Consider the following 57,671-nt stretch of genomic DNA (forward strand, 5'->3'; position numbering starts at 1 on the left):
CATGCGAACCCGGGTGCGCGGCTGGCGTTGGCGGCGCAGTGCGCTGCGGCGCCGGTCGGATGTCGTCGAGGCGTGGACCGTGCTGGTGGTCGCCGTCCTGCTGATGGTGGGCGCGCCGCTCGTGGGGACGGCGGCCGGGCGGTGGGCCCATGACGACGCGCGCGCCGTCGCGACGGCACAGCGCGCCGAACGGCACCGCGTGCGCGCCGAAGCCGTCGGCGCCGCCCCCGACATGCTGCCGACGGTGCAGAGCGGCCGGCAGCACGCCTACCGGGCGGCCGTGCGCTGGACGGATCCGGCCGGCGAGGTGCACACGACGAGGGCGCGCGTCCCGGCGGGCACCCGGCGCGGGGACACCGTCGACGTGTGGCTGGACTCCCGCGGCCGGACGGTCCCCCCGCCGCCGAGCCGGGGCGACGTCCGGCGGCACTCCCTCGCCGTCGGCACCTGCGCCGCCGTGGGGACGGCGGCTCTGGTGCTCCTCGGGCACGCCGTCGTACGCCGCGTGGCCCTCGGGCGCCGGCTCGCCGAGTGGGAGCGGGCGTGGGCCCGTACCGGACCGGAGTGGACGCGCCGCCGGGCGTGACGCCGGGCCCCGCGTACCGCCCGGGGGTGCGGGTCGTGCCGGGTGGTGACCCGACGAATCGTACCGGCCGGTAGTCCGCCGGGGCCTTCCCTTCCGCCCCCGCGCGAGTGCTGGTCGCCCCGCTTGACCAGCGCAGGCGGGACCGGGGACGGGGTACCGTGGCCGCCGCCGGATGCGGTGCGGGTCTGGCGAGTCGTCCGACCTTCCGCGTACGGTGTGATCATCCGCACTGACCCTTCACAAAGGCGGTCCTTCATGGCCCTGTTCGACCTGCCCCTCGACGAACTCCGCGAGTACCGCAGCACGTCCACCGAACCGGAGGACTTCGACGCCTTCTGGTCCAAGACCCTGCAGGAGACGCGCGAGCACGACCTGGACGCCCGCTTCGAACCGGTGGACACGGGCCTGACGACGGTGCGGGTGTTCGACGTGACGTTCGCCGGGTTCGGCGGTCACCCGGTGAAGGGCTGGCTGCGGCTGCCCGCCGCCGCGGACGGACCGCTGCCGCTGGTCGTGGAGTTCGTCGGGTACGGGGGCGGACGGGGCCTGCCGCACGAGCACCTGCTGTGGGCGTCCACGGGCCGTGCGCACTTCGTCATGGACACCCGCGGCCAGGGCAGCGCGTGGGGCGGCGGCGGTGACACGCCGGACCCGGTGGGCGGCGCGCCCGCCTACCCCGGTTTCATGACGCGGGGCATCGACGCGCCCGAGAACTACTACTACCGCAGGGTGTTCACCGACGCGGTGCGCGCCGTGGAGGCGGCCCGCTCGCACCCGCTGACCGACGCCTCCCGCACGGTGGCCGTCGGCGCCAGCCAGGGCGGCGGCATCACCCTCGCCGTGGGCGGACTGGTCCCGGACCTGGCCGCGGTCGCGCCGGACGTGCCGTTCCTGTGCGACTACCCGCGCGCGGTGACCCTGACGGACAGTCACCCCTACCGGGAGATAGGCCTGTTCCTCAAGACTCACCGTGGCCGCGGCGAGGCAGCCCTGCGCACGCTCTCCTACTTCGACGGCGTCCACTTCGCCGCCCGCGGCCGGGCGCCGGCCCTGTTCTCGACGGCCCTGGAGGACCAGACCTGCCCGCCGTCGACGGTCTTCGCGGCGTTCAACGCCTGGGCGCACGACGACAAGGCGATCGAGGTGTACGACTTCAACGACCACGAGGGCGGCGGCCCCTACCAGGAGGCGGCCAAGCTGCGCTGGCTGCGGTCGTACGCCTGACGACCAGGTGCACGGTCACTGCGGCGCGCGGTTCGCGGCGGTACGGACGGCGCTCGAAGTCGAGGCCCTGTACAAGGCGCTGTGAACGGCATCCGCGGCGGGCCGGCACCCGGACCGGCGGCCCGGGTGCCGGCCTGACCGGCCCGCCGGGGTGGCGGACGCCCGGCAGGACATCCCGGCCCGCCTCGGCAGGACGTCCAGGTCCGCCCAGGTAGGGCGTCCCGGTCCGCCCCGGCAGGACATCCCGGTCCGCCCCGGCGGCACGTCCCGGTCTACGAGGTCACCCCGCCCGCGGCGGACCGGCCGGCGGGCCCGGGCGGCGCGCCACGACCGTGCGCACCCGCGGGCTGCCGTCGCGGCGCCGCCCGAACTCCGGCAGGGCGTGCAGTTCCACCAGGAACCCGGCCCGCTCCAGTTCCCGCCGCACCTGCCCGAGCCGGAAGGCGCGGTAGTACATGACGAACGGCGGCCGCCACAGGGCGTTGCGCACCCGCATCACCGCGTCGAAGCCGAGCAGCATCCAGAACACGGGCGACGAGGACCGCGGCGGGGCCACGACCGGGAACGCGAAGCATCCGCCCGGCCGCAGCACGGAGTGGACCTGCGCGAACAGCCCGGGCAGCTCGCGCGGCAGGAAGTGCCCGAACGCCCCGAAGCTGACGACGAGGTCGAAGACGGGGCCGAAGGGCAGCGCGCGGGCGTCCGCCCGGACGTACTCCGCGCGCGGCCCGGCGCCGGTGGGGCGCCCGCGGGCGACGGCGAGCATCCCCGCGCTGAAGTCGACGCCCACGACACGGCGCCGGCACACCCGCGCCAGGACGCCGGTCCCCGCACCGGTGCCGCAGCACAGGTCCAGCCCGGCGTCGAAGGAGCCCGTGCGGGCCAGGTCGGCGGCGACCGCGTCGAGCACCGCGTCGGACGTCCGGAAGGGGGTGTGGTCGAACTTCGGCGCGAGCAGGTCGTAGCCGCGCTCGACCGACGACAGCGCCTGGACGGCGAGCTCGCGCAGGGTGGGGCCTTCGGGGCTGAACACCGCGTCAGCTTAGGGCAGCGCGGCGGCCCACGCATGGACACCTCCCCGGCCGCTGACTAGTCTCCTCTGCACCTACTCCACTAATTGACTATGAGGTGATCCGATGCGAGCGTTCCGCGAAGCGGTGGAGGCCGGTGACCTCGACACCGTCGAGGCGCTGCTGGCGAAGGACGTCGTGTTCACCAGCCCGGTGGCCTTCGCGCCGTACTCGGGCAAGGCGATCACCGCGGCGATCCTGCGCGGGGTGGCGCGCGTCTTCGAGGACTTCCGCTACGAGCAGGAGCTCGCCGGGGCCGACGGCCGCGACCACGCCCTGGTGTTCAGCGCGCGGGTGGGCGACCGCGCGCTGACGGGCTGCGACTTCATCCACCTCGACGAGGAGGGACTGATCGACGGGCTCACCGTCATGGTGCGGCCGCTGTCCGCCGCCCAGGCCCTGGCGGCGGCCATGGGCGCCCAGTTCGACCGGATCACCGAGGAGGCTCAGGCGCGGATCGGCTGACCGCCACGCGGGCGGCCCGGCCGGCCCGCCGGTGCGGCGGGCGCACCGCGTACGTCACCGCGAGGGCGACGAACAGGGCGACGACCGCGGCGGAGGCGGCCGCGGTCGCCGTCCAGGCCCGGCCGCCTCCGGGACCGGCCACGATCAGGCAGGCGGCGACGGCCGTGCCGCCGAGCAGTCCGGAACCGACCAGGGCGGCGAAGACGCCCCGGGATCCCCTCCCGCCGTGCGGCGGTGTTACGGGGCCCAGGCGCAGCGCCGCCAGCTGCGACGCGGTCTCCCGCGCCTCGTGCCGGCGCTGGACCCCGGCGCGGAGCCGCAGGACGGCCGTCGCCACGGCGCCCGCGACCGCCGCGCCCGCGGGCGCCCACCACACGGCCGTCGCAGCCAGCAGGACGGCCACGCCCGCGACCGCGGCCCACCCGGTCAGGCAGGCCGCCGCGGCCGTGCGCGTCGAGGCGGGCCGGTCGTCGCCGGCGCGCAGGTCGGCGACGGCCGGGACGTACCAGACACAGCCCGAGAACAGCACCAGCGCGGCGGCCAGCGCCAGGACGGATCGGCCCACGGGTCACGCCGCCTTCTCGGCCTGGACGATCTCGGGGTGGTGCAGGTCGAACGCCGGGGATTCGCTGCGGATGCGGGGCAGGGACAGGAAGTTGTGCCGCGGCGGCGGGCAGGACGTGGCCCACTCCAGCGAACGGCCGTACCCCCACGGGTCGTCGACGCGGACCCGCTCGCCGTACCTGCCGGTCTTCCAGACGTTGTAGAGGAACGGCAGGAACGACAGGCCGAGCAGGAACGAGCCGATGGTGGACAGGGTGTTGAGGGCGGTGAAGCCGTCGGCCGCCAGGTAGTCGGCGTACCGGCGGGGCATGCCCTCCACGCCGAGCCAGTGCTGGACGAGGAAGGTGAGGTGGAAGCCGGCCGTCAGCGTCCAGAAGGTGACCTTGCCGAGGCGTTCGTCGAGCATCTTGCCGGTGAACTTGGGCCACCAGAAGTGGAATCCGGCGAACATGGCGTACACCACCGTGCCGAACAGCGTGTAGTGGAAGTGCGCCACGACGAAGTACGAGTCGGAGACGTGGAAGTCCAGCGGCGGGGCGGCGAGGATCACGCCGGTGAGGCCGCCGAAGGTGAAGGTGACCAGGAAGCCGGTGGCCCACAGCATCGGGGTCTCGAAGGACAGGCTGCCCTTCCACATGGTGCCGATCCAGTTGAAGAACTTCACGCCCGTCGGGACCGCGATCAGGAAGGTCATGAAGGAGAAGAACGGCAGCAGCACACCGCCGGTGACGTACATGTGGTGCGCCCACACGGTGACCGACAGACCCGCGATGGCGATGGTCGCGCCGACCAGGCCCATGTAGCCGAACATCGGCTTGCGGGAGAAGACCGGGACGATCTCACTGACGATGCCGAAGAACGGCAGCGCCAGGATGTAGACCTCGGGGTGGCCGAAGAACCAGAACAGGTGCTGCCACAGCAGGGCCCCGCCGTTGGCGGCGTCGAATATGTGGCTGCCGAACTTCCGGTCCATCTCCAGGGCCAGCAGCGCGGCCGCGAGCACCGGGAAGACGATGAGGACGAGCACACCCGTCAGCAGCACGTTCCAGGTGAAGATCGGCATGCGGAACATGGTCATGCCGGGGGCGCGCATGCAGATGATGGTGGTGATGAAGTTGACCGCGCCCAGGATGCTGCCGAAGCCGGACAGCGTCACGCCCATGATCCACATGTCGGCTCCGACGCCGGGCGAGTGCACGGCGTCCGACAGCGGGGCGTAGAGGAACCAGCCGAAGTCGGCGGCCCCCTGCGGGGTGAGGAAGCCGCCGGCGGCGATCAGCGAGCCGAACAGGAACAGCCAGTAGGCGAGCATGTTCAGCCGTGGGAAGGCCACGTCGGGCGCGCCGATCTGCAGCGGCATCAGCCAGTTGGCGAAGCCCGTGAACAGCGGCATCGCGAACAGCAGCAGCATGATCGAGCCGTGCATGGTGAACGCCTGGTTGAACTGCTCGTTCGACATCACCTGCATACCCGGGCGGGCCAGTTCGGCGCGCATCAGCAGCGCCAGCGCGCCGCCGAGGAGGAAGAACGCGAACGCGGTGACCAGGTACAAGGTCCCGATCTTCTTGTGGTCGGTGGTCGTCAGCCACTCCGTCCACGCGGGCCGCTCGGCCGGCCGGACGGCCACGTCCGCCCGCTCGCGGACCGCGGGACGCGTCCGCGCCCCGGGGACCTGCTCCGTCTGCTGTATCAGTACCTCGTCCACCGGGCGGTGTCCTCCGAATCCGTTCACATGGCTCACCGGCCGGGGAGTGCTCCGCGCGCGCTGCGCGACGCGGCGCTTCCCGGCCGCCGCCACATGATCATCGGAGGGCCGCCCGGCCCGGCAGGGCCCAGCAGTCCCTGCGATGGTCCCGCGATCAGGGTCCAATGGGCCCTGGTCAGGAGGTGTCAGAGGCGTCCTGACGGGTCGCGGGCCCGCCCACCACCGTGCGGTGATCCCCACGGCGACCGTGTCGCCGGCCGCCGGTGGTGCGCGGGCCCGGTGCGGAGGCGGGTGACCCGGCCCGCCCCGCTTCCGAGGAGCCGCCGTGGCGACGGGCCACGGTCCCCACACCGCCGCCCGCCCGCGGGACGTGACACCGCCGGCCCGCCCCCTGAGCGGTCCGGTGGTGGGGCACGGTGGCGGGATCCTGTGAGGGAGGACCCCGCCGCCGTACGTCTCGCGGACTCGGGACTCACTCTCACAGCGCGCGGGGCACCGCAGCAGGGGCCGAACGACTCACCCGCGGACCCGACCGGCCCAACACGCGCCCCGCCGGGCGCCCCTGACCCCGTCACGCCACGGTCAGCGTGATGGCTCCCGTGTAGGTCTTCCCGGCGGTCAGGGCCGTCTCTGTGCCGTTCACCGTCATCACCAGCGACCTGCCCGACGGCGCCTTCACGGCCGCGTCGGCCGCGACGGTCAGCGCGGTCAGGTACGAGGTGCCGGTGACGGTCCACGCCGAGCCGCTGTTCAGGCGGACGACCACGCCGTTGTTGACGGCGGGCCGGACGGTGTTGGTGACGATGCCCAGCTCGTAGAAGGCGGAGGAGTCGATCGTGGACACCCGGTGCCGGGTCCGGGACGCCGAGATGACGCCCTCGACCGTGCTGTCCTCGAAGGTGAGGACCATGTTCTTGCCCTTGCGCATGCCGTTGTAGAAGTCGCCCTTCAGCGCGATGGAGGAGAAGGTGGCGGCCGAGTCGGCGGTGTGGGCGGCCGTCACGTCGAAGGAGGCGTCCTTCGCCGGGTCGCCGGTGGGCTCGGTGTAGACGCCCACGTTCATCATCTTGCCGTCGACGTTGACCGGGCCCGGGTCGTCCAGCTCGATCATCTGCAGGATGACGCCGTCACGCGGGTCGAGACGGGCGCCCTTGGACCCGTCGACGGTGATGGCGGTCTGCTGGCCCTTGTTGAGGAAGGTCGCCCGCTCGGAGTTGACGACGGTGCCGCCGTCCAGGGTCAGGGTGCCGGCGCCGAAGAACATGTAGCCGAAGTGACCGGAGTTCACGACGGTGTTGCGGGCCGGGAGGTCCGCCAGCTCGGCGTCCGAGAGGCCCAGCCCGAGCTCCGTGTTCAGTGCCGCGACGGCGGCCGGGGTGCTGTCGCCGTAGTGCACGACCGCCGCCGGGCCCGCGATGATGGTGGCGTAGCTGCCGACGTCGAAGCGGCAGCCGAGGACGCGGACCACGGCGTCGCCGATGGCGTAGGTGCCGTAGCCGTACTGCCCGGTGTTGCCGACGTGGCTGTTGACCGCCGTCAGCTTCAGTCCGCTGCCGCCCTCGACCGACAGGGCTCCCCAGGTCTCCGAGAAGACGGTGGAGCCGAGGTAGGTGGCGGTGCTGTCCTTGCCGATGAGGTTGGTGGCGCGGACGTTGCCGTCGAGGCCGAGCATCCAGGGCACCGACTGCATGTACGGGGTTTCGACGGTGGCCCGGTAGTCGGCGGGCAGCACTCCGTCGCGGCAGCGGATGAAGGAGTTCTTCACGATGACGTCGGCGCCGTCGTCGGCGATGACGGCGGTGCGGACGACTCCCTTGTTGGTGATGCGGGCCCCGTCCAGGACCAGTCGGGCGGAGGCGCCGGCGCCGACCACCGCGGCGCCGTAGCCGGCGAAGTCGCTGCGGCCGTTGCCGGTGAGGGAGATGGTGGGCCGGTGCAGCGTGTAGGAACCGTCCCGCACGTACACGCCGTCGAAGCACTCGCCGGTGGAGGTGATCGACACGTTCCGGGCGTAGGAGTCGGTGAGCCTGCCGCCGACCACCGCCGCGAGGACGGACCTGTCGCGGACGACGCCGTCGCCGTCGACGTAGAGCGCCTGCCGGAAGGGGAAGGTCAGCGTCTGGTACGTGACGTCGTTCCGCGCCGTCACCGTGAGGACCACGTCGCCGCGGTAGGTGCCCGGCTGGACGAGGGTCGCGGTGCCGCCGGTCTCGGTCAGCAGCTGGCCGGTCTCCACGCCGTCGACGGTGAGGGTGAGGCTGTGGCCGTCCGGGGCGACGATCCGCCCGCCCTCCGCGATCGTCAGCCGGCTCACCCGGGTGGTCGCCGTGAGCTCGTAGGTCTCGCCGGAGCCGATGGTGATCCGGTTTCCGCTCGCCGCGGGCGCGGCGGTGGCGGTGGCGGTGGCGGCCGGAACCAGCAGGGCTCCGGCCGTGGCGGTGCCGGCGATCAGGAGGGAGCGTCGGGTGATCTGCGTCATTGCGTGCCTTCCACGGTTCGAGTGCGCTGTCGCGCAGCGTGACGAACCGGCCCGCGAGGGCGTGCGGCGGGACGGTCCGGGACAGGGCACCTGGGGTGCACGACGGAGTGAACCAGCGCTGCACAAAGGGCAATAGGCGTCTCACACACGCATCCCGGAACCCGATGCCTCGGATCGGGCGGCCCGTTCCATGGCGATCACACAGAGTGGCCACAGGGTGGCCGGGGGCGCGGACACGACGACGAGGCGGGCGGCGTCCGCGCCGTCCACCTCGTCGTTCGCTGTGCTGTTGTAGGGGTGTGATACCTGGTTAAGCGGGGGCGATCATCCCGGCCGACAGGTCGATGTCCGCGCCGCACAGTCCCGGCATGGCGAGCATCGCCAGCAGGGCGCGGGCGACCTCGTCCTCCTCGACGAGCCGGCCGAGGGCCGCCCGGGAGGCGAAGTCGCGTTCGGCCTCCCGGACCGTGCAGCCGGTCAGTTCGGCGGTGAGCCGGAAGTTGCGGTCCATGCGCGGGCCGCGGACCGGTCCGGGCGACAGCGAGTTGACGGAGACTCCGTGCGGGCCGGCTTCCCCCGCCAGGGTCCGGGTGAGCCCGAGCAGCGCCATCTTGGATGCGGTGTAGGGGGTGCGGTTGAGCAGCGGGCGCTTGCCGCTGACCGAGGCGACGTTGACGACGTCGCCCCGCCCGGCCGCGAGCATCCGCGGCAGGAAGGCCCGGCACATCAGGTAGACGCCGCGGACGTTGACCGCGAACACCTCGTCCCACTCGTCCGGCTCGATGTCGACGAGCGGCCGCACCGGGCCCGCGACGCCGGCGTTGTTGACGAGCAACGACACGTCCTCGTCGGCCAGTTCGGCGGCGAGCCGAGCGACCGAAGCCGGGTCGGCGACGTCGCACACGGCGGTGCGGGCCGCGCCGCCCCGCTCGGTGACCCGGGCCGCCGCCTCCGCCAGCGCCCGCTCGCTCCGGCCGGTGAGGACGACGCGGGCGCCGGCACCTGCCAGTGCAAGGGCGAACGCCCGCCCCAGCGGCCCTCCCCCGCCCGTCACGAGGGCGGTGCGCCCCCGCAGGGTCATACGGCGTTCCAGGGCAGCTCGTCCCCGGCGGCCCGCGCGGCGCGTACGTCGCCGGAGCGGGCGTGCCCCTCGAACAGCTCGACCCGGGAGGCCCGCCCGCACACCCGGCCGAGCAGGGCCTGCGATGCGGTGTCGGTGACCTCCTGGTAGGTCACCGTCTTGAGGTACTTGCCCACCCACAGGCCGCCGGTGTAGCGGGCGGCGCCGCGGGTCGGCAGCACGTGGTTGGTGCCGATGACCTTGTCGCCGAAGGACACGCAGGTGCCCTCGCCGAGGAACAGGGCGCCGTACTGCGTCATCCGTTCCAGCGCCTCGCGCGGCCGGCGGGTCAGCACCTCGACATGTTCAAAGGCGAACTCGTCGGCGAGCGCGTACATCTCGTCGAGCGATCCGACGACGTGCACCTGGCCGTGGTCGCGCCAGGCGGGCTCCGCGAAGTCCCGGGTGGGCAGGCCCGGCAGCAGCCGCTCGACCTCGGCGATCGTCTGCTCGGCGACCTCGCGGGAGGTGGTGATCAGGACGGCCGGGGAGTCGGGGCCGTGCTCGGCCTGGGAGAGCAGGTCGACGGCGCACACGAACGGGTCGGCGTGCTCGTCGGCGAGGACCAGGATCTCGGTCGGGCCCGCGAACAGGTCGATGCCGATCTCGCCGAACAACTGCCGCTTGGCCTCGGCGACGTAGGCGTTGCCGGGCCCGGCGATCAGGTTGACCGGCTCCATGCTGTCCGTGCCGACGGCCATCGCGGCGACCGCCTGGACCCCGCCGAGCAGCCAGATCTCGTCCGCGCCCGCGAGGTGCGCGGCGGCGACGGTGGCGGCCGGGATCTCCCCGGAATCCAGCCAGCCGCGCGTAGCGCGTCCTTGAGGGGCGGCGGTCGGGCGGCGGGCGGGAGGCGTGCAGGCGACCACCCGCGGGACGCCCGCGACCTTGGCGGTGACGATGGTCATGTGGGCGGAGGCGGTGAGCGGGTAGCGGCCGCCGGGGATGTAGGCGCCCGCCGCCCGCACGGGGACGTGCTTCTGCCCGAGCCGCACGCCGGGCAGCGTCTCCACCTCGAACTCCCTCAGGGAGTCGAGCTGGTGGCGGGCGAAGGTGCGGACCTGGTCCTGCACGAACCGGATGTCGTCGATGACCTGCTGCGGCACCGACGCGACGATCTTCTCGACCTCCTCCTCGCTCAGCCGGAAGGAGTCCGGGCTCCACTTGTCGAACTTCTCGGAGTAGGCGCGCACGGCGTCGTCGCCGCGCTCGCGGATGTCCGCGATGACGCCGGAGACGGTCTCGCGCACCTGGTCGAGGGAGGCGGCGACGTCCGCCCCGGGGACGGCGTGCTTCAGGATCTCTGCCACAACTGCGGCCTTTCTGGACGGTCTTGGGGGGAATCAGACGGGCGGCGCTTCGAACAGCACGTCGGGGTCGTTGAACTGCTCCTTGGCGACCGACTCGCTCATCGGGTCGGCGGTGCCCCACTGGTCCTGGGTCATCGGGTCGTCGACGTCGTGCCGGCCGGGATGCCACAGGTCCTCTTCGAGGACGGCGAGTTCGGTGGTGTACTCCACGGTGTTGCCGTGCGGGTCGTGGAAGTAGGAGAAGGTGTTGTCGCCCGCGAGGTGGCGCCCCGGGCCCCAGGTGAGCCGGGTACCGGCACGCAGCGCGCGCCCGGTGCCGCGCAGGTACTCCTCCACCCCGCGCATCTCGAACGAGGCGTGGTGCAGCGACACATGGGGGCCGCGTGCGATGGCGAAGGAGTGGTGCAGCGGACTGCACCGCAGGAAGTACATGAGGTCGCCCATGTGCGTGGAGTACAGGGTGTCGGTGAGCCGGAAGCCGAGGTGTTCGACGTAGAAGTCGCGCAGCCCGGCCGGGTCCTGGGAGTTGACGACGCAGTGCGACAGCCGCACGGGCACCGCCTCGCGCTCCTCGATCCTGCGGTGGGCGCGGACGGCGACGTCCGCGGAGACCTCCACGACCCGGCCGTCCGGGTCGAAGAAGCGCAGGCCGTAGCCGCCGCCGGGGGTGTCCAGCGCCTTCGGCTCGTGGACCATGCGGACCCCGGCCCGGCCGAGGCGCAGCGCGAGTTCGTCCACCGCCGCGGGCGACACCGCGCCGAAGGCGACCAGGTCCATGCGCTTGCGTTCGTCCTCGCGGACGCGCACGACGTACTGCTCGGGGCTGCCCTCGGCGGCGAAGAACGCCAGGCCGCTGTCGCCGGCGACCTCGGTCAGGCCCCAGGTGTCCCGGTAGAAGGCGCGCTGGGCGTCGAAGTCCGGGACGGCCAGGTCGACATGGCGCAGGTGGGTGATGGGCTGGAAGCTCATGCGTGGCTCCTGACGGTGTTGCGCTGACGGCCCAGGCCGGTGATCTCCGCCTCCAGGACGTCGCCCGGCTCGAGGAAGACGCCCCAGTGCGCGCCGTTGCCCGCCGGGGAGCCGGTGAGCAGCAGGTCGCCGGGGTACAGGGTGGTGGTCGTGGAGACGTACGCGATGAGCCGCGGGATGTCGAAGATCATGTCCTTGGTCGACTCGTCCTGCCGGACGACTCCGTTGTGCCGCAGGGTGATGCGCAGGTCGTCCGGGTCGCCGACGAAGGCGGCCGGCACCAGGAAGGGGCCGGTCGGCAGGAAGGTGTCGGCGTTCTTGGCGGTGAACCAGTCGGTGCCGATGGCCTTCAGGTCGGGCCGGTACAGGCGGTCGCGGGTGGTGAGGTCGTTGCAGATGGTGTAGCCGGCGACGTACGACATCGCCTCCCCGGCCGGGATGTCGCGGCCCTTCCTGCCGATGACGAGGGCGAGTTCGAGCTCCCAGTCGTGCTGCTCGCCGAGTGCGGGCAGCACGATGTCGTCGTAGGGGCCGCACATCGCGCGCGCGGAGCCGAGGAAGACGTACGGCACTCCGCCGCGGATGCGCTCGTCCATCATCTTCTCGGCGTCGGCGCGGGCCTCCTCGGGGGTGGCGCCGTGCACGCTCTCCTTCTCGGCGGCGACCAGATCGACCACGTGCTTGCGGTAGTTGGCGCCGCTCTGCAGGATCTGGCCCGGCTCCAGCGGGGGCAGGACGTGCAGCGCGGCCAGGTCGTGCCAGGCGCCGTCGGCGGACCGGGCGAGTGCGTCGAGCCGGGGCAGCCAGGCGTCCCAGTCCTCGACCAGGGCGCGCACGGACGGCGCCAGGCCGGACAGGTCGCGCACGCGGGCCCCGGTGACCAGGCCGGGGAAGGCGACGCCTGCGCTGCTGCGGAACGTGCCGAGCGCGAACGGTCCGGCAGGGGTGAGTGGATCGGGCACGGGCGGCTCTCCTCGTCGGGGTGGGGATCGCCCCTGACGCTAGGCAGCCGGGCCGGGCGGCGGAAATGGCCGTTCGCGATGGCTGCCATCGGCGGCCCTCCCGGCGGCTGAACTGCGGCTCCATCGCCCTGCGGGATGCATGACGTCCCCCTTGCCGATGCCTCGATCCGTTGACCCTGCATCGATCGCCCGAGCAGTCTCGGAGCACCCACCGTCACGAGGAGAAACACGTGGTCGTCGAGCATGCCCAGCTGACCGTCGAGGCCGGCCGGGAAGAGGAGTTCCAGGAGGTCTTCGGCACGGCACGGGAGGTGCTCGCCGAGGCCGACGGGTTCCGCTGGGCCGAGCTGCTGCGGTGCGAGGAACGGCCGCGGACCTTCCTGCTCCTGGTCGGCTGGGAGTCGGTCGAGGCGCACACCGCCGGCTTCCGGGAATCGGAGCGCTTCGCGCGCTGGCGGGCCCTGGTCGGCCCGTTCTTCGCCGAGCCGCCGGCCGTGGAGCACTACCACGAGCTCGGCGCGCGCTTCTCCGGCTGACCCCCTCGTCCTCTACGTTCGCAAGGATCGCCCATGCCCGTACAGAAGGTGCTCGTCGTCGGCGGCGGCATCACCGGAAGCGTGCTGTCGCTGGCGCTCGCCCAGCGCGGCGCCGACGTCGAGCTCGTCGAGATCTCCCCCCAGTGGTTCGGTGTGGGGCACGGCATCACCGTCCAGGGCAACGCGCTGAAGGCGCTGCGCTCGGTGGGCGTGCTGGACCGGGTGCTGGAGCGGGCCGTGCCGTTCGACGTCATGCGGCTGCGGCGCGCGGACGGCGGCCTGATCAGCGAGCTGCCGACCCCGCACACCGGCGGTTCGGACCTGCCGTCCACGGCGGGCGCGCTGCGCTCGGACCTGCAGGACGCGCTGTGCGACGCGGTGTACGCGCAGGGCGTGCGGGTCCGTCTCGGGCTGAGCGTCGACCGGCTGGAGCAGTCGCCCGGACACGTGGAGGTGTCCTTCACCGACGGCTCCACCGGCCGCTACGACCTCGTGGTCGGCGCCGACGGCATCAACTCGTCGATGCGCGCGCTGATCGGCCTCTCCCAGCGGCCGCGCCCGGTCGGCATGTCGATCTTCCGGGTGGTGGCCGAGCGGCCCGCCGGGATGGACTGCGCCGAGGTGTACTACGGCGGCCCCCGCTTCAAGGCCGGCTACAGCCCGATCTCCGCCGACCGCTGCTACGCCTACCTCCTCGACGAGAACCTCGACGCCTCGCTGATCGGTCCGCGCGCCCCGCTGCCGCTGCTGCGCGAGCGCGGCGCCGGGTACGGGGGCATGTGGGGCGAGATCATCGCCTCGCTGCCCGCCGGCACGGCGGTCGACTACCGCTGGATCGAGGCGGTCCTGGTCGACGAGCCGTGGCACCGCGGCCGTGCGATGGTCGTCGGGGACGCCGCCCACGCCTGCCCGCCGCTGATCGCGCAGGGAGCCGCCATGTGCATGGAGGACGCGGTGCTGCTGGCCACCCTGGTCACCGGGGAGCTCCCGGTGGAGCAGGCCCTGGACGAGTTCATGGCGCGGCGGCTGCCGCGGGTGCGGATGGTGCTGGAGAACTCGCTGCGGCTGGCCGAGTGGGAGATCGACCCGGCCACGCCGGGCGCCGACCCGGCGCGGATCATGTCGGAGACGCTGCAGTCGCTGACGGCGGCCGCATGAGCACGCCGGTCGTCGACTTCCACGGCCACCTGGCCGTGCCGGCCGCCGACGCCCTGGTCGCGGGCACGCCGGGACTCGCCGCCGAACTGGCGGCCGAGCAGCGCGCCCACTCCCCCGAGTCGCTGTCCGTCAACCGCGCCCAGCTCCGGCGCCTGGCCGGGAAGCTGACCAGCGTCCCGGAGCGGCTCGCGGACCTGGACGCGATGGGCGTCGACGTCCAGGTGGTCGGCCCGATGCCGATGCACCACTACTGGGCGGACGCGGACCTGGCCGGCCGGCTCGCCCGCACGGTCGACGAGGCGGTGGCCGCGCACTGCGCCGAGGCGCCGGAGCGGCTGTACGGGCTCGGCACCGTGCCGCTCCAGCACCCCGCTCTCGCGGTGCGGCTGCTGGAGTGGGCGGTCACCGGGCTCGGCCTGTACGGGATCAGCGTGTCCACGACCGTCGGCGGCCGGGAGCTGGCCGACCCGGCGCACGACCGGGTGTGGGAGAAGGCCGAGGAGCTGGGCGCGGTGGTGTTCGTGCACCCGTGGGGCTGCTCGCTGGGCGAGCGGCTGGCGACCCGCTACCTCGGCAACACGGTCGGGCAGCCGATGGAGACGACGGTGGCGCTCTCGCACCTGATCTTCACCGGCGTCCTCGACCGGTTCCCGGGCCTGAAGCTGGTGGCCGCGCACGGCGGCGGCTACCTGCCGACGTACGTGGGCCGCTCCGACCACGCCTGGCGGGTGCGCGAGGACGCCCGCGGCTGCGCCGAGCCGCCGAGCGCCTATCTGCGCCGCATGTGGTTCGACGCGCTGGTGTACACCCCGCGCGCCCTGCGCCACCTGGTCGAGGAGGTGGGCGCCGACCGGGTCGTGCTCGGCACGGACCACCCCTTCGACATGGGCGTGAGCGACCCGCTGGCCCGCCTGGACGCCGCCGGCCTGGCCCCGGCCGAGCGTGCCGCGATCGCCGGGGGCAACGCCCTCGACCTGCTGCTGAAAGGACGTACCCGATGATCCTGGGTCCCATCGAGGAAGAGCTCGCCAAGGCCCGTGCCGCCTACCGCAACTGGGGCCGCTGGGGCGAGGACGACGTACTGGGCACGCTGAACTTCCTCGACGACGCGATACGGGCCCACGCGGCCGGGCTGGTGCGGCGCGGGCGGCCCTTCTCGCTGGCGCTGGAGTTCAACGAGGACGGACCGCAGCGCGGGTTCCGCGGCCGTATCAACCCGGTGCACTACATGAAGGACACCGGCTCCGACGCGGCGGCCGGCACCCAGGGCTTCCCGCACGGCTTCGGCGGCGCGGACGACCACGTGGTGATGCCTCTCCAGGCGTCCACCCAGTGGGACGGCCTCGGCCACATCTTCGACGACAGGCAGGCGTGGAACGGCCGCCCGTGCACCATCGTGAACGGCGACGGCGACTCGGTCACCGGCATCGAGCACATGCGCGACGCCTTCACCGGACGCGGGGTGCTGCTCGACGTGGGCCGCGCCGTCGGCGACGAGCACGGTGAGCTGCCGGACGGCTTCCCGATCCGGGAGGAGCACCTGCGCGCCACCATAGAGGCGCAGGGCGCCACGTCCACGGTGCGCCGCGGCGACCTGGTGCTGGTGCGCACCGGGCAGCTCGGCCGGGTGCGGCGGCTGGGCGACTGGGGCGCCTACGCGGCGGGCGACGCGCCGGGGCTGTCGTTCACCACGCTCGGCTGGCTGCACCGTACGGAGATCGCGGCCATCGCCTCCGACACCTGGGGCCTGGAAGTGCGCCCGTACGAGTTCGCCGAGCCGGCGATGTCCCCCCTGCACCAGATAGCGATCCCCAACATGGGGCTGCCGCTGGGCGAGATGTGGGACCTGGAGGCCCTGGCCGAGGACTGCGCGGCCGACGGCGTCCACGAGTTCCTGCTGGTCGCCGCGCCCCTTCCGGTCACCGGAGCGGTGGGCGCCCCCGTCAATCCGATCGCGGTGAAGTGAGCGAGACCTTCATGAACGACAACCGTTTCTCCGGCACCCTGCACCTGCCCGGCGACGAGGACTTCGAGGAAGCCTGCCTGGGCCGGGTCTTCAACGCCCGCCGCCCCGCGGACCGCAGGCCGGCCGCCGTGCTGGAGGCCGTCACCGAGCAGGACGTCGTCGAGGGCGTGCGGCTCGCCCTGGAGCGGGGCTGGCAGGTCGCCGTCCGCTCCGGCGGGCACAGCTGGGCCGCCTGGTCGGTGCGCGGGGACGCCCTGCTGATCGACCTGGGCGGCTTCCGCGAGATGGCGTACGACCCGCGGACGCAGATCGTGTCGGCGACGCCGAGCGTCAAGGGGGGCGACGAACTCAACCCCTACCTCGGCGAGTTCGGCCGGTTCTTCAACGGCGGCCACTGCCCCTCCGTCGGCATCGGCGGCTTCCTGCTGCAGGGCGGGCAGGGCTGGAACGCGCGCGGCTGGGGCTGGGCGGCGGAGAACGTCGCGGCGATCGACGTCGTCACCGCCGAGGGCGAGCTGGTGCGCGCGGACGAGACGCACCACAGCGACCTGTACTGGGCGGCGCGCGGCGCGGGCCCCGGCTTCTTCGGCGTCGTCACCCGCTTCCACCTGCGCACCCGGCCGCTGCCCCGGCATCTGGCGCACACGGTGCACGCGTACCCGCTCGACCTGTTCGACGAGGTCATGACCTGGCTGCACGACACCCACCACACGGTCTCCGAGCTGGTGGAGATCGTCGCGGTCACCCAGACCCCGCCCGACCGGGACGAGCCCGTCCTGCTGGTCACCGGCGTGTCGATGACCGACACCCCGGAGCAGGCCGCCGAGGCACTGGCCCCGCTGCACGCCAACCCGTACGCCGACCGGGCCCTGTTCCGGGTGGAGGCGAAGCCGACCACGATCGCCGAACAGCTGGAGGGCCAGCGCACCGCCAACCCCGAGGGCCACCGCTACTTCGTGGACAACGCGTGGCTGTCGGGGCCGGCCGGGAAGGTGGTGCCGGCGATCCGGAAGGCGTTCACCGAGCACCCGACCCGGCAGACCTTCACCATCTGGTTCTCCATGGCGCCGCTGCGCGAACTGCCCGACATGGCCTTCTCGCTGCAGTCGGAGATCTACTGCGCCACCTACGTGGTGCACGACGACGACACGCGGGACGCCGAGCTGCGGGCCTGGCTGGACGAGGCGACGGCGGCGATGCGTCCGGTGACCGTCGGCCAGTACCTGGGCGACTCCGACTTCACGGTGCGGCAGCTGAAGTTCATGGGCGACGAGCAGTGGCGGCGGCTCCAGGAGATCCGGGCGGTGCGCGACCCCGAGGGCCTGTTCGCCGGCTACCTGAGCGCCGGCGCCGTCACCAACACCAACCACTGGGAGCGGTAGGGCATGCGATTCGCGACGTACGAGTACGGGGGCGAGGAACGCGCCGGGGTGGTCCGGGACGGCATCGTCCATCCGCTGCCCGAGGGCGTCACCGTGCTGGCGCTGATCGAGCAGGACGTGCTGCACGCGGCCGGCGCCGAGGCGCTGCGGCGGCCGAGCGGCCTCACGGTCGACGAGGTGCGGCTGCTGCCGCCGCTGAAGCCGCCGTCCATCCGGGACTTCGTCGGCTTCGAGGCGCACATCGAGGGCGTGTCGAAGTCGCTGGACGGGCTGGAGCACGTGCCCGAGGAGTGGTACCGGGCGCCCAACTTCTACTTCACCAACCCGCACGCAGGCTACGGCGCCCACGACGACGTCCCCGTGCCGGCCGGCTGCTCGGTCCTCGACTTCGAGCTGGAGGTCGGCGCGGTGATCGGACGCGCCGGCCGGGACCTCACGCCCGGGCGGGCGCGCGAGCACATCGCCGGCTACCTCGTCTTCAACGACTGGTCGGCGCGCGATCTGCAGAAGCCGGAGAAGAACCTCGGCCTGGGCTTCGCCAAGGGCAAGGACTTCGCCAACACGCTCGGCCCCTGGCTGGTCACCGCGGACGAGGTGGCGGACCGGCGGGACGCGGACGGCTTCCTGGACCTGGAGATGACGGTCACCCTCAACGGCGAGCTGATCGGCCGGGACACCCTCGCCAACGTCTCCTGGACGTTCGAGGAGATGATCGCCTACGCCTCCCGGGACGCCTGGGTGCGCCCTGGGGACGTCCTCGGCTCCGGCACCTGCGGCTGGGGGGCGCTGGCGGAGTTCTGGGGCCGCCTCGGCGAGCGGACCCCGCCGCCGCTGGCGCCCGGCGACGAGGTGACGCTGACCGTGGAGCGGCTCGGCACGCTGTCGAACCGGGTCGTGCCGGGGCGGGCGGACGTCTACCTGCCCCGGGCACGCAAGCGGGGGCGGACCCAGCGGCCGTAGCGTCCACCCCTCTGACCTGCACGTATCCAGGGACCCGATGACTGCCATCGGGTCCCTGTGAATTGTTCACCCTGCTCTTCCTCGACGGGAACACGGCGGTTACGCTCCGGTTCCACCGAGCTTCAACGACGCGGCCGGAAGGAAACACGGATGGGTCTCGGAGCGATCGACCTGAATCTTCTGGTGGCGCTGGAAGCCCTGCTGGAGGAGAAGAACGTCACCCACGCGGGCGTGCGGCTGTCCACCAGCCAGTCCGCGATGAGCGGCTCGCTGGCCCGGCTGCGCCGGCACTTCAACGACGAGCTGCTGGTGCGGGTGGGCCGGGAGTACGAGCTGACGCCGCTCGCGGAGCGGCTGCTGCCGGTCGTGCAGGCCTCGCTGCACAAGGCGGAGGAGGCGCTGTCGCTGACCCGGCACTTCGACCCGACGCGCAGCCGCCAGCGCTTCTCCGTGGTGATGTCCGACTACGTGATGACGGTGTTCGTGGAGCCGCTGCTGCGGGTCATCGCCGAGGAGGCGCCCGGGGTGCGCATCGACTTCCACTCCATCGTGGACGGGCAGCTGGAGAACGAGACCCATCTGCGCTGCCACGACCTGATGGTCGTGCCGCTGGGCTACCAGCTGCCGGGCGTCAGCGAGGCCGTGATGCACGACCGGTTCGTGTGCCTGGTCGACCCGGACAACCCGCGGCTGGTCGACGGGCGGCTCGGCCTGCGCGACCTGGCGGAGATGCCGCACGCCGCCTGCGCCATCGGCAAGAGCCACACGCCCGCCGAGCGCCAGCTGGAGACCCTCGGCATCACGCCGAAGGTGCAGGTCAGCACGCCCGGCTTCAGCGTGCTGCCGTTCCTGGTCAGCGGCACCGACCTGGTCGCCCTGGTGCCCGAGCGGCTGGCCCGCCGTTACGAGGGCTTCGCGCGGTGCGCCGTCGTGCCGACGCCGTTCCCGGACGTGCCGCTGGTGGAGGCCATGTACTGGCACCACAACCGGCACTCCGATCCGGCCCACCGGTGGCTGCGCGAGACGGTGCGCAAGGTCGGGGCCGCACTGGGCGAGCCGCCGCGGCCCGAGATCGTCCCCGTGGACGAGCCCGAGATCGTCCCCGTGGATGACAGGCATGGCAAACACGCGTTTCCGGAGCTGAGCGCCGCTTCCTAGCGTGGAGGCGAGGAGCCCTACGGGAGGGCTTCCGCACCCGTGGGAGGAAGCCGTGAGCCGCATGCGTCTGTCGGGCCGGACCGTCGTCGTCACCGGGGCCGCGCAGGGACAGGGAGCCGCCGAGGTCACGGCGGCCGCCCGGGAGGGCGCGACGGTGGTCGCGACCGACGTCCTGGACGAGGCCGGGGAGAAGCTGGCGGCCTCGTTGCGCGCCGACGGCCTGGACGTGGCCTTCCGTCACTTGGACGTGTCGTCGCCCGAGGACTGGGCCGCGCTCGCGGGCGGCCTGGAGGCGGTGCACGGCCTCGTCAACAACGCCGGCATCCCGATGCGGGCCCGCCTCGGCGAGGTCGGCCTGGCCGACTGGAACCGGGCGTTCGCCGTGAACACGACCGGCGTCCTGCTCGGCATCCAGGCCCTGACGCCGTTGATGCCGCCCGGCTCCTCCATCGTCAACGTCGGCTCGGTGGCCGCCCTCACCGCCCACCACGCGGTCGCCTACACGGCCAGCAAGTGGGCGCTGCGGGGACTGTCGAAGGTGGCGGCGCTGGAACTGGCCGGACGCGGCATCCGCACCAACCTCGTCCACCCCGGCTACATCGAGACGCCCCTGATGTCGGGCGCGAACCCGGTGTTCGTCGAGGCGCACCTGTCGATGACCCCGCAGGGACGGCCCGGCACGGTCGACGAGGTGGCCCCGCTGGTGGTCTACCTGCTCTCCGACGAGGCGTCGTACGTCAACGGGGCGGAGATCACGGTCGACGGCGGGTACACGGCACACGGCGGCGTGCAGGCGATCACCAACGCGCTGGACGCCTCCTGACTCCGGCCGCCCAACCGCAGCCCCGCCGGCCGGACACCGCAGACGGTGCCGGACGGCGGGGCTCACGCCGTTCGGACCGCGGCCGCACGCCGTCTCGGCCGAGGCTGTCCGCCCTGATCCCGGCGGGTGCCGCACACGGGCGCACGCGAAAGAGGCCGGGGCTGGGCCCCGGCCTCTGAGCTGTACGGATCGTCACGCGGTCGCGGTCTGCACCGTGGGTTCGCCCGACTCCACCGTGGCGCGCGTGGTGTTCTTGCGCACCAGCACCAGGGTGACCAGCGCGCCCAGCAGGGAGGCGCAGCCGCAGATGGTCACGCCGAGCGCCATGCCGTGGGCGAGGGCGGACCGCGCGGCCTCCCGGGCGGCGTCGCTGCCCGCGTTGACGACCGCGAGGGGCCCCGCGGCCGCCTCCATGCCCGCGTCCGGGCCGCTGAGCTTGCCCACCAGGGCGGAGGACGCGGCGCTCATCGCGACGGCGCTGATGACGGCCGGGCCGAGCGCCTGGCCGAACTCGCGCACCAGGCTGGTGGCGCCGCTGGCCATGCCGGTCATGTTGAGCGGTACGGCGTTGACGGCGGCCGAGGTGAGGGAGGAGACGACGCAGATGAAGCCGACCCCGAGCAGCAGCACCGGGCCGATGAAGGCGGCGAGGGAGGTGGTGGTGATGGGCAGCGCGGCGATCCAGAACTGGCCGGCGGCCATCGGCAGCAGGCCGCCCATCAGCAGCCAGCGCGGCTCGACGCGGGTGAGCATGCGGCTCAGCACGGGCGCCAGCAGCAGCGGGATCAGCTGGAGGATGACGAACGGCATGCCGGCCCGCAGCGCGCTCAGGTGCATCACCGCGCCGAGCCGGATGGAGACGCAGTACGCGGTGCCGATGAACCCGAACATGCCGGCCAGCGCGACGACGGCCGCGGCGGCGAACGACGGGATCTTCAGCAGGTCCAGGTTGAACATGGGCGACGCCGAGCGCTTCTCCGCGACGACGAAGCCGGCCAGGGCCACGGCGGCCAGGACGAGGGAGCCGACGATCGCCGGGCTGCTCCAGCCGCGGTCGCCGCCCTCGATGACGCCCCACAGCAGCGCGGTGAGGCCGACGGCGACGGTGATCTGGCCCGGCCAGTCCAGCGAGCGGCCCTCGGGCGCCTTGGAGTCGGTGACCATGATCCAGCTGGTGACGCCCACGACGAGGCCCAGGACGACCGGCGGCACGAACGCCCAGCGGAAGTCGGCGACCGTGGCGAGCACGCCGGAGGACAGCGGTCCGACGGCCGAGGCCAGGGAGATGCTGAGCGCCCAGGTCGAGACCGCCTTCGCGCGGTCCTTCTCGCCGGGGGTGGCGGCCGCGATCACCGCGAGGGAGCTGGGAAAGAGCGCGGCGGCGCCGACACCCGCGAGACCCTGTCCGATCCAGAGCATGGTGATGTTCTGGGAGGTGGCGTTGAGGAGTTCACCGAGCGCGAGGATGAATCCGCCGAGCACCAGCAGGCGCTTACGGCCGAAGAGGTCGCCGACCACTCCGAAATTCAGCTCGAGAATCGCGGTGGGGAGAATGAAGGCGGAAGTCACCCAGGCGACCTGGGAACCCGACGCGCCGAATGCGGCCTGAATATTGCCGTTGATCGGTGAAGGCACCGTAATGCACAGCTGTGCCGCCGCCACGGCGAGACAGCACGCTATGAGCGTCCCTCTGTCGAGTCTTTTCAGGGAGATCGAATCCGTCATCGTGCGTGCCCTCACTCTGCGTTCTTCTCTATGATTTCGATGAGATTTCCCTCGGGGTCGGTGACCCAGGCCATGCGCACACCGGGTTCGGGGGAAGGCCCGGGTGGCACGGCCTCGCCCGCTCCATGGGCCACCAGGGCCGTGTAGAGGGGGTCGAGTTCGGGGGTGCTGACCGCGAAGTGCCCGTATCCCTCGGTCAGGGCGGCGGTCAGCGGGTCCGGCGCCCTGAGGCCGGGCGCGGAGCCGGGTCTGGCGAGGAGTTCGATGCGCCAGCCGTGCGGATGTTCGAGGACGACGCCGCGCAGGCCCGGCCCTTCCAGGTGGAAGGTGAAGACTGTTCTCAGCCCGAAGGCCGCGGTGTACCAGTCGGTCTGGGCGGTCAGGTCGCGTACGGTGACGCCCACGTGGTCGAGTCGTACGGTCACGCCGCTCAGCCCGCCATCGCGCTGTCGCCGCCGTCGACCATCAGGTTGGCTCCGTTGACGAACGCGGCCTCGTCGCTGCACAGGAAGGCGGCGGCGCGGGCAATGTCCTCGGGCTCGCCCACCCGGCCGGCCGGGATGCGCGCCTCCAGCTGGGCCCTGGGCCCGTCGGGGTCGTCCAGGAAGGGGGCGGTGGCGGAGGTGCGGGTCATGCCGGGGGCGATGGTGTTGACCCGGATGCGGTGCGGGGCGCCCGCCGCGCACAGGTGCTTGCTCATCGCCAGCACCCCGCCCTTGGCGGCGCCGTGCGGCACCATCGGCATGAACGGCGCGCCGCGCACGGCGGCCACCGAGGCGACGTTCAGGACGGCGCCACCGCCGCGGGCGACGAGGTGGGGCCAGGCAGCGCGCGTGCAGAAGTACGGGATGTCCAGTTCGTTCCTGATCGTGAAGTACCAGTCCTCGGCCGGCATCGTCTCGAACGGGCCGTTGCGGAGCGCGGAGGCGTTGTTGTAGAGGATGTCGATCCCGCCGAAGGCCGCGACGCCGGCGTCGATCCACTCGCGGGCACCCTCTTCCGTGGAGAGGTCCACGGGAGCGAGGGAACGCATGACGCCGCCGGCCTTCTCGACCATTTCCACGGTTTCCGCGGCGCTTTCCGCGTCGATGTCACAGCCGAATACGGTGGCGCCTTCCGCGGCGAACACCAGTGCCGCGGCCCTGCCGATTCCGGCCCCCGTTCCACTGATGAAAGCGATTTTTCCGGCCAGTCGACCCATGATTGCCCAAGTCCCTTGTCCCATGCCCGCCGGAGTGCGGTGGTGGCAGCGTAAGGAGGTGGTCGGTCCGGAACAAGAATTCGGTCGGCGAGGGTCCATCGGGCGTACGTATGGCAGGTATGCCGCGCGGCTCCGAACGTCCGCGCGCGGGCCGGGCCGGGCCGGCCCCGGCCACCGGCTCCCTGTGGTACGGTTCTGCTGGCACTCGTGTACGCCCCGTAGGGGGCGCCGGTGCCGGTTCTCCTTCAGTTCGCCGCTCCGCCCGCCGTGTCCCGGCGGGTGCTCCGGCTTCCCAGCACCACCTCGTGAGCCGCACGGCCGTGCCGTGTCCGAGGCGCTGTTCACCGTCGCCGAAGGCCGCAGTGTCCGCCTTCCCGTCGCGGCGTTCTCTCCTTCCCCCGCATGTCCCATGCCGTCAGTCCGTCAGTCCGTCAGTCCGCGAAAGGACCGCCACCATGACCACCACAGTCGAACACCCCCCTGTCCGGCGGGAGTCCACCCCGCAGATCGTCACCGGCGTCCTGGACGTCGACGCGGGCGGGAAGGGGCGCCTGCGCTCCGCGAGCCTGCTGCCCTCGCCGTCCGACCCTGCCGTCCCCGCCGCCCTGATCCGCCGTCACCAGCTGCGCGCGGGCGACCTGGTGGAGGGCGTGCGCGACGGCCGACGCGATCTGACCGATGTCGTACGGGTGGACGGCCGCACGCCCGAGGCGTCGCGCGGCCGCCGTCACTTCCGCGACCTCACGCCCCTGCACCCGCGGGAGCGGATCCGCCTGGAGCACCCGGCGGCCGGCCTGACCGGCCGCGTCGCCGACCTGGTCGCCCCCGTCGGCAAGGGCCAGCGCGGCCTGATCGTGGCGCCGCCCAAGACCGGCAAGACGGTGCTGCAGCAGCAGATCGCCGCCGCCGTCGCCGGCAACCACCCCGAGTGCCGCCTGATGGTGGTGCTGCTCGACGAGCGCCCCGAGGAAGTCACCGAGATGCGGCGCTCGGTGCGGGGCGAGGTGTACGCCTCGACCTTCGACCGGACCCCCAAGCAGCACATCGCGCTCGCCGACCTCGTCGTAGAGCGGGCCAAGCGGCTGGTCGAGGCGGGCGAGGACGTCGTCGTCCTGCTCGACTCGCTGACCCGGCTGTGCCGGGCCCACAACAACGCGGCCGCCGCCGGAGGCCGCATCCTCAGCGGCGGCGTCGACGCTACGGCGCTGACCGGGCCGAAGCGGTTCTTCGGCGCCGCCCGGCCGGCCGAGGAGGGCGGCTCCCTCACGATCCTCGCCACCGCGCTCGTGGAGACCGGCTCCCGCGCCGACGAGTACTTCTTCGAGGAACTCAAGGGCACCGGGAACATGGAGCTGCGGCTCAGCCGCGAGCTGGCCTCCCGCCGGGTCTTCCCGGCCGTAGACGTGAACGCCTCCGGCACCCGGCGCGAGGAGCTCCTGCTGTCCCCGGCCGAATCGGCCGCCGTGCCGGGCCTGCGGCGCGCACTGCAGACGCGGGACGGGCAGGGCGGCACGGAGACGCTGCTGGAGCGGATGCGCCGGACGCCGGACAACGCCACCTTCCTGCGCCACATCCAGCCGACCCTGCCCGCAGGCTGATCCCCGCGCCGGTCCGTGGCCGACGCTGCCCGGAGGCTGATCCCCCGTGCCGGTCCGCGGCCGACCCTGCCCCGCGCCGGTCCGTGGCCGCGTCCGCGCGGAGGGGGCGGCGCCCACCGGGCGCTACGGCATCCGGGTGCTCGCGGGTTCCGCTCGGCCAGGGCAGCGGGGCGCGGGGCGGCCCGGTTCCTACGTTTTGCGGTATGACTTTCGGATTTAATTTCCGGTCCGTCGTGTCCACCTGCGCGCTCTGCACGGCGGGGCTGCTGGCGCTCGCGCCCGCCGCGGTGGCCGATCCGCAGGTCACCGGCCCCGGCACGCCCGGCGGACCCCCCGTGGCGACACCCGGGCCGTCCATGCCGCACCGGCCCGGCATGCCCGGCGGACCCCCCGTGGCGACACCCGGGCCGTCCGTGCCGCACCGGCCCGGCATGCCCGGCGGACCCCCCGTGGCGACACCCGGGCCGTCCGTGCTGCACCGGCCCGGCACCCAGGTCCTCGCTCATCGGAACGCGCCCGGGCTGCCGGACGTGTCGGCGCTGTCCTGGCTGGTCGCCGACGCCGACAGCGGCGCGGTGCTGGCCGCGCACAACGCGCACCGCGCGCTGCCGCCCGCCAGCACGCTGAAGACCCTGTTCGCGCTGACCGTGCTGCCGGTCCTCCCGGGAGGCGTCCGGCACCGCGTCGTCGAGGAGGACCTAGCGGGCATCGGCGCCGGCAGCAGCATGGTCGGCGTCGAGGAGGGCCACACGTACCGGGTCTCCGACCTGTGGCGCGGGGTCTTCCTCAACTCCGGCAACGACGCCGTGCACGTCCTGGCCGCGCTGAACGGCGGCTGGCGCGCCACGGCCGAGCGGATGCAGGCCCAGGCGCGCGCCCTCGGCGCCCTCGACACGCACGTGCGCTCGCCCGACGGCTACGACACGCCCGGCCAGGTGTCGTCGGCGTACGACCTGGCGGTGTTCGGCCGGGCCGGGCTGCGCAACGCGGACTTCGCCCGGTACTGCGGCACGGCGCTGGCCCGCTTCCCCGACGGGGCCGGCGGGACGTACTGGATCCGGAACACCAACCGGCTGCTGACCGGCGCGGACGGCGTGCGGCCCTATCCGGGACTGATCGGCGTCAAGAACGGCTACACCACCCAGGCGGGCAACACCCTGGTCGCCGCGGCCCGCAGGCACGGCCGCACCGTCCTGGTCACGGTCATGAACCCGCAGGCGGGAGTGCCGTTCGCCGTCTACGAGGAGGCCCGCGAACTGCTCGACTGGGGATTCGACGCGGCCGGCCGGGTGGACCCGGTGGGCTCACTGGACCCGCGGCCCACGCGGCCGCTGCAGGGGGCCACCGTCGCGTCGCCGGCCCCCCGGCCCGCGGCTTCCCGGCCCGCGGCCCCCGCCGCACCGGTGGCCCGCGCGGTCCCGGCGGACCGCGCACCGGGCTGGCCCGAGGCGGGGCTCGTCGCAGCGGCCGCGGTCCTCGGCGCCGGCGTGATGGCGCTGGTCCTGCGCGGCATCTGCCGGCGCCCGTCCGGGAGCTGACCGGCGGGCAGCCACAGCAGCAGGCCGAGGGTGATCCAGGCGTAGGCGTTGCCGCCGAGGAACCCGTCGACGCCGGACGCGTCGTCGACCCACAGCCACACCACGCTCGTGCACAGCACGGCGTACAGGCCGCCCGCCACGCGCGGGTGCCCGGTGCGCAGCAGGACGGCGAAGGACGGCAGCAGCCACACCAGGTGGTGCACCCAGGTGACCGGACTGACCAGGCAGGCGGCCAGTGCCGTGAGGGCGAACGCGGCCGTCCGGTCGCCCGCCGCGGCCGCCCGGCGGGCGCGCCACGCCCAGACGCCCAGGACGCACACGACCGCCGCCGCCCACCAGGCCCGCCCCGGCTCGCCGAGGCGGGCCAGGACGCCCTGCAGGGACTGGTTGGAGACGTAGTCGAGGCGGCCCACCCGGCCGGTGTCCCACAGCGCCCGGGTCCAGTACAGGCGGGAGGCGCCGGGCGCGGCCCACGCGGCCAGTGCCGTCGCCCCAGCGGCGACGCCGGCCGCGACCGCGGCGGCGCGCCACCGGCGGGTGAGCAGGAGCAGGCCGATGAAGAGCGCGGGCGTGAGCTTCACCGCGGCGGCGAGACCGATGCCCACCCCGGCCCAGCGGCACCGCTCGCTGCCGAGCAGCCGTCCGTCGGCGAGCACCAGGCCCAGCAGCAGGAGGTTGACCTGGCCGAAGCTGACGGTGTCGCGCAGCGGCTCGAACAGCGCGAGCGCGCAGCCGGCCAGGGCGCAGCCGTACCAGCCCCAGCGCCGCCAGGCACCGCCGGTCAGCAGGTGCACGACCAGCGCCAGGGCGGCCAGGTCGAGCAGCAGGGCGACCAGGATCGCGGTGCGCAGCCCCACGAAGGCCATGGGCAGCATGACGACGGCGGCGAACGGCGGGTAGGTGAAGCCGTAGCCCGTCCCCGGCACCCGGTAGGCGTAGAGCCCCCGGCCGTGGTGGACCCAGGCGTCGACGGCCCCGTGGTAGACGCGCAGGTCGAACCAGTCGCGCAGCAGCGGCACGGTCGCGGTGAAGGCGGTGACGGCCGTGCAGAGGGCGAGGACCAGCAGGAGCCGGCCGCGGTCGGTGCGGGGGCGGATGATCACGCCGTGCGCCCCAGGGCGGGCGCCTGTGCCGTCTGGTGGGCCTGCCACAGCACCACCGCCGCGAGCGCGCCGCCGCAGCCGGCGAGCAGCAGCCGGCCCGCGTCCGCGGGGCCGCCGTCGGGCAGGACGGCGAGAGCGAGCACACCGGTCACGGCCGTCACCCGGTGCCGTACCGGAGTGCCGGGGGTCGCGGCGGCGATGAGGAACAGCCCCCACAGGGCGTACCACGGGCGGACGGCGGGCCCGAACGCGGCCAGGGCGGCCAGGCTCAGGCCGAGGGCGTACACCGGCCGCGGGCGCAGCCGCCGCCACAGGGCCGCGGTCAGGAGCGCGGTGACGGCCAGGCCGAGCAGGTGCCAGGCCGGGACGGCCAGGTGCGCCAGATCGCTGCCGAGCCGGGCCAGCACAGCACGGGTGGCGCGGCCGAGCAGGCTGGTGAGAGCCCAGTTCCGCGGTGATACGGGGGTGTCGAGGGCGCGCGTCCAGCCGTATCCGGTGCCTGCGACGGCCGTCGCGACGACTGTCGTGGCGGCGGCCGCGGCGGCCGCGGTCAGCACGGCCCGCGGCGGACGCGCTCCGGCGCGCGCGTGCAGCACGGCCACCGCGGCGAGCCCGAGCACGGCCGGCACCTTGACCAGGGCGGCGAGGGTGACCAGCACGGCGCCCAGGACCGGCCGGCCGCCGAGCGCGGCCACCAGGCCCACGCCGAGCAGGCCGAGCATGAGGGCGTCGTTGTGGGCGCCCGCGACCAGGTGCAGCAGCACCAGCGGATTGAGGGCGCCGAGCCAGAGGGCGGCGGCCGGGTCGGCGCCGCTGTGCCGGGCGAGGCGGGGCAGCGCGGCCGCCATCAGCCCCACCCCGGCCAGCGCGACGAGCCGCATCCCGGCCAGGCCCGCGGGGAGTTCCCCCCGGGTCGCCGCGGACAGGGCGGAGGCGACGGCGAGGAACACCGGGCCGTAAGGGGCGCCGGTGTGCCGCCACGGCGGGGCGACCTCCTCGGCGAGCGGGCCGCCGAGCCGGTCGGGGCCGTACGCGTAGACGTCGATGTGGGCGTCGGCCATGGCGCCCTGGGCGAGGTAGCTGTAGACGTCCCGGCTGAACAGCGGCGGGGCGAGCAGCAGAGGCGCGGCCCACACGGCGAGGACGAGCACCAGGGCCCGCGGGGTGGGCGGCTCGGCGCCGCGCACCAACCGGCCCAGCAGGACCCAGGCCGCGATCAGCAGCACCACGCCGAAGTACGCGCCGACCAGGCCGAGGGCGGCGCGGGCGTCGGCGGGGGCGGGCAGCTCGCGCACGGGCAGCGCGCCGGCCGTCTCACCGCCCAGCGCGACGCAGGCGGTGCCGGTCAGCCCCAGGAGCTGACAGCGGCGGAGATCGACGGGAGAAGCCATGACCGGCACGCGGACAGCGTGGCGGCGCCACATGGCCGGAAGACGACGCCTCACCCTCCGGCCGGGGGCGCGCACGTGACCGCCGCGTGATCGGCGCGGGCACCCCGGCCGGGACTGCTCGGCCCAGATCCGCCCGTTCCGGGCAGCGTCCGGCAGTCGCGGGCGGCGGACCGTCAGCCGTGACGCGAAAGCGCCCTCCGCGTTCCGGGAGGTGCGGGGCACCGACGGCGAGGGTGCCTCCGCCCCGTACGCCAGTCGCGGGACACCGGCACGGGCCGGCACCTGGAGCCCGTTCCCACCGCCACCGGCGGCGACGGCCGGGACGTCGGGTGCCGCCCCCGGGGCAGGACAGGACGGGCCGACAGGCCGCCACCGTGACACGCAGGCCGTCAGGCCGGTCGGGGCGGGGGAACGGACCGGAACATCGCATCAACCGGCTGGCCGTCCCCGGCACCGGCGCACCCCCGAACCGAACGAGCGCCACCGGGCCGGCACCGACCCGCGCCAAGGCGACCAGGACACGCCCGGCCGGCCTCACCCAGACACACAGCCCGCGCGCCGACAGGCCGCCACCGTCAGACGCAGGCCGACAGGCTCTCCAGAACCAGGGCACGGACCGGACGGACCTCACCGACCGGCCGACCACCACCCAACACCGGCGCACCCCCGAACGGAACGAGCGCCGCCGGGTCGACGCCGGCCCGGGCCAGGGCGGCCGCGGCGACCGGGACACGTGCCCGGTCGGCGCCGTCGGCGATCTTCACCGCGACGGCGCGGCCGTCCGGGAGCGCGGCGACCTGGACGCCCTCGAAGCCGTCCTTGGCCAGCAGCCCGGGCACCGCCCGTATGAGCGCCGCGACGTCCCGTCCGGCCCCGGAAACCATCTCGGGGTGGCCGCGCATCGCGTCGGCGACCCGGGCCTCGGGGGTGCCGGGGGCGGCGCCGGCGATGCGCGCGGCGGCGCGGGCGAGACCGTGCAGGGAGACGGCGAACAGGGGCGCGCCGCAGCCGTCGACGGTCACCCGCGCGACACGCTGGCCGGTGAGGTCCTCGACGATCTCCGCGATCGCCTGCTGGAGGGGGTGCCGCGGGTCGAGGTAGTCGTCGAGGGACCAGCCGTTGAGCGTGCAGGTGAGGAGCATGGCCGCGTGCTTGCCGGAGCAGTTCTGCGCGAGGCTGGAGGGGTGGCGGCCCTGGCGCACCCAGCTGTCCCGGACGACCGGGGCGAACGGCAGGTCGGGCACGTTGCGCAGCCGGTCCTCGGTGAGCCCGGCGCGTTCCAGGATCCGCCGGGCCCCGGCGAGGTGGCGTTCCTCGCCGGAGTGGCTGGCCGCGGTGAGCGCCAGCAGTTCCCCGTCGAGCGGGAGGCCGGCCCGGACCATGGCGACCGCCTGGAGGGGCTTGAGGGCGGACCGCGGGTAGAAGGCGGCCTCGGTGTCGCCGATCCGCAGCCCGGCCTCGCCGTCGGCGCCGAGGACGACGACGGAGCCGTGGTGGACGCCCTCGACGAGCCCGCCGCGGACGAGGTGGGCGACGGGTGCGTGGCGGGGTTCGCGGATCGGGGGCGCCTCGGCGACGGGACTGTTGTGCATCACTGCCTTCTTCTTCGGGGAGCGGCGCGCGGGTCGCACGCCCTTCTTCGGGGAGCGGGGCGCGGATCGCACGCCCTTCTTCGGGGAGCGGCGCGCGGGTCGCACGCCGGCTCGGCGGCGTCCTCGTGCGGGACGGGCCTGGTTCACGCCCGGGGGCCGGCCTCCGTGCGCGGGGGCCGCACGATGTCGGTGAGGGTCGTCTCGACGCGGTCGAGGTGGTGGCTCATCGCGGCGGCCGCGTCGGTGGCCGAACCGGCGATCAGCGCCTCGACGATCGCCCGGTGCTCGCGGTTGGACTGCTCGCGGCGTCCGCCCAGTTCGTTGAGGAACGCCGACTGACGCGCCAGCGCGTCGCGGATCTCCTCGATGACCCGGCGGAAGACCGGGTTGCGGGCGGCCTGGGCGACGGCGAGATGGAACAGCGTGTCGAGCGCGACCCAGGAGGTGGTGTCGGTCTCCTCCTCCATCCGACGCAGCACATGCGTCAGGTGGTCGAGGTCCTCGGGGGTGCGGCGGGTGGCCGCGTAGCCCGCCACCGGGATCTCCACGTGCCGGCGCACTTCCATCAGGTCGCCGGCCGCGTAGTCGCCGAAGGTCGGGTCCTGGACGGCACTGGCGACGACGAAGGTGCCTTTGCCGGTCCTGGAGACCGTCAGCCCCATCGTCTGCAGGGCGCGCAGCGCCTCGCGCAGCACCGGCCGGCTGACCTCGAGGCTGCGGCACAGCTCCGCCTCCGAGGGCAGCTTGTCGCCCACGGCGTACTCGCCGCGCTCGATGGCGTCGCGCAGATGGCCGAGCACCGCTTCCATGGCGCTCACGCGCCGCGGCACCCGGAAGGCTGTCTGGCTGTCTGACAGGTTCACGGGAGTGATGGTCCGGGCGTGGCGGGCGGATGTCAAGCGGGCGGGCGGTTCGCCGGGGCGGGCGGGCGGCCGGACAGGGCCGGCCGGCCGCACGCCCCGGCGTGGGTCGGCTGAGCGTGGGTCAGCTGTCGATGGTGCCGGTGGCCAGCAGGCCGAGCAGCAGCGCGCCCACCACGAGGCGGTAGAGCACGAAGGCGTTGAAGGAGTGCTTGGCGACGAACTTCAGCAGCCAGGCGATGGAGGCGTAGGCGACGACGAAGGAGACGATCGTGCCGACGGCGAGCGGGGCGGCGCCCACCCCCGTGCCCAGGGCGTCCTTGAGTTCGTACAGTCCGGCGCCGGTCAGGGCGGGGATGCCGAGGAAGAAGGAGAGCCGGGTGGCGGCGACGCGGTCCAGGTCGAGGATCAGCGCCGTGGACATGGTGGCGCCGGAGCGGGAGAAGCCGGGGAAGAGCAGGGCGAGGATCTGCGAGCTGCCGACCAGCATCGCGTCCTTGAGCGAGGTGTCGTCCTCACCGCGCTTGTGCCGGCCCATCTGGTCGGCCGCCCACATCACACCGCTGCCGACGATCAGCGAGCCGGCGACCACCCACAGGGAGGCGAGCGGGCCCTCGATGAGCGGCTTGGCGGCCAGGCCGACGACCACGATCGGGATGGTCGCGTAGATCACCCACCAGGCGAACTTGTAGTCGTGGTGGTACCGCTCCTCCTTGTTGGCCAGTCCGCGGCCCCAGGCGGAGACGATCCGCACGATGTCCTTGAAGAAGTACACGAGCACGGCGGCGATCGCGCCGACCTGGATGACGGCCGAGAAACCGACGACGGCGTCGTCGTCGACGGGGATCCCCATGAGCCCCTCGGTGATCTTCAGATGCCCGGTGGAGGAGACGGGGAGGAACTCGGTCACTCCCTCGACGGCTCCGAGGACGACGGCCTGACCGACGCTGATGACGCTCATGGGATCCAGTTCTGAGGAGTTGGTGACAGGTGGTGCGGACAGTCTTACTACGTGCCGGTGTGGCCGGATGACTACGCCCAGAGCGCCTGGGCGGCCCAGACCCCGGCGAATGCCGCACCGAGGCCCGCGGCGACACTCCCGACGACGTTGGCGGCAGCGTAGAGCCCCGCCCCGGTCTCGGTCAGCCTCAGGGTCTCGTAGGAGAAGGTCGAGTAGGTCGTCAGGGCCCCGCACAGACCGGTGCCGATCAGCGGCTGCAGGTGGGAACCGGCTGCTCCGGAGGCGACCGCGCCGGTCAGCAGGCCCAGGACCAGGCAGCCCGTGACGTTCACCACGAAGGTGCCCCAGGGGAAGACCGAGTCGTGCCGGGACTGCACCGCCCGGTCCGTGAGGTAGCGCAGCGGCGCGCCGACCATCGCGCCCACCGCGACCAGCAGCCAGTTCACAACGACTTCTTACCCTCCGGACCGGCGGCGGACGGGCCGGGGTCACGGCCGACGTACCGGATGACCTCGCAGTCGTCGAGGATGACGAGCCCCTCGTCGACGAGTTCATCCAGCTGTGGGAGGAAGGCGCGGACGCGCTGCTCGGTGTCCACGATCACGATCGCGACCGGCAGGTCCTCGCTCAGGGACAGCAGCCGCGAGGTGTGGATCAGCGAGGAGGCGCCGAAGCCCTCGATGCCGCGGAAGACGCTGGCGCCGGCCAGGCCGGCCGCGTGGGCGCGGTGCACGATCTCCGCGTACAGGGGCTTGTGGTGCCAGGTGTCGTTCTCGCCGATGAAGACGGTCACGCGCAGGGCGCGGCCGGTCAGCCGCGTCATGGCTGCCTCCACTTCAGGGCCCGGCGGGCCGCGGTCACCGCGAGCCACACCGCCGCGAGCGCCGCGAGCACGGTCGCCGCGAGGTAGGCCAGCCCGGTGCGGGGGTGGCCGCCGTCGATGAGCTTCTGGATGTCGACGGCGTACGTCGAGAAGGTGGTGAAGCCGCCGAGGACGCCGGTGCCGAAGAAGGGGCGCACCAGGCGGTGGGCGGCCCACACGTCGGTGATGACGACCATGAACACGCCGATCACGGCGCAGCCGACGACGTTGGTCCAGAAGGTCGCCCAGGGGAAGCCGCCCGGCGGGGCGGGCCACCAGCGGGCCGCCGCGTACCGGGCCGTGGCGCCGGCGGCGCCGCCGAGCGCGACCACCGCGACGACGGGCGCCTGCTCGCGCCAGGCAGACCTTCGCGGGGGGCGGGGCAGGACGCGCAGGTCCTCGGTGTCCGGGGCTGTCATGGTCGTACGTCTCCCACTCGCCGGGGCCCCCGTCCGCGGGCGCCGCCCGCGGCACCCCGGCCGCGACGCGGGTGCGGCGGACCCCACCGCCGTGCCGCGAGGGGTGATCGCGGCCGGGCACCAGGTTAGCGCCCGGGCCGGAGCCGGGTCACTTCGCGGCCGGCGGCTCGCACAGCGCGATCCCGCGCTCCCACAGACTGCCCAGCACGAGGTGGCCCGCGGCCTCGCAGACGCTGGTGACCATGCGGAAGCCGGAGCGGTGACGGGCGAGGTGGTGGACGGTCGCGCCCCGGTCGTCGACCGCGACGACGCCGATCGTGCCGCTCGGGCGGAAGGGGGCGCGGACGGCGACGCGGGCGGCGGCCCGGCGCACGGCGGGCGCGGCCCGGTGCAGGGCGTCCAGGGGCGGCATGCGGGGCCCGGCGAGGGAGACCCAGATCGGGCCCTCGGGACCGGCGCGCCAGATGTTGTCCGGCATGCCGGGCAGGTTCTCGACGAAGGGCTCGCCGGTGCCCGCCTTCGGGCCGTCGAGCCAGTAGCGGGTGAGCCGGTACGCCCCGGTCTCGGCGACGACCAGGAAGGACTCGTCGGCGCCGACCGCGAGCCCGTTGGCGAACCGAAGCCCGTCCAGGAGCACCTCGGGGGTCTCGCTGCCGGGGGCGAGGCGCAGCAGCAGGCCGGTCGCGGTGTTCTCGACCAGGTCGCCGATCCACTGGCGCAGGGGGTAGCGGCGGCTGGAGACGGTGAAGTACACGCTGCCGTCGGACAGGGCGACCACGTTGCTGCAGAACCGCAGCCGCTCCCCCGCCAGCGAGTCGGCCAGGATGCGTACGACGCCGTCGTCGAGGCCGACGCGCAGCAGCCCGAGTTCGGCGTCGCACACCAGCAGGGCGTCGTCGGGGAGGAGTTCGAGGCCGAGCGGGCGGCCGCCGGTCTCCGCGATCACCTCGACGCGGGCGGCCGACGGCTCGGCCAGACCGTCGACGCGCAGGATGCGGCCGTCCTCGATGCCGGTCAGCACCCGGCCGCGGGCGTCGGCGACGACGTCCTCCGGGCCGTGTCCGCCGATCGCGACGTACCGGCGCGGGACGAGCGCGGTGGGACGGTCCATGAGGCTCCCCCTCGTTGTCGGGACGGTCCATCCTGGCAGCTGCGCGCGCCTCGTGCCGCGCACCGCGGCACGCGCCCGGGTACCCTCGCCGTGCCACGTCACCCGGCCCGGTTCACGGGTCGGTGCCGCGTCACCCGGCCCGGTTCAGGGTCCGCGCCGCGTCGTCCTGCCCGGTTTACGGGTCCGTGCCGTCGGCCACTCGGTCCGGTGTGCGAGCAAGTCGGAGAAGGGGTGGTCCCATGTCGCGTCCGCCCGGGCGGCGTACCGGCGGCCGCCCCGGCCGAGGAGCCTGCTGCCCGCGGTGGCCGCGTTGAACGGCCGGCGCTTCCGGCCGCGCGCGGCATGGCACCAGCTGGGGCTCGCGGAGCTGACCCGGCGGGGCCGGGAGCTGGAGCTGATGCACCGGGCCATGGGGTTCGCCACGCTGGCCCTGGTCACGCTGGCTCCGCTGCTGATCGTGATCGCGGCCGTGGACCCGCTCGGGCACGGCGGGTTCGCCTTGTGGCTGGTGGACGGCATGGACCTGTCCGGCCGGTCCGCCAAGGCGCTGTCGGACGTCTTCACCCCGCCCAGCAAGGTGGTCAGCACCACCGGCGCGCTGAGCATCGTGCTGCTGGCGCTGTTCGGGCTCTCCTTCGCCGCGAGCGTGCAGAACGGCTACGAGCGGATCTGGCGGACGGCCGCCGGCCCCTGGCACCGGCTGTGGCGCCAGACCGTGTGGCTGATCATGCTCATGGCCTACCTGTACGCACAGGTCCAGACCCGGAACGTGCTGCAGGGGCCCGCCCGCGTCCCGCTCAGCATGGCGGTGGGGGTGCTGTTCTTCTGGTGGGGGCCGCACTTCCTGCTGCACCGGCAGGTCGGATGGGGGCACCTGCTGCCCGGCGCGATCGCCACGATGGCGGGCCTGGTCGGGCTGCGCTGGTTCTCCTACCTGGTGTTCACCCCGCTCCTGGTCACCAACGCGATCAGTTACGGCCCCGTCGGCACGGTGCTGGTGGTGGAGTCCTGGCTCGTCGGCGTGGGGTTCGTGGTCTACGGCGGTGCGCTGGTGGGCCGGCTGCTGTGCGAGCGGTTCTGGGACGCCGACCCGCCGGACCGGCAGGTGCCCCGGCACCATCACGGAGGGCGGGGGCCGTCGGCCGCCGCCCGCTCCGCGGACCCCGCGCAGCCGGGTCCGTCCGAGTGACCCGCGGCCCGCTCAGCCGGCCCGCTCAGCCGGACCGCTCAGCCGGACCGCTCAGCCCTGCTCCGCGCCCGTCTCGTCGTCCTCGGCGTCCTCGTCGCGCTCGCCCTCGGCCTGGGAGGGCGTGGTGCGCGGCACTTCCTCGGCGGGTGAGATGTCGTCCCGCTCGCCCTCGGCCTGGGACGGTGTCTGCTCGCTCATCAGGCCTCCTGGTCTGGTCCGATCCGGTCCGTTCCGGTCCGGTCCGGTCAGTTCCGGCTCGTACGGCGCATCCGAGTACCCGGATACGGCCCGTCCCTACCGGCCCGTCTCGAACGTCCGGGCCGGGCGACGGGGCCCGGCCGCTCCCCGCGGCCGGGCCCCGTCGCCCAGGAGGGACTGAGGAGGTCAGCGGTGGGTGAACCAGGCCATGGCCGGGAGCGCCTTGTCGTCGTAGCCGAACAGCGCCTGGTTCTCCCAGCCGTTGCCGGACGCCGCGTCCGCGGGGTCCCAGCCGTTGCCGTCGACCGCGGTCCAGGTGGCCTCCCAGTAGAAGACGCCGAGGCCGCGGTGGTTGGGCACCGCCTCGACGATGTTCGCGACGGCGTTCATCCAGGCCAGCTGGCCCGCCGTGGTGGCCGGGTAGCCGGAGACCAGTTCGCCGGTGGTGTCGATGATGTTGGTGAGCGAGTCGTCGCTGTCCAGACGGAACGGGTAGGCCGTCTCGGCGATGAACACCGGCTTGCCGTAGCGGGAGGCCGCGTCGTCGAGGGTGGTCTGGGCGGCGGCCAGGGAACCGTGCCAGTAGCCGTAGTACGACAGGCCGATCACGTCGTAGTTGATCCCGTACGTCTTGGCGTTGTCGAACCACCAGCGGACCGTGCCGTCGTCGCCCGCGTTGGCGAGGTGCAGCGCGACCTGCGTGCCGGAGGAGACCGCCTTCACCGCGCTGTAGCCGGAGTTGATCAGGCCGGCGAGCTGCGTCCAGTTGCTCGTCGAGCCCTCTGACCACAGCATGCCGCCGTTGATCTCGTTGCCGACCTGGACCATGTCGGCGGTGGTGCCCTGGGCCTTGAGTGCGCTGAGGACGTCGTAGGTGTGGTTGTAGACGTCCGTCTTCAGCCGGCTGTAGGTGTGGCCGGACCAGGCGGCGGGCTTGTTCTGCTTGCCCGGGTCGGCCCAGGAGTCCGAGTAGTGGAAGTCGACCAGCAGCTTCATGCCGGCCGCCTTGACGCGCTTGGCCATGGCCAGCACGTGCGCCTTGTCGTTGTAGCCGTCGGCGGGGTTCACCCAGACCTTCAGGCGCGCGTAGTTCATGCCGGCGTTCTTCAGGATGGTGACCGCGTCGCCGGCGGTGCCAGAGCTGGTCCGGTACACGCCGCCGTACGCCTCGCTCTTGGCGAGGGAGGAGATGTCGGCGCCCTTGACGGACAGGCCTGTCGAGCCGGAGGCGAAGGTCAGGTCGTCGACGTTGATCCAGTTGCCGGCGTTGGCGTCGGAGGTGACGCTGATCGTGCACTGGCCGGCGGTGACCGCGACGGAGGTGACGACGCGCACCCAGTCGCTGGTGGACACCGGGAGATCGGTGCGCTGCTCGGCACTGCCGCAGTTCTTCAGCGAGAGGTAGGCGGCGTTCTGGCCGCCGCTGGAGCGGACCCAGGCGGTGAGCGTGTAGGTGCCGGACGCCAGCCCGGACAGGTACTGGTACGTCTCCACCTTGTAGGCGGAGGACGCCCAGTGCGTCAGGCGGTAGCTCCCGCCGTGGCCGCCGGACTCGGTGTAGGAGGCGCCGGTGCTGCCGTACTCCGACCAGCCGGTGGGGGTGGCCGCGCCGGTGCCGTCCGCCTCGAAGCCGCCGTTGGTGAGGGTGGCGGCGGCCTGTGCGGTGGTGGCGGGCAGGGCGGTGAGGGCGAGCCCTGCCACGAGCGGCAGCAGCAGGGCCCTGAGGGTGCGTCTGGGATGGAACATCGTCGTCCGTCGTCCCTTCGACGTGAATGGGGGTGGGTTCCCTCGTGACGTGAGGGAGGCCCCTCCGCCCGCGGCTCGCGGCTCCACGGGCGGAGGGGAGCCTGCTCGGCGACTGTCCGGCGGGTCGTGCCGGACAGTCACCGGCCGTCGAGTCGTACGACCCGGACGGCTCCCGCGGGGACCGCGAGGCGGCCCGCGGCGCGTTCGCCGGTCAGCAGTTCGGTGCCGTGCGTCTCCAGCGGCACCTTGGCGTCCGACGCGGTGTGGTTGACGGCGAACAGGTAGCTGCCCGACTCGCCGGTGCGGCGCACGACCTCCACGTCACGGGGCAGGTCGGTGCGCGGCGCGAGGCCGGCGTCCTCGGCGGCCCGCTCCAGCAGGGCGTCCAGGCCGTCGGCGCCGAGGCGGGTGGAGACGTACCAGGCGGTGCCCCGGCCGTGGCGGTGGCGGGTGACCGCCGGGCGGCCCGCGGGCAGGCCGTCGGCGTACGTCCACACGGTCTCGGCGCCGCCGGGGACCACGAACTCGCTCCACACGTCGGCGGCGAGCTCGCGGCCGTCCGGTCCGGCCAGCCGCACCGACTGCCCCTGCAGCAGCGGCGAGAACTCCTCGACGGTCAGGCCGAGCACGTCCCTCAGCGGGCCCGGGTAGGCACCCTCGTGGACGGCGTCGTGCTCGTCGACGATGCCGGAGAAGTACGAGACGACGAGGGTGCCGCCGCCGTCGACGTACCTCTCCAGATTGACGCCGGCCGCCTTCGTCATCAGGTACAGGGCGGGCACGACGACAAGGGGATACCTCGACAGGTCGGCTTCCGGGTGCGCGAAGTCGACCGTGAGGTGGCGGTCGTAGAGGGCCTCGTAGAAGGCGTCGGCGCGCTCACGCGGGTCGTGGTCCTCGCTGGGGCGCCACTGGAGGTTCTGCGCCCACCAGGACTGCCAGTCCCACAGGACGGCCACGTCGGCCTCGGTGCGGGTGGAGCGGACGGTGGCGAGGCAGTCGATCGCCGCGCCCAGCTCGACGACCTCGCGCCACACGCGGGTCTCGGTGCCGCCGTGCGGCAGCATCGCCGAGTGGAACTTCTCGGCGCCGCGCCGGGACTGGCGCCACTGGAAGAACATCGCACCGTCGGAGCCGCGGGCCACGTGGGCGAGGGAGTTGCGGGCCATCTGGCCGGGCGCCTTCGCGGGGTTGCGGGGCTGCCAGTTGACGCCCGACGTGGAGTGCTCCAGCAGCAGCCAGGGGGCGCCCCCGGCGACCGAACGGGTGAGGTCGGCGGCCATCGCGAGGTTGACGTGGGTGCGGCGGCCGTCGGTGATCAGGTAGTGGTCGTTGGTGACGATGTCGACCTCGCGGCCCCAGGCCCAGTAGTCGACGGAGTCGCACTGGCTGAGCGCGGTCATGAAGTTGGTGGTGACCGGCACGCCCGGTGACAGGCGGTGCAGGATGTCCCGTTCCGCACGGAAGTTCTCCCGCATGGTGGCGTCGGCGAAGCGCCGGTAGTCGAGGGCCTGGCCGGGGTTGCCGACGGTCGGGGTGCGGCGCGGCGGGTTGATCTGGTCGAAGCCGGCGTACCGCTGGCCCCAGAAGGCGGTGCCCCAGGCGTCGTTGACGGCGTCGACGGTGCGGTACGTCGCCGCCAGCCAGCGGCGGAAGTGGGCGGCGCAGGAGTCGCAGTAGCAGGCCGAGACGGGGACGCCGTACTCGTTGTGCACGTGCCACATCGCGAGCGCCGGGTGGTCGCCGTAGCGCTCGGCGAGCCGTGTGGTGATGTCCGCCGCGGCCGCGCGGTAGTCGGCGTTGCTGTGGCAGATGGCGGCGCGGGAGCCGAACTCGTAGCGCACGCCGTCCTCGGTGACCGGCAGCGCCTCGGGGTGGGCCCGGTAGAACCAGGCGGGCGGGGCCACGGTCGGCGTGCCGAGGTCGACCCGGATGCCGCCCTCGTGCAGCAGGTCCAGGACGCGGTCCAGCCAGGCGAAGTCGTACACACCCGGCGAGGGCTCCAGCAGGGCCCAGGAGAAGATCCCGACGCTCACCATCGTGACGCCGGCCTCCCGCATCAGCCGGACGTCCTCCTGCCAGACGCTTTCCGGCCACTGCTCGGGGTTGTAGTCCCCGCCGAAGGCGAGCCCGGTGAGGCCCCTGGGGGTGGTCTCCGGCATGGAATCTCTCCCGTTTAATCGATCATTTGGGAACGTGCACACACAGCGGCGGCCGTGCGAGCCCAACATAACCGCACAGCAACAACCATTGACAAGTGTCCGGGATGTTTCTCTACTGTGAACGCTCACAGAAGCACCGCGAGCGAGCCCCGGCCGAGGTCATGGAGGCGAGCCGCGGCACCACCATGGCTGGTCCTCGCAGTGGGCGGGGGCCCCAGGTCAGGGGAGAGATCCATGCCCAACACCCAGCGCGGACGGCTCGTCAGAGGCACCGCCACCGTCGTCGCCGTCGCCCTCGGCGCCACCGCCCTCGCCGCCTGCGGCTCGTCCGACGACGACAGCGGCACCGAATCCGGTCCGGTCTCGCTGACGTACTGGACCTGGACGCCCGGCATGGACAAGGTCGTCGACCTGTGGAACAAGGGCCAGGGCAAGAAGGACAAGATCACGGTCACCGTGAAGAAGCAGGCCTCCGGCGACTCGCTGATCACCAAGATCCTCACCGCGCACAAGGCGAAGAAGGCACCCGACCTGGTGCAGGCCGAGTACCAGGCGCTGCCGACGCTGGTCAGCAACGGCGCCCTGGCCGACATATCCGGCGAGGTCGGCGGCGCGAAGAGCAGCTTCGCCGAGGGCGTCTGGCAGCAGACCACGCTCGGCACGGACGCGGTCTACGCCGTCCCGCAGGACATCGGGCCGATGATGTTCTACTACCGCGCCGACCTCTTCAAGAAGTACGGCCTGAAGGTCCCCGCCACCTGGGACGAGTTCGCCAGGACCGCCCGCGCGCTGAAGAAGAAGGCCCCGGACAAGGACCTCACCACCTTCTCCGCCAACGACTCCGGCCTCTTCGCCGGCCTCGCCCAGCAGGCCGGCGCCAAGTGGTGGACGACCTCCGGGAACAAGTGGAAGGTCGGCATCGACGACGCGGCGACGCGCAAGGTCGCCGGCTTCTGGGGCGGTCTGGTCAAGGAGGGCGCCGTCGACAACCAGCCGATGTACACCCCGGCCTGGAACAAGGCGCTGAACACCGGCAAGCAGATCGCCTGGGTCTCCGCCGTGTGGGCGCCGGGCACGCTGACCACGGCCGCGCCCGACACCAAGGGCAAGTGGGCCATGGCCCCGCTCCCCCAGTGGTCGGCGGGCGAGAACGTCACCGGCAGCTGGGGCGGCTCCTCCGTCGCGGTCACCACCGACTCCGCGCACAAGGCGGCCGCCGCGAAGTTCGCCGCCTGGCTCAACACCGACGGCCAGGCCCTGCAGGCCCTGGCCAAGGAGAGCGGCATCTACCCGGCCGCCACGAACGCCCAGACCAGCGGCGCCTTCGCGACCCCGCCGGCCTACTTCGCCAACCAGCCGGACTTCTACACCAAGGCCGCCGAGATCGCGAAGACCACGGCGCCCTCCGCCTGGGGCCCGAACGTGAACGTCGCCTACACCGCCTTCAACGACGCCTTCGGCGCCGCCGCGAAGAACAAGTCGGACTTCACCGCGGCCTTGAAGACGATGCAGGACACCACGGTCGCCGACCTCAAGAAGCAGGGCTTCGAGGTCTCCGAGTGAAAGCCGCACGCCGGAAGCCGTACGGGGTGAAGGGGGCCCCTTACGGCTTCCTTCTCCCCGCGACGGCCCTCTTCGCCCTGTTCTTCGCGCTGCCCATCGGCTACGCGGTGTGGCTCAGCTTCCGCAAGGTCCACGTCTCCGGCCTCGGCCTGGGCGCGGGCGCCCGCAAGGAGGTCTGGGCCGGCCTGGAGAACTACACCGACGCCCTCACCGACAGCGAACTGGTGGACGGCGCGCTGCGCGTGCTCGGCTACGGCTGCGTCGTCGTGCCGGTGATGCTCGGCCTCGCCCTGCTGTTCGCCCTGATGCTCGACTCCGACCGGGTGCGCCTCGCGCCCGTCACCCGGCTCGCGATCTTCCTGCCGTACGCCATCCCCGGCGTCGTTGCGGCGCTGCTGTGGGGCTTCCTGTACCTGCCGGACGTCAGCCCGTTCTACTACCTGCTCGCGAAGCTGGGGCTGCCGCAGCCGGACCTGCTGGACGGCGGTCCGCTCTACCTCGCCCTGTCGAACATCGCGGTGTGGGGCGGCACCGGCTTCAACATGATCGTCATCTACACCTCGCTGCGGGCCATCCCGGCCGAGGTGTACGAGGCGGCCAGGCTCGACGGCGCCACCCCGCTGCAGATCGCGCTGCGGATCAAGATCCCGATGGTGGCTCCCTCGCTGGTGCTGACCTTCTTCTTCTCGATCATCGCCACGCTCCAGGTGTTCAACGAGCCGACCACCCTCAAACCGCTCACCAACTCCGTGTCGACGACGTGGAGTCCGCTGATGAAGGTCTACCGGGACGCCTTCCGTACCGGTGACGTGTACCAGGCGGCCGCCGAGGCCGTGATCATCGCCCTCGCCACGCTCGTGCTGTCCTTCGGGTTCCTGCGGGCCGCGAACCGGCGTCAGAAGCAGGAGGCAGCACGATGAGTTCTCTTGCCGTCCGCAAGGCCGCGCCGACGGCCGGGACCACGCCCGGTACCGTGCCGGGCCCGCCGCCGCGCCCCCGGGTCGCGTGGGTGCCGACGGTCACCCTGGTGCTCGGCGCCCTCTACACGCTGCTGCCGGTGGCATGGGTGGTGATCGCGTCCACCAAGTCCGGGCGCGAGCTGTTCTCCACCTTCACCTTCCTGCCGGGCACGGGCTTCGCCGACAACATCAAGGACCTCACCGCCTACCGCGACGGCGTGTACTGGAAGTGGATGGGCAACTCCGCCCTCTACGCCGGTCTCGGCGCCCTGCTGTCGACGTGCGTGTCGGCGGTCAGCGGCTACGCGCTCGCGGTCTACCGCTTCCGCGGCCGCGAGACGGTCTTCAACGTCCTCCTCGCCGGCGTGCTCATGCCGCCGGTCATCCTCGCCGTCCCGCAGTACCTGCTGCTGGCGCAGGCGGACCTCACCGACTCCTACTGGTCCGTGCTGCTGCCGCAGATCCTCTCGCCGTACGGCGTCTACCTCGCGCGCATCTACTCGGCCGCCGCCGTGCCCGGCGACATCGTCGAGGCGGGGCGGATGGACGGCGCGAGCGAGTGGCGCGTGTTCACCCGGATCGCGCTGCCGATGATGGTGCCGGGCCTGGTGACGGTGTTCCTGTTCCAGTTCGTGGCGGTGTGGAACAACTTCCTGCTGCCGTACATCATGCTCAGCGACGACGAGAAGTTCCCGATCACGCTCGGTCTGTACACCCTCCTCGAACAGGGCTCCAACCAGCCCGCGCTGTACACGCTGGTGATCACCGGCGCGTTCCTGGCGGTGATCCCGCTGGTCGCGCTGTTCCTGGTGGTCCAACGGTTCTGGAGCCTCGATCTGCTCTCCGGGGCCGTAAAGTCATGACCATGGGCAACACGGGGGGCCGACGCAGACCGCCGACGATCCACGACGTGGCGCGCGAGGCCGGAGTCTCACGGGGCACCGTCTCGCGCGTCCTCAACGGCGGGCACTACGTCAGCCCGGCCGCGCAGGACGCGGTCAACGCGGCGATCCGCAAGACGGGTTACGTCGTCAACCGGCACGCCCGCTCGCTGATCACCGGGCGGTCGGACTCGGTCGGCTTCCTGCTGACGGAACCTCAGGAGCGTTTCTTCGAGGATCCCAACTTCAACGTCCTGCTGCGCGGCTGCACCCAGGCGCTGGCCGCGCACGACATCCCGCTGCTGATGATGCTGGCGGGGACCGAGGACGAGCGCCGGCGCATCATGCGGTACATCACCGCCGGTCACGTGGACGGAGTGCTGCTGGTCTCCAGCCACTCCGGCGACCCGGTGGCCGAGGAGCTGCGGGCGGCGGGCGTGCCGCTGGTCGCCTGCGGCAAGCCGATCGGGCTGGGGTCGAAGGTCAGTTACGTGGCCGCCGACGACCGGGACGGCGCCCGGGACATGGTGCGTCACCTGCTGTCGCTCGGGCGGCGGCGGGTGGGCGTGGTCACCGGGCCGCTGGACACCCCGGGCGGTGTGGAGCGGCTGGCCGGCTACAAGGAGGTGCTCGCCGAGGCGGGGATCGAGGCCGACGAGCGGCTGATCGTCTCCGGTGACTACAGCCGGGCCAGCGGCGAGACGGGCGCGGAGCGGCTGCTGGCGCAGGCCCCGGACGTGGACGCGGTGTTCGTCGCCTCCGACCTGATGGCGCAGGGTGTGCTGACGGCCCTGGAGCGGGCGGGGCGGCGCGTGCCGGAGGACGTGGCGGTCGGCGGTTTCGACGACTCCCCGGCCGCGCTGGCCGCCCGCCCCGAACTGACCACCATCCGCCAGCCCTGGGACCGGATCAGCTCCGAGATGGTCCGGGTGCTGCTGGCCCAGATCGGCGGCGAGGACCCGGCGGCGGTGATCCTGCCGACGGAACTGGTGAAGCGCGAGTCGACGTGACGGCGTGTGCGGCGCCCGTTCGCCGCGACCCGCGCTGCGGGAGGCGGGCGCCGAGGTGGTGCAGGACATGCGGGACGTCGGCAACGGCAGGCTGATCGCCTTCGTGGAGGACGCCGACGGCAACCGGGCCGGGCTGCTCCAGGACCCGCCCGCCTGAGCCGTCCCCGGTGGGTGCCGGGCAATGGATGCGTCCGCACTGGTTGCGCAGTCAACGAGTGGCGGACCCGGTGTTACCGTGCGGGTATGGCAGCTGAGACGGCCGACGCCCGGCTCGAGGAGCGGTGGCGGGACATCCTGTCCGTGCACGCGCGCACGATGTGCGAGATCGACCGGGTCCTGCACCCGCACGGGCTCGGCGCGAGCGACTTCGAGGTGCTCGACCTCCTCGCGTCCGAGGCGCCCTCCCACGGCGACCACTGCCGGGTGCAGAACCTCGTCGGCCGGGTCCACCTCACTCAGAGCGCGCTGTCCCGGCTCATCGGCCGACTCGAGAAGGACGGCCTGGTCGAGCGCTCCGTGTGCACCGAGGACCGGCGCGGCGTCTGGGTCGCCCTGACCGCCAGGGGCCGCGAGGTGCACGGCCGCGCGCTGCCCCTGCAGCGCGCCGCGCTCACCCGCATGCTGGACGACCGCACCGCGCCGTGACCCGCGGGGGCGTGTCCCGGAACACGCCCTCGCGACCTACGGGCGGGCGAGCAGCGTGCGCACGCCCTCGGAGGTGAGCGTCAGCGGGTGGTCGGAGCCGGCGTCTATGGTCAGCGACAGGTCGTCGGCCGGCCACTGCGAGGCCAGCGCGCCCAGCGGCACCAGGCGGTAGCGGGAGACGAACGGCAGCAGCTCGACCATCTCCGGCTCCGAGGTGAACACGGGCACCACCGGGTTGCCGCCCGGCTGCTCCAGGACGGGCAGCGCCACCGCGGACGGATCGGCGATGTCCTCCGGGGTCGCGTCGTCGGGCACGGGAACGAGGACCTCGCTGCTCGCCAGCGTGTCCAGCGCCGCCGTGTCGTCGGTGTTGACGGCCAGTGCGTCCAGCGCCCGCCTGGCCGGAGTGACGTTGTGGTCATGCGCGGGTGTGTCCATGGCAGATCCCCTGGTAGCGATGGTCGTAGGCCCGCCCCGGACAAGATCGCAGCCAACACCGCCCGCCGGGCACGGTCCTGCTCGCGTACCCGATCCGGACGGGGCCATTCCTGCGCGGAACGGGGAACGGCCACCCCGTGTGAAACGACCGGACGGCGAGGGTTTAACATATGAGCGCCGTCTAGCTCGAAAGATGAACCTGTGACTGTCAACGACGCCTCGTTCACCAACTGGAAGCACCGCGAGGAGATCGCGGAGTCGATGATCCCGATCATCGGGAAGCTGCACCGCGAGCGGGACGTCAACGTCCTGCTGCACAGCCGCTCCCTGGTGAACAAGTCGGTGGTCAGCATTCTCAAGACCCACCGATTCGCCCGGCAGATCGCCGGTGAGGAGCTCTCGGTCACCGAGACGCTGCCGTTCCTCCAGGCGCTCACCGCGCTCGACCTCGGTCCGTCCCAGATCGACATCGGCATGCTCGCCGCGACCTACCGGACCGACGACCGCGGTCTGAGCGTGGAGCAGTTCACCGCCGAGGCCGTCGCGGGCGCCACGGGCGCCAACAAGATCGAGCGCGGCGAGGGCCGCGACGTGGTCCTCTACGGCTTCGGGCGCATCGGCCGGCTGGTGGCCCGCCTGCTCATCGAGAAGGCCGGCTCCGGAAACGGCCTGCGGCTGCGCGCGATCGTCGTCCGCGGCGGCGGCGAGCAGGACCTCGTCAAGCGCGCCTCGCTGCTGCGCCGCGACTCCATCCACGGCCAGTTCCAGGGCACGATCACCGTCGACGAGGCGAACAGCACGATCTACGCCAACGGCAACGCGATCGAGGTGATCTACGCGAACGACCCGTCCGAGGTCGACTACACCGCGTACGGCATCAAGAACGCCATCCTCATCGACAACACCGGCAAGTGGCGCGACCGCGCGGGCCTCTCGCAGCACCTGCGTCCCGGCATCGACAAGGTCGTGCTGACCGCGCCGGGCAAGGGCGACGTCCCGAACATCGTGCACGGCGTCAACCACGACACGATCAAGCCCGACGAGCAGATCCTGTCCTGCGCGTCCTGCACCACCAACGCGATCGTGCCGCCGCTGAAGGCGATGGACGACGAGTTCGGCGTGCGGCGCGGTCACGTGGAGACCGTCCACTCGTTCACCAACGACCAGAACCTGCTGGACAACTACCACAAGGCCGACCGGCGCGGCCGCTCGGCGCCGCTCAACATGGTCATCACCGAGACCGGCGCGGCGTCCGCCGTCGCGAAGGCGCTGCCCGACCTGAAGGCGCCGATCAGCGGCAGCTCGATCCGGGTGCCCGTCCCGGACGTCTCGATCGCGATCCTCAACCTTCAGCTGGCGCGGGAGACGTCGCGCGAGGAGGTCCTGGACTACCTGCGCGAGGTGTCGCTGACCTCGCCACTGAAGCGCCAGATCGACTTCACCACGGCGCCCGACGCGGTCTCCAGCGACTTCATCGGCTCGCGCCACGCCTCGATCGTCGACGCGGGCGCCACCAAGGTCGAGGGCGACAACGCCATCCTCTACCTCTGGTACGACAACGAGTTCGGCTACTCCTGCCAGGTCATCCGCGTCGTCCAGCACGTCTCCGGGGTGGAGTACCCGACGTTCCCGAGCCCGGCGGTCTGACCCGGCCGGACGGAGCGTCCGGTGCACCCAGCCCCGTCGCGGGCCCCGCACCGGACGCTCCAGCACGGGTTCGGCGCCCGTCGGTACCGCGTGACATCAGCGGCGTGATCGGGGGTACTCCGGCGGCGGGAGGTCCTTATGTTCGAGGCGTCTGATATCCGTGAGTGGCGGGGCCACGATGTCGTGGACCAGGACGGTCACCGGATCGGCCAGCTGGAGTCGGTCTACGTGGACACGAAGACCGACCAGCCCTTCTTCGCCACCGTCACCGTCGGCCTGCCCACCCGCCGCCGTCTGGTGTTCGTGCCCCTGCCCGGCGCGACGGTCGGCCCGGGCTACCTCAAGGTCGCCCACGGCAAGGACGTGGTCAAGAAGGCCCCGTCGATCGACACCGACGGCGAGCTGCCGGCCTCCGAGGAGCCCGGGGTCTTCGCCCACTACGAGATGCCCTACGCGCCGGGCGCCGGCGGCGAGCGGCGCCTCGGCCGCCGCTGAGGCACCCGGCCGACGGAGACGCGATGACCCTCTTCCTCTTCCTGCTTCTCGTCGCCCTCGTCCTGGGCATCATCGGCTTCGCCGCCCAGGGCCTGTCCTACCTTCTGATCATCGGCGCCGTGGTCCTCGGCGTCGATCTCGTCTACGCGGCGGTGCGCTTCCGCCGAGGCGGGAGGAAGCACCGCATCACCCGCTGACGGCGGCAGGGCGGGCAGACGGCCTGGCGCGGGCACGCGGCCGGCGTCATCGAGTGCCGGGGATGCGGGCCCTGAGCCGGTCGGCCTCCGGCACGGTGCCCGCGGGGCCGGCCGGGTCGACGTAGAGCGCGTGGCCGGGCGGGAGTCGCTCCGGGGGCCGGGGACGCTGACGCGTTCGAAGGCGGAGCCGCCCACGGCTTCGACGGCCGACCACGACCCGGTCGGCCGGCACTCCCTCGCCGTGCCGGCCTGAGTCGGTCACGCTGCCCTGGGTCCTCCTGTTTCCCCTACCGGGCATCGGCGTCTTCCGTCCCCGGGGGCGGAAGTCCGAGACTCTCCCGGAGCCGCGCGGCGACGCGCGCGACCGTCCGGGGGTCAGCCCGCTCCGCCAGAAGGACGGCGAGCCGGCGCACCGCGTCACGGAACCCCTCCCCGGCATACCGCCAGTCCGCGAACGCGGAGGACGGTTCGCCCGGCAGGACGAGGCCGAGGGCCGTGTCCCACGCCCGGACGGCGTCGGCGCCCGGGACCGCGCCGTCGAATTCCGTGAACGCCGACCGCCAGATCCGCCGCGCCACCGTTTCCGCGACGGCGTCGAGCGCCTCCGGCCACGGGCCGGGGCGTGCCAGCAGCAGCCGTACCTGGTCGAGCGGTGCCAGTCCGCTGCCGCGCACGCCTCCCCCGAGTTGCGCCTCGACATCCATGCCGGGGGTGATCTCAATGCCCGCGTCCCTCAGTTCGGCCAGGGTCACCATGTCGGCGCCGGTGAGCCCCGGAGGGTTCCCGGGCAGGTCCTCCTGCGCCACCTGGCGGGCGATCCACTGCCGTTGGGCGTCCTCGGACAGCGCCGTCGGAGGCGGGGTGCCGCCGCCGGCCGTGATGACGTCGGCAACGGATCCGGCGGACCGGGCCGTCGTCTCGGGCGGAGATGTCCGCGACCGGTGCGCCGCCGTGTCGTCCGCGGGCGGGGTGCCGGTCGAGGCCGGTGGCGCGGCGGGGGCGCTGGGTCCCGAGGCGTCGGAGGGCCGCAGTCGGCCGGCGCGTGCGGCATGCAGCAGGTGTGCCAGGGAGCCGGCCGTCAATGACCGGTCCCAGCCCTGCCGGGCGGCGTACTGGCCGACGATGTGCCGGAGCCCGCCCCAGGTGAGCGGGCCGGGGTCGGCGTTGCCGGCCGCCTGGAACCGCAGCCCTTCAAGGGCGCCGAAACCCTCGATCAGCTCGTGGAACTCCGCCTCGCGGGCCGGGTCGGAGTCGATGTGCACACCGTGGGTCTGCCGCAGGGCCCGCACCCAGTGCAGGGCGCGCTCGGTGCGCGCCGGCACCTGGGCGGGCAGTCCGCCCAGGTCGGCGAGCGCGTCGAGGGCGACGGTCCGGGGCTCGGGAAGGAACTCCTCGACGTGGCCCACGGGGCGGTCGGGGTCGTCGTCCAGGACCAGGCGCGGCGGCAGGCCGCCCTCGGCCTCGCTCGGCGAGACCTGCCTGTCCACGGCGAAGACGGTGCGGCGGGTCTCGTTGGCGACGTACTGGGCCGAGGAGGGATGGGTGAGCAGGTCCTGGTCGGGGCGCGTCATGGACATCTCGCAGATCAGCAGCCACACCGGCGCCTCGGGGGACAGCGCCTGCAGGCTCCTGCGCCGTGCCAGCATCCGCCCCAGATGCCGGGGGTGGACCGCCTGGTTGGCGCGGGTGCTGCGGCGGGGCACGGTGGTGCGTCCGCTGTCGCCGTGGCCGACGAAGACGTAGGAGCCGGCCAGGCCCTGCGGCAGGGGCAGCAAGCCGCCCTGCCGCGCGGGGTAAACGCCGGGCAGCCCTTCCACCTCATTGGTGTAGTGCTGGACGGCGGACACCACCCGCAGGGCCTCCTCCCGCAACGCCATGTCGTGCGCGTCGAGGAACGCCCGCCCGGTCAGCGCCTGCCCGTCGACCGTGACCAGCGGGTACGAGTGGATGTCGGCGTCGGGGAAGACGGTGCCGTTCGCCGCCCTGACGGTGGCCGCCGGGTCGTCCGGGACCAGTCCCGGGTCGGCGGGTATCCAGGTCCCGGCCGGATCGCTCCCGAAGGCCGGCGCGGCCAGGACCGGCACCCGGCGGCCGTCCGGAGCCGCTTCCAGCAGCAGGCGGCCGTAGGTGAACCAGACGCGGGTTCCGGTGCGGTCGGCGATCACCCGGGCGAGGGCCTCGTTGCGGCCGTCCTCCTCCCCGATCAGGATCACCACGGGCACACCCGGCTGCCGTTGCGGATCGTGCAGCACCAGTTCGGCGAACTCCTCGTCCGACACCGGTCTCCCGTCCGCCAGCACCACTCCCTCGTCGTTCCGCTCGGCCACCGTCGCGTAGGCGGCGGACCCCCAGGGCGCGGGGTGAACGCCCCGGGAATCGGCGACCACGTCCATGTTCAGGCGGATGCCGGGACGCCCGCTCCAGTTCCTGCCGTGCGGGGCGCCGTCGCCGCCGCTGAGCAAGGACTGCTGCACGTAACCCTGCCGGGTCAGCCCGTAGGCGGCGATGGCGTCCAGGCTGCCGGCACGGCCCCGGCGCTGGGCGGCGCTCGCGAGGGAGAGGGCATCGTAGTGCCGGGCCGCGTCCACCGGCGCGTCCGGCGCCAGGTGCAACAGCATCCGGGTGATGCCGTCGAGGTCCAGGCCGGCACCGAAGCGGGGGTGCCCCACGCGCGCCGATTCGATCAGGCGCAGCGAGTTGAACAGCCCGTTGCGCAGCTCCGGCGGGAGCGGCTGGGAACCGAAGGTGGCGTCGACGACCGCCCAGAGCTCCTGAAGACGTTGCTGGACCGCGTTGTCGGTGGGCGGCGGTGCGGCGGCGGACCGTGCCTCCGGCACCGGAGTGGGGAACGGCGACGGCAACGGCGCGGGAGTGTGCGGCTGCGGTGCGTGCGCGCCGGTGGCGCCGTCCCACAGGGCGCGCACGGCCACATAGGAGTCACTGCCGTCACCCGGGCCGTCCTCGGCGACGTCCCACAGCGCACGGGCCCGGGCCAGCGCCTCGTTCTCCACGTCGGTGGCCTCGACGGGGTTGACGTCCGCGGGACGCGCCCCGCGGGGACGGGCCGGTTCGACGCTGCGCGGGTGGCGGGGCGCCGTCCGGGGGCCCTCGCCGTACAACCGGCGCAGCAGGGGGTACAGGGCGGGCTGGCGGGTGCGCACCCACTCCGGGCCGGCGTTGTTGCGGGGCAGCCCGGTGTAGGGGTCGTTGCCTCCGTTGGCCATGAGATAGACGTTGGTGAGCTGGGCGAAGAACTCGAGCTCGTCACGGCTGCTGTAGTTGGGGGCGCTGCGGCGGCCGTCGGCGTCGTAGCCGTAGAGGGGGCCGTCGGGCCAGTTGCCCGCCTCGCCGGCCCGTGTGGTGGTGCGGAAGGTGTTGGTGATGCGCTGCCGGTCGACGGCGTCCAGACCGTGCTGGTGAACGGTGTGGGCGAATTCGTGCAGGGTGGTCGAGTAGCCGTCGGGATAGGCGGACGGGCCGGTGCCGGCGGTGGTGCGCTCGCCGAGCAGGTTCTCCTCGGTGACGGCCGCGGTGCGCGCGCCGACACCGCGGACGTCGTCCCAGGAGCGGCCGTCGCCGGTGACGGCGCCCCGCAGGTGGCGGAAGGCGTCCAGGGAGGTCATGGCCTCGCTCCTGGGCACCACCACGACCCGCGAACCGCCCTTGAGCAACCGCGCCGCGACGTCGGGGGCCTGCAGCAGCCGGGCAACCTGGGCACGGGCCCGGTCACCGGCGGTGACGGGCTGCTCGACCCCGTCGGGCACCTGCGTCATGAGGCGCGCCGCGACCGAGGCGAACTCGGCCGCGGGGAGCCCGGCACGCAGGGCGTCCACGAGCACGGGATCAGCGGCCAGCCGCTCACGGTCCGCGGGCGGCAGCAGTGCCAGCGCCGTGTCGCTGTCGGCGGTGGCCAGGCCGGGCAGCCGCGCGGCGAGCGCCCGGACCGGGTCCGCGGTCACCTCCGGACGGACCCGCAGCCCGTCGGCCAGGGCGGTCAGCTCGCCGCGCAGCGCGGGCAGGTCGGCGTCGGTGACGCCGAGGGCGCGCCAGGTCTCCTCGTGGCGGGCGAGCGCGTCGGCGTCCAGGGCCGCGGAGTCGAGCAGTTCGCTGAGCCGTACGGCGAGGGAGCCGGCGGCGCCGGTGGGCCGCGCGGAGCCGTAGTCGTCCTCGCGCGCGAGAACCGGCGTGACCGTGCGGGGGCTTTCGGCGGGGGTGCGGTGCAGCGCCCACAGCAGGTCGAGCAGGTCGCGTCCGCGCAGCTCCGGGTCGGTTCCGGTGGCCAGGGCGAGCGCGGCGTCGGCCAGCGAGTCCGCGGGCGCCGGCACGGTGAAACCGTCGACCGTGACCGTGCCGGGAGCCGGACGGTCCACCGCCGTGACCGTGATGTCGACGCCGTTCACCGACAGGCCGAGAACACGGCCGCCGCCCGTGACGGGCCACACCCGCACCGACGCTCCGGGCATCTCCCGCTCCAGCGCCCCGCGTATCCCGTCGACGGCGGGCAGGGCGGCCGCCGGCATCCGGAACTCCACGGCGCCCAGCGGCCGGGACTGGCCGAACTGCACCCGGCCGCGGGCGGCTCCGGCCAGCACCACCGGGTGGCCGAGGCCGTGCAGCACGGCACCGACCCGGCGCGCGACGTCCAGCTTGCCGGTGTCGTCGACGGATGGCGTGCCCGGCCCGGCCCCCTCCAGGGGGGCCGGGGCACCGTGGCCGGCCGGGGTGGCGGCGGGGGCCGACGGCGGAGGCGGGGGCGCGGACAGCGCGGGTTCCGTCGGCGGGGCCGGAGCGGGGACGGTCGCGGCGGTCTTCACCTGCTCGGTCCGCACGACGACGCCCAGTCGGGCGCTGAACAGGGCCGCCGCGTTGGTCAGCCAGTCGGCGGCCTCCGCGGCGTCCAGATCCGGGCGGACCGTCTCGCTCATGTAGCGGCCCGACTTGTCGTTCACCACCCAGGACCGCAGCTTCTCGCTCCAGCGGAACTCGCCGGAAACCCGGCTGCGGCCCGGCAGCGTCCGGCCGGCCTTCTCCACGCCGTCGCCGACGAAACCGGCGGCGATGCCGGTGTGGCCCAGCCCGTCCAACGCCTCGCGCAGCGACTCCGCCGTCAGATCGGGGTCCTTCTCCCGCATCCCCGCGAGCAGCGCGTCGAACTGCTCCGGCGTGATGATCCCGCTCAGGTCCTCCGTGCCCAGGATCACCCGCCCGTCATCGGTGACCGTGTACAGCCATACCGCGTCGCGGTTACCGGTGATCAGCAGGTCCGGATCGACCTCGTCCAACGGCACCCACAGCGGGTTCAGCCGTACGTCGCCGTCCTGGTCGCGTTCCTCGTCCTTGATCCGCTTCGGGAGGACCGGGTCGCCGAACCGGTCGCGGGCTCCGGCGTCGCTGCCGTCGTAGTGGTTGACGCCGTTGTAGTAGACCTCCGTCTGCCGCATGGCCTCGTCGGGCCCCGCACCGCTGATCCGTCGGGCGCCCGACGGGAGCTGCCGCACCACGTCGACCCGCAGGCCGAAGGCGTGCGCGAGAAGGGGCAGGAAGGTCTCTCCCGCCGGCGTCCCCCAGCTCTGCTCCCAGTTGACGACGGCGTCCGTCAGCACGGACAGCTCCGTGTCGTCCAGCGGCGCGGTGCTCTGGACGTAGATGGTGCTGAGCAGGCGGTACAGCGCCTCGTCGTCGAGGTCGTCGGGCATCGGCAGCAGACCCTGCCGCTCCAGGTGCTCGAACATTCGGCGCGGACTCAGTTCCCCGGCCTCGGCCTCCACGGCCGCCCGGGCGGCCTGCGCGGAGACGCCCGGGTCCGCGGGCTCCGACGCCGTACGGGCGTCGACGTACCGCCTGAGCAGCTCGGCGGGGTCGACCGCCTCGGGGACGGGGACGTGCTGGACGCCGTGATGGCCGAGGAGGGCGAGCATCCCGGCCCGGTCCATTTTCCGGACGTCCGCCGCGAACGCGTCGGCGACCGTCTGCCGGAACTGGCCGATGATCTGCGGATGCAGCCGCCCCGCGCTGCGCTCCACGTAGTCCTCCACGTAGGCCCGCATGGCCTGGAGCGCGGCCTGCGAAGGGCCGGCCGGGGCCTTGCCGGTCGTGGCGCGGGCCTCGGCCTGACGACGCAGTTCGGCGCGTACGGAGTCGGGGTCCCCGAGCCAGTCGTACGCGGCGCGGTCGGTGCCGACGAGGCCGACCAGACGGCTGCGGATGTGCACGGGGTCGCCGGCCATGAAGGAGTACAGGAGGCACTCGCCCGTGCCGGGCACCGGCACCCGCCGGCCCCTCGCCCGGCCGCTGTCGTGCTCCGGCTCGGAGCCCTTCTCGCCTTCCCCCTGAGGCGGAACGTCGGACGGCCGGGGCTCCGGTCCCACAGGCTCCGACTGGGGCTGCTTGCCCTTCGACGGCAGCGGGTCCGTGCCCTTGGGCGGCAGGGCGGCCGTGTCCGTCAATGCCGGCGCCTCCGCGCCCTCCGGCAGAGCGTCCGTGCCCGTCGGCGGCAGCACCTGCCCGTCCCTCGGCAAGGGCTCCGCACCCTCCGACGACAGGGCCGTGTCCTTCGGCGGCAGAGGGGCCGTCTCCTTCGGACGCAGCACCTCCGCGCCCTCCGGCAGAGCGTCCGCGCCCTCCGGCAGAGCGTCCGTGCCCGTCGGCGGCAGCGCCTTCCCGTCCTTCGGCGGTGTCGGGGCGGTGGCCGGCAGGGCCAGTCGGTAGTGGTGGTCGTCGAGACTCAGCACCACGTGTGCGCCGGAGTGTGCGGGTGTTCCGACGAGTTCCTGGAGGTTGCCCGTCGGGTCCCCAGGAGTGAAGTCCTGGAAGGCGCCGTCGCTCCCGACCACCGTGACGCGCACGCCGAAGCTGCGTGCGGCGAGCAGCGGGAGCAGGTCGGACGCGGCGTGGTTCCAGCCGGCCTCGGACTCCGCGTCGCCCGGCCGGAGGAGCTGGGTGACCGCCAGTTCGGCCCGTACCTCGGGGGACAGGCCGACGGCGTGCGGGATGAGGCCGCCGAGGCCGTCGAACTCACGGCGGGCAGGGGTGCCCGTCCCGAGGTCCAGGCCCGCCGCGGCGATCTCCTCCGCGCTGAAGGCGTCGGTGTGGTCGGGGGCGACGGCGGCCAGCAGGTCCTCGTCGGCGTGGTCGGTGAGCCAGGAGGCCATCCTCCGGCGCAGGGCGGACACCGCCCGTGGACCGTCGGGGTCGATGCCCTGCGCGGCCAGCAGCCCCGGAGCGGCGTGTTCGAGGCCGAGGGCGAGCGCGCGGAAGAAGGCGTCCCCGTCCCTCGGCACGTCCTGGAGCGTGTACGTCTCGTTCGTGGGAGAGGTGAGGACGCTGCCCGGTCCGGAACCGGTCCTGGTGTAGCGGGGCGGTGCCGGGGGCTTGGGCTTGGGCGCCTTGGGCGGGGCCTGGTAGGTCACCGCGGGCGGTTCGGCGAGACCGTCCAGCTGCTCGCGGCCCTCCGCGGTGGCCGCGAGCCGGTGCCAGCGGGTGAGCTGGTCCGCCCCGGACCGCACCCGGTGGTATTCCGCCGCGGCCTTCTCCGCCGTCTCCTTGAGCGCGTCCAGCTCTGCGCGCCGGGCCTCGAAGGCGTCGCGTGCCGTGTCCCGGCGGGCGGTGGCCTCGTCGAGGGCCCGGCCGGGTGCTCTCGCGGACAGCAGAGCCGCATCGAGCCGCCCGCCGGCCGCCGCCTTCTCGGTGCGCGCGGTCTCCAGCCGCAGATCGGCCGCCTTCCGCAGTTTCCCGGCAGCCTCTTCCGCGTCGGCCAGACGGGCCAGCGCGGCGTCCTGTTCGTCCCGCAGGACCTCCGCCCAGCCGTCGTGCTCGGGTGCCGCGTACTCGTCCTCGGCGAAGGCGTCGACATCGGCCCGGGCGGCGGCCACGGCCGCGTCCGCGGCAGCGTGGTCGCGGCGCGCGTCGCTCTCGGCCCGGCGCAGGGCGGTGTCCGCGGCGTCGGCGTCGGCCCGGGCCAGGTCGACCGGGCGCGTGGCCGCGCGGGCGGTCCGGGCGGCTCGGTCGAGGGAGGTCTGCGCGGCGTCGAGGTCCGCGCGCAGCCCGCCGGAGGCGCGCCGCTTCTTCCAGTAGGCCTTGTCGGCGTCGACCCACGCCTTGCTCGCGCTCTCGACCGCGTCCCACGCCTTCGAGACGCTCGCGGGGAAGTTCGTGTCGGTGATGATCCGCAGCTCGCGGGCGACGTCCTCGCGGATCCAGGTGACGACGTACGCCTCGGACCGCATCGCCTGCGGACCCGATCGCGCCTTGGCGAAGGTACCGCCCCGTATGCGGTTCGCGAGCTTCGAGTCCACGACGGACCGGTGCACATCGCCGACGCTGAGCCAGGTGGCCGGGACGGCGAACAGGAAGGACCGGCCCGTCTTGGGCTTGAGGTTGCGCGAGGTCAGATGGTCGTCCCCGACCGGCAGGCCGTCGCCGTCGAGGTCGTTGGGGCCGGAACCGGAGACTCCGATCTGGTTGAGGCCCGCGTTGTCGGGAGAGTCGTACAGGAAGGCACCGCCGAGGCCCGAGGACTGGCTGTGCTCGACGGACGACGACGTGCCGGCGTTGTCCCCGTGCCGTTTGAACACCTCCAGCTTCTTGCCGTCGGCGACCGTCAGCAGCAGCGCGCGGCTGAAGTCGGGAGCCGAGCGCAGCGTCAGTCGTCCGCTGTCGGTGCCCACGAGGGACTTCTCGGTCAGCCCCGCCACCTGGTAGCCGGCCGGTTCGGTGGTGCGCGGGAAGAACGCCGTGATCGCCATGGAGCTGGTGCCGTCCTCCAGCGCCTGCGCCGAGCCGGTGCCCGGACGGGTCAGTCCGGTCTCCCTGGTCCTGCGCAGGAGTTCGGTGAGGACGTCGTCGTCGGGACCGTCCTCGGCCTCCAGGGCCCGGAGGGAGAAGCCGACGTCGTACGCCCTGGTGAGGACGAGGTCGCCGGCCATGCGGATGTTCTCGATGCCGATGATCCCGCGGGGGTGCATGCCGTTCTCGGGGAAGGTGAACGTCCGCGTGACGCCGTCCCCGTCCCGGACCGTCAGCACCTCTCCCACCCTGGACAGAGGCACCGGCCGGGGCGGACCGGCCAGGGCGGGGTCGGCCGCCGGATCGGGCGCGGGCAGCAGCCGGTCGGGCCCGGACGCGCCGGTCCCGTCCGCCTCCGTCCGGGACGGCGCCGGCTCCATCAGGCTGAGCGGCACGTGCTCGCGCAGCTCGCCGACGTCGCCCTCCTCGACGATGCGCAGTCGGCCCCGGAAGCGGTCGAGGACCGTGGACTTCCCCGACTCCGGTTCCGTGCCGGCCGGCGCGCCGGTGTCGGGGGTGTCGTCGGCCTCCAGAGTGATGCGCATCCGGTACGGGGTGACGATCTCCGCATGCGGCTCGGTGGACGCCGCCCGGTAGATGGTGACGGTGGTGACCGTGTGACTCGACGCGACCGTCTTCCGGTTCGAGCCGCCCTCGGTGTACGTGGGTCCGGCGGCCGCGACCTGCGCGTTGCCGGTGTACACCAGCTGGCTGGTCAGCAGGCCCACGTCCGCTCCGGAGGAGGACTCCGAGTTCTCCTGGGCGGTTTCGATGGCCCGCCGGTTCTCCTCCAGCTCCGCGCTGTGGTCGAGCCCGTCGAACACGGGTGTCCCGGGGATCAGCTCGACGCGCGCCCGCACCAGCCGGCTGCCGATCCGGACACTGTCCCAGCCCCAGCCTCCGGCCTTGACCAGGGTCGAGGGGCCGGTGGTCGTCATCTCCCCCTTCAGCGCCCGGGT

General features: G+C 73.3%; 46 protein-coding genes and 2 pseudogenes (1 of these 48 running past the window's edge). 23 read left to right on the forward strand and 25 right to left on the reverse strand.

Translation table 11 applies throughout. From position 1 onward, the window contains the following. Position 1 precedes the first annotated feature (1 nt). Together AB0G63_RS13150 and AB0G63_RS13155 are read left to right on the forward strand one after the other, a co-directional pair. Positions 2–586 carry a hypothetical protein gene (locus AB0G63_RS13150; RefSeq protein ID WP_360748821.1) on the forward strand — a complete coding sequence of 195 codons (585 nt, stop codon included), beginning with the start codon at positions 2–4 and terminating at the stop codon, positions 584–586. A gap of 255 nt (positions 587–841) precedes the next feature. Then, complete coding sequence (locus tag AB0G63_RS13155) at positions 842–1,810, forward strand: acetylxylan esterase (RefSeq protein ID WP_360748824.1); 969 nt, start codon at positions 842–844, stop codon at positions 1,808–1,810. A 280-nt stretch (positions 1,811–2,090) separates the two neighbouring features. Here the strand turns inward: AB0G63_RS13155 and AB0G63_RS13160 are convergent, their stop codons facing one another. Continuing rightward, the gene (locus tag AB0G63_RS13160; RefSeq protein ID WP_360748827.1) at positions 2,091–2,843 is read right to left on the reverse strand and encodes a class I SAM-dependent methyltransferase; all 753 of its coding nucleotides are present in this window, start codon (positions 2,841–2,843) and stop codon (positions 2,091–2,093) included. A gap of 103 nt (positions 2,844–2,946) precedes the next feature. Between AB0G63_RS13160 and AB0G63_RS13165 the strand changes: the two genes are divergently transcribed. Continuing rightward, complete coding sequence (locus AB0G63_RS13165; RefSeq protein WP_360748830.1) at positions 2,947–3,345, forward strand: nuclear transport factor 2 family protein; 399 nt, start codon at positions 2,947–2,949, stop codon at positions 3,343–3,345. Here the strand turns inward: AB0G63_RS13165 and AB0G63_RS13170 are convergent. The 7 genes from AB0G63_RS13170 to AB0G63_RS13200 form a co-directional block, all read right to left on the reverse strand. Next, positions 3,314–3,910, reverse strand: a complete 597-nt coding sequence (locus tag AB0G63_RS13170; RefSeq protein WP_360748833.1) for a hypothetical protein — start codon at positions 3,908–3,910, stop codon at positions 3,314–3,316. The two genes, AB0G63_RS13165 and AB0G63_RS13170, sit on opposite strands and share 32 nt — an antisense overlap. A 3-nt stretch (positions 3,911–3,913) precedes the next feature. Continuing rightward, positions 3,914–5,614 carry a cytochrome c oxidase subunit I gene (ctaD, locus tag AB0G63_RS13175; RefSeq protein ID WP_360748836.1) on the reverse strand — a complete coding sequence of 567 codons (1,701 nt, stop codon included), beginning with the start codon at positions 5,612–5,614 and terminating at the stop codon, positions 3,914–3,916. 571 nt (positions 5,615–6,185) lie between these two features. After that, positions 6,186–8,093 (reverse strand): hypothetical protein, encoded by a 1,908-nt coding sequence (locus tag AB0G63_RS13180; protein WP_360748839.1) that lies wholly within the window; start codon positions 8,091–8,093, stop codon positions 6,186–6,188. A gap of 310 nt (positions 8,094–8,403) precedes the next feature. Continuing rightward, complete coding sequence (locus AB0G63_RS13185; RefSeq protein WP_360748841.1) at positions 8,404–9,174, reverse strand: SDR family oxidoreductase; 771 nt, start codon at positions 9,172–9,174, stop codon at positions 8,404–8,406. Then, positions 9,171–10,523, reverse strand: a complete 1,353-nt coding sequence (gene hisD / locus AB0G63_RS13190) for a histidinol dehydrogenase (protein ID WP_360748844.1) — start codon at positions 10,521–10,523, stop codon at positions 9,171–9,173. The genes AB0G63_RS13185 and hisD overlap by 4 nt, the downstream gene beginning before the upstream one ends. A gap of 33 nt (positions 10,524–10,556) precedes the next feature. Continuing rightward, positions 10,557–11,492, reverse strand: a complete 936-nt coding sequence (locus AB0G63_RS13195) for a VOC family protein (protein WP_360748847.1) — start codon at positions 11,490–11,492, stop codon at positions 10,557–10,559. Further along, positions 11,489–12,454, reverse strand: coding sequence for a fumarylacetoacetate hydrolase family protein (locus AB0G63_RS13200; protein WP_360748850.1), 966 nt, complete (start codon positions 12,452–12,454; stop codon positions 11,489–11,491). The genes AB0G63_RS13195 and AB0G63_RS13200 overlap by 4 nt, the downstream gene beginning before the upstream one ends. A 230-nt stretch (positions 12,455–12,684) precedes the next feature. On the opposite strand from AB0G63_RS13200, the gene AB0G63_RS13205 reads away from it, so the two are divergent. The 8 genes from AB0G63_RS13205 to AB0G63_RS13240 all read left to right on the forward strand — a co-directional run bounded on the left by AB0G63_RS13205 (position 12,685) and on the right by AB0G63_RS13240 (position 20,437). Next, complete coding sequence (locus tag AB0G63_RS13205; RefSeq protein WP_360748852.1) at positions 12,685–12,990, forward strand: antibiotic biosynthesis monooxygenase; 306 nt, start codon at positions 12,685–12,687, stop codon at positions 12,988–12,990. 33 nt (positions 12,991–13,023) lie between these two features. Then, positions 13,024–14,148 (forward strand): FAD-dependent monooxygenase, encoded by a 1,125-nt coding sequence (locus AB0G63_RS13210; protein WP_360748855.1) that lies wholly within the window; start codon positions 13,024–13,026, stop codon positions 14,146–14,148. Beyond that, a complete protein-coding gene (locus AB0G63_RS13215) occupies positions 14,145–15,149 on the forward strand; it encodes an amidohydrolase family protein (protein WP_360748857.1) in 1,005 nt (334 codons plus the stop codon). The genes AB0G63_RS13210 and AB0G63_RS13215 overlap by 4 nt, the downstream gene beginning before the upstream one ends. Beyond that, positions 15,146–16,114, forward strand: coding sequence for a cyclase family protein (locus AB0G63_RS13220; protein ID WP_360748860.1), 969 nt, complete (start codon positions 15,146–15,148; stop codon positions 16,112–16,114). The genes AB0G63_RS13215 and AB0G63_RS13220 overlap by 4 nt, the downstream gene beginning before the upstream one ends. Before the next feature lie 11 nt (positions 16,115–16,125). Further along, on the forward strand, positions 16,126–17,496 hold the full coding sequence (locus AB0G63_RS13225) for an FAD-binding oxidoreductase (RefSeq protein WP_360748863.1): 1,371 nt from the start codon (positions 16,126–16,128) through the stop codon (positions 17,494–17,496). 3 nt (positions 17,497–17,499) lie between these two features. Further along, a complete protein-coding gene (locus AB0G63_RS13230; RefSeq protein ID WP_360748866.1) occupies positions 17,500–18,456 on the forward strand; it encodes a fumarylacetoacetate hydrolase family protein in 957 nt (318 codons plus the stop codon). A 150-nt stretch (positions 18,457–18,606) separates the two neighbouring features. Further along, positions 18,607–19,614: a LysR family transcriptional regulator gene (locus tag AB0G63_RS13235; protein ID WP_360748869.1), complete on the forward strand. Its 1,008-nt coding sequence runs from the start codon at positions 18,607–18,609 to the stop codon at positions 19,612–19,614. A 52-nt stretch (positions 19,615–19,666) separates the two neighbouring features. Beyond that, the gene (locus AB0G63_RS13240) at positions 19,667–20,437 is read left to right on the forward strand and encodes an SDR family oxidoreductase (RefSeq protein WP_360748872.1); all 771 of its coding nucleotides are present in this window, start codon (positions 19,667–19,669) and stop codon (positions 20,435–20,437) included. A gap of 192 nt (positions 20,438–20,629) precedes the next feature. Here AB0G63_RS13240 and AB0G63_RS13245 read toward each other — a convergent pair whose 3' ends face one another. The 3 genes from AB0G63_RS13245 to AB0G63_RS13255 are packed head-to-tail and all read right to left on the reverse strand — an operon-like array spanning position 20,630 to position 23,387. Further along, positions 20,630–22,162, reverse strand: coding sequence for an MFS transporter (locus tag AB0G63_RS13245; RefSeq protein WP_360748874.1), 1,533 nt, complete (start codon positions 22,160–22,162; stop codon positions 20,630–20,632). An 11-nt stretch (positions 22,163–22,173) separates the two neighbouring features. After that, complete coding sequence (locus AB0G63_RS13250) at positions 22,174–22,587, reverse strand: VOC family protein (protein ID WP_360748877.1); 414 nt, start codon at positions 22,585–22,587, stop codon at positions 22,174–22,176. A gap of 5 nt (positions 22,588–22,592) precedes the next feature. Next, positions 22,593–23,387 (reverse strand): SDR family NAD(P)-dependent oxidoreductase, encoded by a 795-nt coding sequence (locus AB0G63_RS13255; RefSeq protein WP_360748880.1) that lies wholly within the window; start codon positions 23,385–23,387, stop codon positions 22,593–22,595. Between the two features lie 431 nt (positions 23,388–23,818). Here AB0G63_RS13255 and rho point away from each other — a divergent pair, with 431 nt between their 5' ends. Then, complete coding sequence (rho, locus tag AB0G63_RS13260; RefSeq protein ID WP_360748883.1) at positions 23,819–24,961, forward strand: transcription termination factor Rho; 1,143 nt, start codon at positions 23,819–23,821, stop codon at positions 24,959–24,961. Positions 24,962–25,392: 431 nt separating this feature from the next. Further along, positions 25,393–26,115: pseudogene (locus tag AB0G63_RS13265) on the forward strand (serine hydrolase); the annotation flags it as partial. An 83-nt stretch (positions 26,116–26,198) separates the two neighbouring features. Here AB0G63_RS13265 and AB0G63_RS13270 read toward each other — a convergent pair. From AB0G63_RS13270 to AB0G63_RS13310, 9 genes are all read right to left on the reverse strand, one after another. Next, positions 26,199–27,599: a glycosyltransferase family 87 protein gene (locus AB0G63_RS13270; protein ID WP_360749000.1), complete on the reverse strand. Its 1,401-nt coding sequence runs from the start codon at positions 27,597–27,599 to the stop codon at positions 26,199–26,201. Continuing rightward, on the reverse strand, positions 27,599–28,993 hold the full coding sequence (gene mptB / locus AB0G63_RS13275) for a polyprenol phosphomannose-dependent alpha 1,6 mannosyltransferase MptB (protein ID WP_360748886.1): 1,395 nt from the start codon (positions 28,991–28,993) through the stop codon (positions 27,599–27,601). The genes AB0G63_RS13270 and mptB overlap by 1 nt, the downstream gene beginning before the upstream one ends. A 575-nt stretch (positions 28,994–29,568) precedes the next feature. Continuing rightward, on the reverse strand, positions 29,569–30,585 hold the full coding sequence (locus AB0G63_RS13280) for an asparaginase (RefSeq protein WP_360748889.1): 1,017 nt from the start codon (positions 30,583–30,585) through the stop codon (positions 29,569–29,571). Between the two features lie 143 nt (positions 30,586–30,728). Continuing rightward, positions 30,729–31,448 carry a FadR/GntR family transcriptional regulator gene (locus AB0G63_RS13285; RefSeq protein ID WP_360748892.1) on the reverse strand — a complete coding sequence of 240 codons (720 nt, stop codon included), beginning with the start codon at positions 31,446–31,448 and terminating at the stop codon, positions 30,729–30,731. 121 nt (positions 31,449–31,569) lie between these two features. Further along, positions 31,570–32,406: an undecaprenyl-diphosphate phosphatase gene (locus AB0G63_RS13290; RefSeq protein ID WP_360748895.1), complete on the reverse strand. Its 837-nt coding sequence runs from the start codon at positions 32,404–32,406 to the stop codon at positions 31,570–31,572. 71 nt (positions 32,407–32,477) lie between these two features. After that, positions 32,478–32,852 carry a fluoride efflux transporter CrcB gene (gene crcB / locus AB0G63_RS13295; RefSeq protein ID WP_360748898.1) on the reverse strand — a complete coding sequence of 125 codons (375 nt, stop codon included), beginning with the start codon at positions 32,850–32,852 and terminating at the stop codon, positions 32,478–32,480. Next, entirely contained in the window at positions 32,849–33,229 is a 381-nt protein-coding gene (locus AB0G63_RS13300) for a DUF190 domain-containing protein (protein WP_360748901.1), read from the reverse strand. The genes crcB (AB0G63_RS13295) and AB0G63_RS13300 overlap by 4 nt, the downstream gene beginning before the upstream one ends. Then, the gene (gene crcB, locus AB0G63_RS13305; protein WP_360748904.1) at positions 33,226–33,687 is read right to left on the reverse strand and encodes a fluoride efflux transporter CrcB; all 462 of its coding nucleotides are present in this window, start codon (positions 33,685–33,687) and stop codon (positions 33,226–33,228) included. The genes AB0G63_RS13300 and crcB (AB0G63_RS13305) overlap by 4 nt, the downstream gene beginning before the upstream one ends. Positions 33,688–33,835: 148 nt before the next feature. Next, positions 33,836–34,798, reverse strand: a complete 963-nt coding sequence (locus AB0G63_RS13310; protein WP_360748907.1) for an SMP-30/gluconolactonase/LRE family protein — start codon at positions 34,796–34,798, stop codon at positions 33,836–33,838. Between the two features lie 397 nt (positions 34,799–35,195). Between AB0G63_RS13310 and AB0G63_RS13315 the strand changes: the two genes are divergently transcribed. Then, complete coding sequence (locus tag AB0G63_RS13315; RefSeq protein ID WP_360749003.1) at positions 35,196–35,987, forward strand: ribonuclease BN; 792 nt, start codon at positions 35,196–35,198, stop codon at positions 35,985–35,987. A gap of 51 nt (positions 35,988–36,038) precedes the next feature. On the opposite strand, the gene AB0G63_RS13320 is transcribed toward AB0G63_RS13315, so the two are convergent. The 3 genes from AB0G63_RS13320 to AB0G63_RS13330 form a co-directional block, all read right to left on the reverse strand. Beyond that, positions 36,039–36,185 carry a hypothetical protein gene (locus AB0G63_RS13320; RefSeq protein WP_360748910.1) on the reverse strand — a complete coding sequence of 49 codons (147 nt, stop codon included), beginning with the start codon at positions 36,183–36,185 and terminating at the stop codon, positions 36,039–36,041. Between the two features lie 186 nt (positions 36,186–36,371). Then, complete coding sequence (locus AB0G63_RS13325) at positions 36,372–37,931, reverse strand: glycosyl hydrolase 53 family protein (protein ID WP_360748913.1); 1,560 nt, start codon at positions 37,929–37,931, stop codon at positions 36,372–36,374. A 137-nt stretch (positions 37,932–38,068) separates the two neighbouring features. Next, a complete protein-coding gene (locus AB0G63_RS13330) occupies positions 38,069–40,093 on the reverse strand; it encodes a beta-galactosidase (RefSeq protein ID WP_360748917.1) in 2,025 nt (674 codons plus the stop codon). 234 nt (positions 40,094–40,327) lie between these two features. Between AB0G63_RS13330 and AB0G63_RS13335 the strand changes: the two genes are divergently transcribed. The 6 genes and pseudogenes from AB0G63_RS13335 (at position 40,328) to AB0G63_RS13360 (ending at position 45,151) form a co-directional block, all read left to right on the forward strand. Further along, complete coding sequence (locus tag AB0G63_RS13335; RefSeq protein WP_360748920.1) at positions 40,328–41,656, forward strand: extracellular solute-binding protein; 1,329 nt, start codon at positions 40,328–40,330, stop codon at positions 41,654–41,656. Continuing rightward, positions 41,653–42,576 (forward strand): sugar ABC transporter permease, encoded by a 924-nt coding sequence (locus AB0G63_RS13340; protein ID WP_360748923.1) that lies wholly within the window; start codon positions 41,653–41,655, stop codon positions 42,574–42,576. The genes AB0G63_RS13335 and AB0G63_RS13340 overlap by 4 nt, the downstream gene beginning before the upstream one ends. Next, on the forward strand, positions 42,573–43,478 hold the full coding sequence (locus tag AB0G63_RS13345; RefSeq protein ID WP_360748926.1) for a carbohydrate ABC transporter permease: 906 nt from the start codon (positions 42,573–42,575) through the stop codon (positions 43,476–43,478). The genes AB0G63_RS13340 and AB0G63_RS13345 overlap by 4 nt, the downstream gene beginning before the upstream one ends. Next, positions 43,475–44,506, forward strand: a complete 1,032-nt coding sequence (locus AB0G63_RS13350; RefSeq protein WP_360748929.1) for a LacI family DNA-binding transcriptional regulator — start codon at positions 43,475–43,477, stop codon at positions 44,504–44,506. Before AB0G63_RS13345 ends, AB0G63_RS13350 begins: the two co-directional genes overlap by 4 nt. A 31-nt stretch (positions 44,507–44,537) precedes the next feature. Then, positions 44,538–44,663: pseudogene (locus AB0G63_RS13355) on the forward strand (glyoxalase); the annotation flags it as partial. Between the two features lie 86 nt (positions 44,664–44,749). Further along, positions 44,750–45,151: a MarR family transcriptional regulator gene (locus AB0G63_RS13360; RefSeq protein WP_360748932.1), complete on the forward strand. Its 402-nt coding sequence runs from the start codon at positions 44,750–44,752 to the stop codon at positions 45,149–45,151. A gap of 36 nt (positions 45,152–45,187) precedes the next feature. On the opposite strand, the gene AB0G63_RS13365 is transcribed toward AB0G63_RS13360, so the two are convergent. After that, positions 45,188–45,589, reverse strand: coding sequence for an SseB family protein (locus AB0G63_RS13365; protein WP_360748935.1), 402 nt, complete (start codon positions 45,587–45,589; stop codon positions 45,188–45,190). 201 nt (positions 45,590–45,790) lie between these two features. Between AB0G63_RS13365 and AB0G63_RS13370 the strand changes: the two genes are divergently transcribed. The 3 genes from AB0G63_RS13370 (at position 45,791) to AB0G63_RS13380 (ending at position 47,928) form a co-directional block, all read left to right on the forward strand. Next, positions 45,791–47,236: a glyceraldehyde-3-phosphate dehydrogenase gene (locus tag AB0G63_RS13370; protein ID WP_360748938.1), complete on the forward strand. Its 1,446-nt coding sequence runs from the start codon at positions 45,791–45,793 to the stop codon at positions 47,234–47,236. Positions 47,237–47,374: 138 nt separating this feature from the next. Further along, positions 47,375–47,731 (forward strand): PRC-barrel domain-containing protein, encoded by a 357-nt coding sequence (locus tag AB0G63_RS13375; RefSeq protein ID WP_360748940.1) that lies wholly within the window; start codon positions 47,375–47,377, stop codon positions 47,729–47,731. Positions 47,732–47,754: 23 nt separating this feature from the next. After that, positions 47,755–47,928: a hypothetical protein gene (locus AB0G63_RS13380; RefSeq protein ID WP_360748943.1), complete on the forward strand. Its 174-nt coding sequence runs from the start codon at positions 47,755–47,757 to the stop codon at positions 47,926–47,928. Positions 47,929–48,215: 287 nt separating this feature from the next. Here AB0G63_RS13380 and AB0G63_RS13385 read toward each other — a convergent pair whose 3' ends face one another. Next, positions 48,216–57,671 carry the 3' portion of a lonely Cys domain-containing protein gene (locus AB0G63_RS13385; RefSeq protein ID WP_360748946.1) on the reverse strand. The gene runs 11,700 nt beyond the window's last position, so the window shows 9,456 of its 21,156 coding nt (coding positions 11,701–21,156); its start codon lies beyond the right edge, outside the window; its stop codon occupies positions 48,216–48,218.

The organism is Streptomyces sp. NPDC020996, assembly GCF_040641355.1.
In the GTDB taxonomy this organism is placed as follows: Bacteria; Actinomycetota; Actinomycetes; order Streptomycetales; family Streptomycetaceae; genus Streptomyces.

Coding starts and splice junctions, on each gene's coding strand:
- AB0G63_RS13235 (WP_360748869.1), top strand. CDS start 18,607: ATGGGTCTCGGAGCGATCGACCTGAATCTTCTGGTGGCGCTGGAAGCC.
- AB0G63_RS13380 (WP_360748943.1), top strand. CDS start 47,755: ATGACCCTCTTCCTCTTCCTGCTTCTCGTCGCCCTCGTCCTGGGCATC.
- AB0G63_RS13315 (WP_360749003.1), top strand. CDS start 35,196: ATGCACCGGGCCATGGGGTTCGCCACGCTGGCCCTGGTCACGCTGGCT.
- AB0G63_RS13255 (WP_360748880.1), bottom strand. CDS start 23,387: ATGGGACAAGGGACTTGGGCAATCATGGGTCGACTGGCCGGAAAAATC.
- rho (WP_360748883.1), top strand. CDS start 23,819: ATGACCACCACAGTCGAACACCCCCCTGTCCGGCGGGAGTCCACCCCG.
- AB0G63_RS13165 (WP_360748830.1), top strand. CDS start 2,947: ATGCGAGCGTTCCGCGAAGCGGTGGAGGCCGGTGACCTCGACACCGTC.
- AB0G63_RS13280 (WP_360748889.1), bottom strand. CDS start 30,585: ATGCACAACAGTCCCGTCGCCGAGGCGCCCCCGATCCGCGAACCCCGC.
- AB0G63_RS13310 (WP_360748907.1), bottom strand. CDS start 34,798: ATGGACCGTCCCACCGCGCTCGTCCCGCGCCGGTACGTCGCGATCGGC.
- AB0G63_RS13210 (WP_360748855.1), top strand. CDS start 13,024: ATGCCCGTACAGAAGGTGCTCGTCGTCGGCGGCGGCATCACCGGAAGC.
- AB0G63_RS13335 (WP_360748920.1), top strand. CDS start 40,328: ATGCCCAACACCCAGCGCGGACGGCTCGTCAGAGGCACCGCCACCGTC.
- AB0G63_RS13220 (WP_360748860.1), top strand. CDS start 15,146: ATGATCCTGGGTCCCATCGAGGAAGAGCTCGCCAAGGCCCGTGCCGCC.
- AB0G63_RS13215 (WP_360748857.1), top strand. CDS start 14,145: ATGAGCACGCCGGTCGTCGACTTCCACGGCCACCTGGCCGTGCCGGCC.
- AB0G63_RS13230 (WP_360748866.1), top strand. CDS start 17,500: ATGCGATTCGCGACGTACGAGTACGGGGGCGAGGAACGCGCCGGGGTG.
- AB0G63_RS13320 (WP_360748910.1), bottom strand. CDS start 36,185: ATGAGCGAGCAGACACCGTCCCAGGCCGAGGGCGAGCGGGACGACATC.
- AB0G63_RS13290 (WP_360748895.1), bottom strand. CDS start 32,406: ATGAGCGTCATCAGCGTCGGTCAGGCCGTCGTCCTCGGAGCCGTCGAG.
- AB0G63_RS13245 (WP_360748874.1), bottom strand. CDS start 22,162: ATGACGGATTCGATCTCCCTGAAAAGACTCGACAGAGGGACGCTCATA.
- AB0G63_RS13185 (WP_360748841.1), bottom strand. CDS start 9,174: ATGACCCTGCGGGGGCGCACCGCCCTCGTGACGGGCGGGGGAGGGCCG.
- AB0G63_RS13360 (WP_360748932.1), top strand. CDS start 44,750: ATGGCAGCTGAGACGGCCGACGCCCGGCTCGAGGAGCGGTGGCGGGAC.
- crcB (WP_360748904.1), bottom strand. CDS start 33,687: ATGACAGCCCCGGACACCGAGGACCTGCGCGTCCTGCCCCGCCCCCCG.
- AB0G63_RS13345 (WP_360748926.1), top strand. CDS start 42,573: ATGAGTTCTCTTGCCGTCCGCAAGGCCGCGCCGACGGCCGGGACCACG.
- AB0G63_RS13150 (WP_360748821.1), top strand. CDS start 2: ATGCGAACCCGGGTGCGCGGCTGGCGTTGGCGGCGCAGTGCGCTGCGG.
- AB0G63_RS13325 (WP_360748913.1), bottom strand. CDS start 37,931: ATGTTCCATCCCAGACGCACCCTCAGGGCCCTGCTGCTGCCGCTCGTG.
- mptB (WP_360748886.1), bottom strand. CDS start 28,993: ATGGCTTCTCCCGTCGATCTCCGCCGCTGTCAGCTCCTGGGGCTGACC.
- AB0G63_RS13330 (WP_360748917.1), bottom strand. CDS start 40,093: ATGCCGGAGACCACCCCCAGGGGCCTCACCGGGCTCGCCTTCGGCGGG.
- AB0G63_RS13375 (WP_360748940.1), top strand. CDS start 47,375: ATGTTCGAGGCGTCTGATATCCGTGAGTGGCGGGGCCACGATGTCGTG.
- AB0G63_RS13155 (WP_360748824.1), top strand. CDS start 842: ATGGCCCTGTTCGACCTGCCCCTCGACGAACTCCGCGAGTACCGCAGC.
- AB0G63_RS13195 (WP_360748847.1), bottom strand. CDS start 11,492: ATGAGCTTCCAGCCCATCACCCACCTGCGCCATGTCGACCTGGCCGTC.
- AB0G63_RS13365 (WP_360748935.1), bottom strand. CDS start 45,589: ATGGACACACCCGCGCATGACCACAACGTCACTCCGGCCAGGCGGGCG.
- AB0G63_RS13225 (WP_360748863.1), top strand. CDS start 16,126: ATGAACGACAACCGTTTCTCCGGCACCCTGCACCTGCCCGGCGACGAG.
- AB0G63_RS13180 (WP_360748839.1), bottom strand. CDS start 8,093: ATGACGCAGATCACCCGACGCTCCCTCCTGATCGCCGGCACCGCCACG.
- AB0G63_RS13300 (WP_360748901.1), bottom strand. CDS start 33,229: ATGACGCGGCTGACCGGCCGCGCCCTGCGCGTGACCGTCTTCATCGGC.
- AB0G63_RS13350 (WP_360748929.1), top strand. CDS start 43,475: ATGACCATGGGCAACACGGGGGGCCGACGCAGACCGCCGACGATCCAC.